Origin of the sequence: Vibrio sp. 2096 (assembly GCF_033339595.1) — a bacterium.
GTDB classification, from domain to species: domain Bacteria; phylum Pseudomonadota; class Gammaproteobacteria; order Enterobacterales; family Vibrionaceae; genus Vibrio; species Vibrio alginolyticus.
This window is the reverse complement of record NZ_JAWOUX010000004.1, coordinates 346,029-403,699: the sequence shown is the minus strand read 5'-3', so window position 1 is coordinate 403,699 and position 57,671 is coordinate 346,029. Positions and strand designations below refer to the sequence as shown.

Below are 57,671 nucleotides of genomic sequence, written 5' to 3'. Positions count from 1 at the left end.
AGCTTGCAGCGCTTTTTCTAAAGCATCAGGAGTATGGGCATAATCAACCACGACTTTGGCACGATCCTCAGTTTGGAATAACTCCATTCGGCCGAGTACAGGTTGCAGTTGACCTGCGGTTTCGAGTAACGCTTGTTTCTCTTTACCTAAGCTTAATAAGGTCGCAAAAGCGAGCATTAAGTTGGTTGCATTAAACTCACCAATCAAAGGCGCGTGCAATTCACCTGAGCCAAATTTACCATCGAACTTAATAGTAATCCCTGACTCTGCGTAACTGACTTCCGTCGCCCAAATTGCGCTTTCAAATTCAGTGTTCGGCTTGAGCGAGACAGCGATCGCATTACTTAACTGCGACGCCCATTGATGACCGACTTCATCATCAACATTGATAATGGCACGTTCACATTGGTGTTGCGTGAACAACCCAAGCTTTGCATTGGCATACTCTTCCATCGTGCCATGATAATCTAAGTGGTCACGACTTAAGTTAGTAAACACGCCCGCCGCAAATGATAGTGCTTTGACACGACCTTGCGTCAGGCCATGGGAAGATACTTCTAGCGCGGTGTATGTGGCTTGTTGATTTGCGAGAGAGGAGAGCGTTTTCTGAATTTCAACGGCATTCCCCGTTGTATTCGCAGCTTGTTGCAAGTTATTGAGGAAGCCATTTCCTGTTGTTCCCATTACCGCCGCTTTATGGTCAAGCAGTTCTAGCCATTGCGCTATTAACTGGGTAATGGTGGTTTTGCCGTTGGTGCCGGTGACACCAATCAAATCCATATTAGGGTAAGAATAGAGCTTTCCAGCAATTGCGGATAAACGTTGGTCCAACCTATCGATGTAAATGACGGGAACATCATCAATGATTTCCACCGTACCATGTGTTTTGACATCGCAGGCTTGCGCCAGGGCTGCATTTGCACCTTGCTCAATTGCAGAGGCAATGAATTTACGCCCATCCACAACATGGCCAATCACTGCTACAAACGTGGTTCCAGGTTGAACTCTTCGGCTGTCGAGCTCCAATTCAGAAACAAGAACGGACGATAAGCTAGGGCAATCCACCCAAGGGGAAAGCAGCACGTCCATACTGATGGCTTTAGTCATATTTGTTCTCCGAGCTTTGGCTCAGGTTTTCTTAATTTTGTTTGCTCAGTAAACCACAGAGCTTACTGTTGGAATTTGTTTTCGTCAGGTGCAACATTGAGTATTTGTAGCGCGCCTTTCATGATTTCAGAGAAAACAGGAGACGCTACCGAACCACCATAGTAGTCATCACCTTGAGGCTCATTTACGATCACTACTAAAGCAATTCGCGGATCGCTAACCGGAGCAAGCCCAGCCGTGTAGGTGATGTACTCGTCGCTGTACCCACCAGCAGAAGCTTTACGTGATGTACCCGTTTTCGCTCCCACTCGATAACCAGGAACTGCCGCTCTGCGAGCCGAGCCCCCTTTTTGAGTTACGGTTTCCAACATGTCTAATACTTGACGCGCATACTTCGCACTCACCACTTGACGTGACATGTCATGATCATTGCTTTCGATAATATGAATAGGCTCGTATTTGCCAAGGTTTCCAAGCGTCGCATAAGCATGGGCTAGCTGGATTGGTGTAATTGATAGACCATAACCAAACGCAATCGTGGCGCGCTCAATTGGCGACCAACGAGTTCGTGTAGGAAAAATACCCGTCACTTCCCCAACTAGGTTTAGGCCAGAAAGCTCACCAAAACCCACTGAACTGTACAGCCCAAGAAGCGCCTCTACCGGCATTTGCATTGCTAGCTTCGTCACACCGATATTACTCGACTTTTTAAGGATCGTGGTCAAGCTCGCTTTGCCTACGCGAGAGACATCTCTGACTCGACTACCACCTAAGCGTAGGACACCATTACCGGTATCTACGATGGTATCTTTATCGGCTATCCCATTTTCTAAGGCGGCTAAAATAACGAAAGGCTTAATGGTCGAACCGGGCTCCATTGAGTCCGTGATCACTCGGTTACGCATTTGATAGCTTTGCCAATCGCTACGATTGTTAGGGTTGTAAGAAGGAGCATTAACCATGGCCAATACGGCGCCCGTTTTTACATCCAACATGACAACAGAACCTGAAGTGGCGCGGTGGTCCGCAACGGCTTGCTTAATCGCACGATACGCAATCGCCTGTAGGCGCTGATCGATGGTTAACTGAAGTGATTTACCTTCTTGCTTGTCTTGCCAAGCAATGTTTTCCACAACACGACCATAACGGTCTTTACGAATAGTTTTCTTACCCGCCGCGCCAGTGAGCCACTCATCGTAGCTACGCTCCACACCTTCTAGGCCATGCCCGTCAATGCCTGTCACACCGACTAAGTGAGCACTAACCTCACCTGCAGGATAATAACGACGAGATTCCGACTTAAGGCCAACACCTGGCAGCTTTAGCTCACGAATATAGTTCGCCATGGCCGGACTGACCTGGCGCTGCAAGTAGATAAAGCGGCGTTTTTCATTGCGCTTGATTTTGTCTATTAACCCTTGTCGGTCAATACCAAGAACATCCGCTAATGCATGCCAACTTTTGGTCTGGCTTAACGCGTTTTCTTTAAAAATCGTGGCAGGATCTGCCCAAACCGCCTCAACCGGTACACTGACAGCAAGCGGCTCACCATTTCGATCCGAAATAATACCGCGAGCAGAAGGAATGGATTTAACACGAACCGAACGTAGGTCACCTTGTTTAATCAGGTTATCTGGCTCAATGATTTGGATGTAGGCTACGCGTGCCACCAAAAGGGCAAATGCACAAAAAACAAAAAACAGTAATAGATGGAAGCGCCAACGAATCAAGAAAGATTCTTCGACCGCCACTTTCACTGCTTTGTTATCGTTTTTCTTATCCCCCGTAGCCGCTTTCTCTTTTGCTACAGGTTTACGCTTATTGGCTTGTTTCGTGTTGGATTTTTTTCTAATCATTTGAGCGTGACAACCACTTCTTTATCGCCATCAGGTCGTTTCATTTCAAGTTCTTTTTTGGCAAGGTCTTGAACACGACTGTGTTCCGCGAGGGCAGTTTCTTCCAACATTAAGTTACGCCATTCGCTATCTAATCGTTCTCGTTCAACCAACGTATGGTCTTTCTCGGTAATCGCTTGACGCGCATGGTGGGTAGCAAATACCACTCCCATTGCCGATGCCACGATCAATAGCAACAACAGTAATGGCCAGCGACCAACGGTGAGGAGATCCGTCGCAATCAACTTAGCAAGATTAGGAGTGGGTTTCGTCATAATAATTAAAGCTTTTCCGCAATTCTTAACACAGAGCTGCGCGAGCGAGGGTTCATTTCAATTTCTTGTTTGCTTGGCTTAATCGCTTTGCTCACCGCTTTCATATTCGCACTACCAAGAGCACGAATTTGCTCTTCCGTCATTGGAATACCGTGTGGCACTTCAGGCCCTTTGCTCTCTTTACGGATAAAACGTTTGACCATACGGTCTTCCAGAGAGTGGAAGCTAATCACAGATAAACGGCCTTCAGGAGCCAGAATGCTCGCCGCGCCTTTAAGTGCCGTATCAATTTCTTCTAACTCACTGTTGATGTAAATACGAAAAGCCTGGAAAGCACGAGTCGCAGGGTGTTTTTTCTCTTTAAAACTTTTCGGTGCGGCATCTGAAATCAATTTTGCCAGCTGACCAGTGCGAACCATTGGCTCATTTTCTTCGTCTTCACGGTAGGCAACAATCGCTTTTGCAATACGGCGCGCATGTTTATCTTCCCCAAACTCGCGAATGACCCAAGTGATATCATCGAGGTCTGCTTCCATCAACCATTGAGATACTGGAACACCTGATGTCGGGTCCATACGCATATCTAGCGGACCGTCTTTCATAAAGCTAAAGCCACGCTCTGCGTCGTCTAACTGAGGAGAAGAAACGCCTAAATCCAGCAGAACACCATCCACTTTTCCAACTAGCCCATACTCTTCAGCATACTCAGCAATACCAGAAAATGGACCATGAATAATGGTGAAGCGAGGGTCATTGATTTTGCCTGCCTCAGCGATCGCTTGAGGGTCACGGTCGATACTGTACAGTCGGCCATTTTCACCGAGTTTAGATAGAATTGTCCGGCTGTGACCGCCACGGCCAAATGTTCCATCAATATAGACGCCGTCTGGTTTGATAGCTAAGCCATCAATGGATTCATTTAATAACACGGAAATATGTTGGAAGGTTTCGGTCATAGCTTTCTCGTTGAATGATCTTGAAGCGATTCTTTAGTGTACTGATTTCCTACATCATCGCCACCACAAGTCTAAAGTTAGACGTGATTTACGCCAAGTTTATTGGTAATGACATAGTTTGCGTCAATTAAATGCAAAAAACCCATCACTACCGAAGTAGAGATGGGTCTCGAATAGGTGGAGCCGACACATAAGCCGGGTTCTGTTCCGCTTGCGCGGCGGTAGCCATTCGTCTAGGCCAGCAATCACTCACTGGCTCGAGCAACCTACCCGCCTCCTTACGCGAGCAACGCAATGTGGAGGCCTATTTGGTCTTGCTTCAGGTGGAGTTTACCCTGCTACGAACTATTGCTAGTCGTCCGGTGCGCTCTTACCGCACCCTTTCACCCTTACCTGTACCCTTACGGGCCATCGGCGGTCTTCTCTCTGCTGCACTTGTCGTAGGCTTGCGCCCCCCAGGCGTTACCTGGCACCTTGCTCTATGAAGCCCGGACTTTCCTCCCCTTTGTCAGTCTCCCGAAGGACGTCAACGTCAGTCTCCCAAAGGGACTTCGACGTCAGTCTCCCGAAGGACATCAACAAAGCAGCGACTACCCAGTCAGCTCCGAGGGCGGATTGTATAGAGTTCTCACTTCAGAGTCTAGTTAGATCACAGATATGATGAAATGAATGCACTAAGTGATGACTTTTTAGTCAACGTGCCAAAAATAGATAATAAAAAGGCCGATGCCTAAACATCAGCCCTCATTGACCATTTATCTCGCTAGTGGCACTTAGTCTAAGTTTTCTAAGCCCCATTTATATAACGCATTCTTCTTCAAGTTATGTATTTCTGCCACCAAAGCAGCTGCTTTTTTCAAAGGCAGCTCTTTGGTCAAAATGCCTAACGTGCGTAAAGCATCTTCAGGTAGTGAGTCGTCTGTTGTTTCACGATGGCCATGTACCAACAATACCATTTCACCACGCTGTTGGTTATCGTCACTTTTCACCCATTCAATCAGCTCACCTAACGGCATGCCTTGAATGGTTTCAAAGGTTTTTGTTAGCTCTCTTGCCAACACAACTTCTCTATCTGGGCCAAGAACGTCTAACATGTCTTGTAGAGAGTCTAAAATACGGTGCGGTGACTCGTAAAAAATACACGTACGCTCTACCGAAGCAATCTCTAGGAATTTATCCTTACGACCTTTGCTTTTCGGTGGTAAAAAACCTTCGAAGCTAAAGCGATCAGATGGCAAGCCAGAGGCACTTAACGCCGTAATGACCGCACAGGCACCTGGAAGAGGCACAACTCTAACGCCCGCTTGACGACATTTTGTCACCAAATGGTATCCTGGGTCGCTGATAAGTGGCGTACCAGCGTCAGAAACTAATGCGATAGACTGACCGGAAAGCAGCTTTTCTACCAAAACTTGTGCTTTTTGCTGCTCATTGTGGTCATGTAGAGCAAAAGTTTTGGTTTGAATATTGAAGTGAGACAGTAATTTGCCCGTATGTCGAGTATCCTCAGCGGCAATGATGTCCACAGTCGACAGAATTTCGATAGCACGTTGGGTGATATCCGCTAAATTTCCGATTGGAGTCGGTACGATATAGAGAGTTGGCCCCTCATTCGGCAACTTATTTTTATCTGTCATTTGTTTACCATCACTTCAACGATTAATATAGAGACAATTTTGTACAAAATTATAGAGAACTCACGGCAATGATTAACCATAAGAGACTCAGTGTACCACGCATACTTACTCCTGTTGCACTAGCAATTACGCTCGCCGCCTGTTCTTCAGGTCCAAGACAGCCTGATGGCGTTGATGTAACACTTGAGCCTACTCAGTCTGTTCAGAACTATATGATCCAAGCTGATAGCACGGAAGGCAGTTTACAAAATGACTGGTTGATCATGGCAACCAAAGCCGCGATTCAAGCAAACCAGTTTGATCAAGCAGAAATGGTGATCAAGCGCCTGGCTCGTCAACAGTTAACCGAAGTTCAGCAAGCAGAGTGGCAACTAGCGCGTGCGACCATACAGCAAAAACAGGGTAATTACTCTCAGTTGCTGCAATTGTTGAATTTTAAACCTTGGTGGAAGTTGCCAAATGAGCAATGGAAAGACTATTACTTGATGCGTGCCGACGCTTATCAAGGTCTTAACCAAGCGTTTGAGGCAAACCGCCAACTGGTTGCATTTGGCCAATATGCATCGTCCGCGGAGCAGAGAGAGATTTCTAGCCGTATTTGGATGAACTTTGGCAGCTACTCCGAGTACGAACTGACCTCATTAGAAACAGAGCCAAATGAAGATGTTTTGGATGGTTGGCTACAACTCGCTATTTATGCGAAAACGCTGTCGGGCAACTTATCCCAACTAAAAAATACCCTCGAACGCTGGTTAAACGAGAACCCATCGCATCCAGCCGCTATCTACACACCAGAAGAGATTCAAAACATTCTCTCTCTAGACATCGTTAAACCAAACAACACCGCTTTGTTACTGCCGCTTACTGGTAAATTCTCGCCACAAGCGCAATTAATTCGTGATGGTTTTGTGTTTGCGATGATGAATGATCGTAACCGTGATCCAAGCGCTACCCTCACGGTAATAGACACTAATGCGTATAACGCCGACCAAATTAAACAACGTTTGATCAATGAAAACATCGATTTTGTTGTTGGTCCTCTAGAAAAAGAGAACGTTGAGCTATTGCACACAACCATGGATGGCTCAGAAAATGGTCCTACGATTCCAGCCCTTGCGCTAAATATTCCCGAAGATGTGCAACCAGATAGCAATATTTGCTACTTGGCATTATCACCGGAACAAGAAGCCGCACAAGCAGCGAAACACTTGTTCAGCGAAGGCTATAACTTCCCTCTGATTCTGGCACCAAAGGGCAGCTTTGGTGAACGTGTAACTGAAGCGTTCAACAAAGAGTGGCGCAAGTACAGCTCTAATAAAGTCGCAGCAAGTTATTTTGGTGACAAGCGCCAACTTCAAAAAGACATCAATGAAGTATTTGGTCTGCAAGAAAGCAAACAACGTATTGCTCAGATGCAATCACTAATGCGTATCAAGCTTGAAACACAGCCACGTAGCCGTCGTGATGTCGATGCGGTTTATATTGTTGCTAGAAGCACGGAACTGACTTTGATTAAGCCGTTTATTGAGGTAGCGATTAACCCAGACGCCAAAGCGCCACAAATTTTCTCTAGCTCGCGTAGCAACAGTGGCGGCGCGACTTACGAAGATCTAACAGGCATCATCTACAGCGATATCCCATTACTGATTGACCCAGACCCTAGCGTGACCGCTGAAATGAACGAGCTGTGGTCAGAGCAATCTAACATGGAAAAACGTTTGAAAGCACTGGGTATGGATGCGTATAAATTGATTGGGGAGCTGCCACAAATGAAGGTCGTTCCGGGCTACTCAGTCGGTGGCCAAACCGGTATTTTAAGTATCGACAATAATTGTGTTGTACAGCGTGAGCTAAGCTGGGCTGAGCGTGGGGCTCTTTAGCAAGCGCCAAATCGGAAATCAATATGAAGCTCTGGCGAAGCAGTATTTACAACGCCAGGGCTTAAACTTTATTGAACAAAATTTTCTGACTAAGGTCGGTGAGATTGATTTAATCTTCCAACAAGGTGAAACTATTGTGTTTGTTGAAGTCAAATACCGTAAGAACAATCACTTTGGCTCGGCAGCAGAAATGGTGACGCACGCTAAAATGCGCAAGCTAGTCAAAACCGCACAAGTTTGGCTTAGCCAACAAAAGCGCTTAAAACACAATATCGATTATCGATTTGATGTCATCGCCATTCATGATAATGGGCGAGATATCAACTGGATAGAAAACGCAATCTCTGAAGGATAAGCGATGCTAGACAGCATTAAAGACAGCTTTACAGAAAGTATTCAAATTCAAATCGCAGCAGCAGAGGCGCTGCCTGATGCCATTACTCATGCAGCTCAAGCGATGGTGTCGAGCCTGCTTAATGGCAATAAAATTTTATGTTGTGGTAATGGCGGCAGTGCTTCAAACGCTCAACAATTTGTTTCTTGTCTTTTAAACCGTTTTGAAACTGAGCGCCCTAGCCTACCAGCAATGGCCTTAACCGCCGATAATACTACCCTAACCGCAGTGGCCAACGATTACCACTACCAGGAAATCTTCTCAAAACAGGTACGAGCGTTTGGTCAACCAGGCGACATTTTGCTTGCCATGTCGACTAGCGGTAACAGTAAAAATATTATCAAAGCGATGGAAGCAGCCGTAACTCGAGACATGACGATTATCGCGCTCACAGGAAAAGATGGCGGAGAGATGGCAGGACTGCTAGGTGAGAACGACGTCGAAATTCGTATTCCATCACACCGCACTGCACGTATTCACGAAGTACATATGGTAACACTCCATTGCCTTTGTGATCTTATTGACCAGGTGCTTTTCCCTGCTCACGAAGAGTAACCAAGACTGAGAGTCAGAATTATGATACGTAGCCTTGTTATCTTATTAACAGCATTGAGTTTAAGTGGTTGCGCAGGTTTGTTTATCGCAGGTGCAGCAACCACAGCGAATATTGTCACGGACACACGCACGACAAAACAAATCTGGCAGGACAATAACATCGAATTCGAAGTTGCGGCGATCGGCAATAAAGCACCGTTTAAAGGTGAAGTTCGTGTCGTTGCCAGTTCATATAATGGGACTGTAGTCCTTATGGGACAAGCTCCGACACAAGACCTTATCCTTGCTTTAGAGCGAAGGGCTCGAGAAGTTAGTGGTGTAAAAGTCATACACAATCAAATCAAACAAAAAGAGCCACTCACTGTTACCCAGATTAGCAATGACAGCTGGATCACAACCAAAGTAAAGTCAGCTTTGCTTACTGATTCTGAGCTTAATGGTGTTAAGGTTAAAGTGATCACCGAAGATGGCGACGTTTTTCTGTTTAGTTATGTCACGCCAGAGCAAGGCGATCGAGCGACAGAAATCGCGCGTAATATCTCAGGCGTAAAACAAGTCATTAAAGGGTTCCAATACGGCGAAATGGAGCCTGTTGAAGTGGACTTACCGAGTGACGGTGTACAAACAATAGAAAGTGAGGCAAGCACAGAAAATGAAGAGAACGTCGAAGTCTTTACGATTAGTGAGTAATTTCCAAAGTCTGGCTTGAAATCATCTTCAACAAGTTAAAAAGAAAAAAGCAGCGTAACGCTGCTTTTTTATTATTTAATCACTCTTAAGCTTGGTTTGCCTTTTGGTCGAGGAGCATCGTCCTCTTCGGCATCTGAATCAGAAACTAACTCAGAAGGCTCATCGCTAACCGTTGTGAACGATGGGGATGATTCTTCCTCGGTCATCGCTTCTTCTTCGATGTGAGTGTACGCTTCTTCTGGTTCAAACATAGTACCAGCACCATTCTCACGTGCATAAATAGCTTGAACAGCATACACAGGCACGATCACTGAGTGCGGACGACCGCTAAAGCGAGCATGGAAGGTAATCGCATCATTACCTAACTCAAGATTACCCACTGCACGTGGCGCAATATTCAAAATAATTTGACCATCTTGAATAAATTCAACCGGGACACGCACCCCTGGCATTGTTGCATCCACAACCAAGTGAGGAGTCAAGTCATTGTCTACTAACCAGTCGTAAAATGCGCGAAGCATATACGGGCGGCGAGCAGTCATTTTTGCAATATCCATAACGTGTTTTAAATCGCTTAGCGAACTAGGCGCATTTCACGTTCAGCTTCAGTCAAAGAAGCAAGGAACGAATCACGTTCAAATACGCGGTTCATGTATACCTTGATTTCTTTTGAACCAGGGCCAACAAGATCGATACCAAGTTGAGGCAAACGCCACAATAGTGGAGCTAGGTAACAATCGATCAAGCTGAATTCTTCGCTCATGAAGTACTCATATTCAGCAAAAATTGGCGCTAACGTCAGAAGATCATTACGCAGCTTTGTGCGTGCTTTTTCTGATTCTTCCGCATTACCTTTCATCACTTTTTCAGCGAGTGAATACCAGTTGCGTTCGATACGGTACATCATCAAGCGGCTGTTGCCACGAGCAACAGGGTAAACCGGCATTAGAGGTGGATGAGGGAAACGCTCGTCCAAGTACTCCATGATGATTTTTGAATCGTAAAGAGCTAGCTCACGGTCAACAAGAGTTGGCACTGATTTATATGGGTTTAGCTCAACAAGCTCAGCAGGAAGGTTTGCTTCGTCAACAAGCTCAACTTCAACACTTACGCCTTTTTCAGCTAGTACAATGCGAACCTGATGGCTATACAAATCTGATGCACTTGAGAAAAGAGTCATCACAGAACGTTTATTGGCAGCTACAGCCATGGAGCCCTCCAGTACACTTACAAATAAAAACAATGGAGGCTAAGCCTCCATTGTACATCAATTAAAATTGGGAATTAGCACGGTATTTTAGCACAATTAATGCACATCGCGCCAATACTCTTTCTTGAGCATCACAACAACGATGGTTAGAAGCACTAAGAAGCCCATTACCCACCAGCCTAAAGCATGACGCTCAAGCTGCACTGGGTCACCTGAATAAACTAAGAAGTTAACGAGATCGCCAACCGCTTTGTCATATTCGCCTTCACTCAGCTCACCCGTGCCATCGGTTTCAGTACCAACAACAACTTGTACTTCTTCGCCATCTACGATTTTCGTATCGTAAATCGGCGTCGGGATGCCCTGTAGCTCTTCAAGTACATGCGGCATACCAACACTCGGGAATACGATGTTGTTCACGCCGAATGGACGAGATGGATCAACATAGAAAGAGCGTAAGTAAGTGTATAACCAATCAGCACCACGAACTCGTGCAACCAACGTAAGATCTGGTGGTGGAGCACCAAACCAGTTTGCCGCTTGCTTCGGTGGCATAGCATTGACCATTAGATCACCGATTTTCGCTTCAGGATTGAAAATCAGGTTTTCTTTCATTAAGTCTGTTGGAATTTCCAAGTCTGTTGCTACACGCTCGTAACGCTGGTATTGCGTAGAGTGACAAGCAAAACAGTAGTTCATGAACAACTTCGCGCCGTTTTGTAGCGAAGCTTTATCCGTAAGGTCAACATTCGCTTTATCCAGCGGAACATTGGCCCCAGCTGCCATCGCTAGTGATGGCAACATAGCAAATAGAATTACAATCCACTTCTTCATTTGAATGTCACCCTCTCTGGTAATGGTTTGGTTGCTTCATTTTTGCTGTAGAAGAACAGCAACACAAAGAACATGAAGTAACACAAGCTAAAGATCTGAGATAGTAGTGTGTACGTTGGTGTAGCAGGTAACGCACCTAAAATACCCAGAGCGATAAAGGCGATAGTGAACTGTACAATATTCAATAAATGAAGTTTGCTACGGTAACGGTATGAACGAACTTTACAACGATCCAACCAAGGTAGAACAAACAGCACTGCAATTGACGCGCCCATTAGGATAACACCTAATAGTTTGTCTGGAACCGCGCGTAAGATTGCGTAGAACGGCGTGAAGTACCATACCGGAGCAATATGCTCTGGTGTCTTCAGTGGGTTTGCAGCTTCAAAGTTAGGCGGCTCAAGGAAGTACCCACCCATCTCTGGGTTAAAGAACAGCACGTAACAGAAGAAGAACAAGAAACCAGCGACACCGACCAAGTCCTTAACCGTGCCGTACGGATGGAAAGGAATCGAATCAATGATGTCATATTTCTTCGTGTAGTAATCGTGGAACTTGAATTGCGTTTTGTAATCGTCGCCCATTGAGCCTTTTGGCAGCTTAGTTTCGATACCATCCGGGTTGTTTGAGCCTACTTCGTGCAGCGCCAATACGTGCAGAACAACAAGAAGAAGCAAAACGATAGGCAGTGCAATAACGTGTAGTGCGAAGAAACGGTTTAGCGTTGCACCAGAGATGATGTAGTCACCACGAATCCAAAGTGTTAGGTCATCACCGATAACAGGAATAGCACCAAACAGGGAAATGATTACCTGCGCACCCCAGTATGACATCTGACCCCATGGAAGTAGGTAACCCATGAACGCTTCAGCCATGAGAACTAGGAAGATCAACATACCGAAGATCCACAACAGTTCACGAGGTTTTTGGTATGAACCGTAGATCAAACCACGGAACATGTGAAGATACACAACAACGAAAAACGCTGACGCGCCAGTGGAATGCATGTAACGCAGAAGCCAACCGTACTCTACATCACGCATAATGTATTCGATAGACGCAAATGCACCGTCACCTGAAGGAACATAGTTCATCGTTAGCCAAATACCCGTTAGGATTTGGTTAACAAGAACCAGCATCGCCAGAGAACCGAAAAGGTACCAAAAGTTGAAGTTCTTAGGCATTGGGTATTCAGACAAATGCTTTTTATAAGCATTCATTGCAGGAATACGCTTTTCAACCCAATCTAACATTGCTTGCATTATGCATCTCCCTCATCAACACCCACAATGAGCTTGGTATCGCTCAAATACATGTGCTTAGGAACGACAAGGTTCAACGGAGCAGGTACTCCTTGGAACACTCGACCAGCCATGTCGAACTTAGAACCATGACAAGGACAGAAGAAGCCAGATCTTACGCCCTGCACCTGCTCTGAGAAAGAGTCAGGTAGATAGGTTGGTGAACAACCTAAGTGGGTACAGAAACCAACTGCGACGAAAAACTCTTCCTTAATCGAACGAAACTCATTCTGAGCGTACTCAGGCTGCTGCTCCATTTCAGATTGTGGATCGCGAAGCTTATCACCGATCGATTTTAAGTTATCCAGAACGCTTTGAGTGCGGCGAACAATCCATACAGGTTTTCCCTGCCACTCAACACGAACCAGCTGACCTGGTTCAATTTTACTTATATCCACTTCAACCGGTGCGCCCGCCGCTTTGGCTTTAGCACTCGGATTCCATGATTTGATAAAAGGCACGGCGACGGCGACTGCCCCTAACCCACCAACAACTGCCGTTGTAGCGGTTAGAAAACGCCTGCGACCGTTATTTAAAGGCGCGTTGCTCATCCAAACATTCTCCCATTTGCTCCCTTTGGATCGTTATTATTCCGCTTATAAGAGCATGGCTAACAAATAATGAATTTAGTTCTATTTATTGGAGGGAAATGATAAAGAAAACCCTACTTTTTGACAAGATAAAGCTACCTTTTTGTAACATTTGTGAGGCAAATCGCTCGCGTCGTCACAAAAGCGGCAGAATTATAAAAAATTGATGTGATTTGTAACAAGAAAGCACCACATAGAAGCCCCGCTGAAAGCGGATAAAACCTTTTATCTTGGTAGTTTTCAGTTAATTACACAGAGAAATATTTCGTATTACGCGTTCAGCTTACTGTGTTTATATTTTCAATTTTGTAGCACGCAGAATGCTCAAAAAGGAACGTAAGTCATTTTAAAACATGTTACAGGAAGAATAAGATACAAAGACATTCTTGTTGATGAATACATCTATGCTGCATCGCAAGAGAAAGCGTGGTGAGTCGCGGTTAAATAAGGCACACATATAAAACGGCACTGGCAACCTTTCGACGAAGAGGACGAATAAGAAGGTCTGCTCGGAGTGTGATGATAAGTGAAGGCTGTTCGTTGCTTGAAGACAAGTATGATGTTTTTAAATACAAAAAAGCCCGGCATAGAGCCGAGCTTTTGGTACACAGTTTCCAGAGTAACTCTGAAAAGCATAATTCCCGATAAGAGGAAATTAACGCTTAGAGAACTGTGGACGACGACGTGCTTTACGTAGACCAACTTTCTTACGTTCAACGCAACGAGCGTCACGAGTAACGTAGCCAGCTGCGCGTAGAGCAGGACGTAGAGACTCATCGTATTCCATAAGCGCGCGAGTGATACCGTGACGGATAGCACCAGCTTGACCAGAAATACCGCCGCCTTTAACTGTTACGTAAAGGTCTAGCTTTTCAGTTAGTTCAACTAGCTCTAGAGGTTGTTGTACAACCATACGTGCTGTTGGACGACCGAAGTATTCGTCAAGGTTACGCTTGTTTACTACAATGTTACCGCTGCCTGGTTTAATGAAAACACGTGCAGCTGAGCTTTTGCGACGGCCAGTGCCGTAGTATTGATTCTCTGCCATTTTCGAAATCCCCAATTAGATGTCTAGTACTTGTGGTTGTTGAGCAACATGGTTGTGCTCAGCGCCCGCGTAAACTTTTAGCTTACGGTACATAGCACGGCCTAGAGGACCACGTGGAAGCATGCCTTTAACTGCAAGCTCAAGAGCCATCTCAGGTTTACGATCGATCAACTTTTCAAAAGTGATAGATTTTAGACCACCTGGGAATTCAGAGTGACGGTAGTACACTTTGTTCTTAGCTTTGTTACCAGTTACAGCAACTTTCTCAGCGTTGATAACGATGATGTAATCACCAGTGTCAACGTGAGGAGTGTATTCAGCTTTATGTTTGCCACGTAGGCGAGATGCAATTTCACTTGCTAGACGGCCAAGAGTTTTACCTTCAGCGTCTACAACGTACCAGTCGCGTTTTACAGTTTCTGGTTTAGCAACGAAAGTTTTCATGCTAACAATAACCCGTTAATTAAATTTTAAACTTTAAAGGAACACCCAATAGTGCTCCCACACTGTCTAAGAGCCCAGTCATCACCCCTTCGAGTCGTTGGTACTCTCGACCTTCAATTTCGAAATAACTTCGATAATCAGGTCTGCAGTAACGGTGGGTCGGAGGATTATAGAGAAGAGCGAAGAAAAAATCACCTTTTTTTGCGCCAAATCACTAATTTTTTCTTCACTTTTTTAAGAACCCATTGGATCTAGGCCAAATGTTCACGCGCGAGATACTCATGACTTTGCATCTCAGTAAGCCGAGACAAACAGCGCTTAAATTCGAACTCTAACTGCCCATCAGTATATAAGTCGGCCATTGGCACTTCAGCAGAAATAATCAACTTAACATTGCGCTCGTAAAACTCATCGACCAGCGCGATAAAGCGTCTCGCCGCATCATCGATTTTTCGGTTCATTTGTTGAACATCTGCCAGTAATACCGTGTGGTAAATACGAGACAATTCAATGTAGTCATTTTGACTGCGAGCAGTTTGACACAACTGAGCAAACGACGCATGCAGCACCCCGTCGCTTGCTTCAATCACCGCTAGTTGACGGTGGTTAACTTCGATTTGATGAGCAACAAACTGACGCTCTCCAGTCAGCTGCTGATAATATTTGTTAAGGTTTATGCTAGCCTGCTCATCAAGCGGGTAATGGTATATTTCAGCCTGTTCTAACGTTCTTAAGCGATAATCAACGCCACTATCGACATTCAACACTTCACAACGCGCCAAAATCATATCGATCGCGGGCAAAAAGCGCGCTCTTTGCAAACCGTTACGATATAAGTTCTGCGGCTCAATGTTTGAAGTCGCGACTAGGATCATCTGCCGCTTGAACATTTCTTGAAGTAGCGTTGCAAGGATCATCGCATCAGTAATGTCGGAAACAAAAAATTCATCAAAGCAAACCACATCGGCTTCTTCTTTAAATTTATCCGCCACTTTTGATAGCGGATTTTCGACATCACCTAACAGCTTCAACTCATCATGTACTCGATACATAAATCGATGGAAGTGGACGCGCATTTTTCTTTGGGTCGGTAAAGCATCAAAAAATGCATCCATAAGGTAGGTTTTACCGCGACCTACGCCCCCCCAAAAGTAAAGGCCTTTTGGTGGTTCAGGCTTGTCGATTTTTTTCCCCATTAGCTTTTGCCATTTGGAAAGCTGAGGCACAGGCGCTGACTGAAATTCAACGATAGCATGGTAAAGCTTGTCTAATGCAACGACCGCTTGATACTGAGCTTCATCACGCTGAAACCCGTGTTCTGCTATGTCTTTTTGATATTGTTGTAGTGGTGTCATCGTATTAAGTCGTATAGAGGTATAGAGAAAAGGGTTACCTCGGGGTCAACTTTGAGAATAGAGAGAAGTAGTTATCAGTCCCCGAAGACATACTGCTATTTTTCTTTATCGGCTGTTCAAGCCATAGTAACATGGACGAGCACCGCGTGTAACTAAGTAGTAAAAGACTTGTTAAAACAACTATAAGGAGCAGTTATGCCTTGGATTTATGCCATTGTGGGTTTGCTGGTCGGTACAATCGTAGGCGTAGTCATTAGTAGACTAACCACCCCTGAATACAAAAAACAAAAGTCTGTGCAGAAAGAACTTGAAGCGGCCAAGTTTGAATTAGAGCAACAACGTCAAGAGCTCGTCGATCACTTTGCACAAACCGCAGAAATGTTGGACACCCTAGGTAAAGATTACACCAAGCTATACCAACATATGGCCAAGACCTCTTCTGAGCTTTTGCCAAACTTACCAGAACAAGACAACCCGTTTGATAAGAAAACGGCAATGTCGTCTGAAACCATTGCAGAAGATCAACCAGAGTTTAACGAACAACCAAAAGACTACGCTAATGGCGCCACCGGTCTTTTGAAGGATCAAGAGAAAGAAATCATTAATGCTCCCGAAGCGGTAACCGCAAAAGCATCATAATCCTCTCTTACTTCTATCTAGGGCCGATACATTTGTATCGGCCCTTTTTTGAACTTTTTCACCTCACCTTCGCTCTAACTTGGGTGTGCACTGCCTCCCCTTTTGATTGTCCGAACTAGACCCTATATTAGTTATTAACAAAGTGAACTAACCGTTCGGATCTTTCTTTTTGGCAGACATGTTTCAAGAGGAGTTATTGGATGAAAAAACCACTGCTTGCGCTCACCGTTCTATCTCTGAGTTTGGGTTCGATTATTGCCCCAGTTCAAGCCACTGCCGCATTACCTTTGAATGTGGATGGCCAACAGTTACCTAGCTTGGCACCAATGCTTGAGAAGGTGACCCCAGCTGTTGTGAGTATTGCTGTAGAAGGTAAACAAGTACAAACCAGCCGCATTCCCGAGCAATTTCAATTTTTCTTTGGCCCAGACTTTCCTATGGAACAAAGGCGAGAGCGCCCGTTCAGAGGTTTAGGGTCTGGTGTCATTATTGATGCGAAGAAAGGCCATATTGTCACTAACTACCACGTGATCAAGGGGGCAGATGAGATTCGAGTTCGCCTCTTTGACGGGCGCGAGTATGACGCTACGCTCGTTGGCGGTGATGAAATGGCCGATGTTGCGTTACTTAAATTAGAGAAAGCGAAAAACTTAACGCAGATTAAAGTCGCGGATTCCGACAAACTGCGTGTCGGTGACTTTACGGTTGCGATTGGTAACCCATTTGGACTCGGTCAAACCGTAACTTCGGGTATTGTTTCAGCCCTTGGTCGTAGTGGCTTAAACGTTGAAAACTTCGAAAACTTCATCCAAACCGATGCCGCAATTAACAGCGGTAACTCTGGTGGTGCATTGGTCAACCTTAATGGTGAGCTGATCGGTATTAATACTGCGATTTTAGGCCCTAACGGCGGTAATGTGGGTATTGGCTTTGCGATTCCATCAAACATGATGAAAAACCTCACTGATCAAATTCTAGAGTTTGGTGAAGTCAAACGCGGCATGTTGGGTGTGCAAGGTGGCGAAGTAACCTCTGAGCTAGCTGATGCATTGGGTTACGAGTCAAGTAAAGGGGCCTTTATTGGTCAAGTCGTACCGGACAGCGCAGCCGATAAAGCAGGGTTAAAAGCCGGTGACGTAATTGTATCGGTGAACGGCAAAGCGATTAATACTTTCTCAGAGCTCCGCGCAAAAGTGGCAACACTGGGCGCAGGTAAAGAAATCACATTAGGTGTGGTTCGAGATGGTAAGAATAAAACCTTTGATGTAACGCTTGGCGAATCTACGAATATGAAAGCTAAAGCGGAGACATTACATGAGGGACTCAAAGGTGCGGAGTTAAGCAATACAACACCAAGTGATGTAATCCAAGGTGTTAAAGTATCGAGCGTTGCAGATAACTCTCCAGCGGCTCAATATCAATTACAACAAGGTGACATTATTATCGGTGTGAACCGTCAACGAGTGAAAAACCTTGCCGAGCTTCGTACAATCGTAGAGAAACACAAAGGTGTACTGGCTCTTAATATTCAACGTGGTGAACGTACTATTTATCTTGTCATTCGTTAACCACTTTCAACGTGATAGGAAATAAGGTTTTCGATGCATAGTACTGAGTGATAAGGCTCGATCACTTTTCCTTATCGCTCAATAACTAATGAAAAGGGCAGCGCGATGACGTACTGCCCTTTTGTTATTTTTCAATGTAATGCTATTCTTCATCTTCGATGCCATTTTGGCGCTCACGCATGGAGAGGATATGCTCAGCTTTTTATTACGTTCTGTCTTTTTAGGCTTGGCTACTGCCGCAGTGGTATTACTGGCGGTTCCATCTTTGCGCAACAACGTAATTCCTGCCGCGCTTGATCCTCAACCTGTTAATATCGCATCAGTCGAGTTGACGTTTAATCAAGCGGTCCGAAGAGCAGCGCCTGCAGTGGTAAACATCTACAGCCGTAAGTATGTTGAGAATGATCGCAGTAAACTCTCGACTCAAGGTCTGGGGTCAGGTGTCATTGTTAGTGAGAAAGGCTACATCATTACTAACTATCATGTGGTTGCTCAAGCTGATCAAATTGTTGTGGCATTACAAGACGGCAGAGCCGCAGCGGCTCAGCTCGTAGGGACAGATAAACGTACTGATATAGCCGTGCTGCGTGTCGAAGGTTCGAATTTGCCCGTAATCCCTCTGAACTCTAATTACAAACCACAAGTGGGCGATGTAGTACTAGCCATCGGTAACCCATACAACCTTGGACAAACCACAACGTTCGGCATTATTTCTGCCACAGGTCGTTCATCTATTAGCGATGGTCGTCAAGCATTCATTCAAACCGATGCCGCCATCAATGAAGGTAACTCTGGTGGAGCCCTAGTGAACACACAAGGCGAGCTCGTCGGCATTAACACCGCCTCTTTTCAGCAAGCGACAGACTTAGAAACTTACGGTATTTCTTTTGCGATCCCTGCGCCGCTAGCCAGTAAGATCATGCAGAAAATCATCGCTGATGGCCGCGTGATTCGTGGTTATATTGGAATCGACGGCCAAGACATTAATGCGGTCACTGCTCGCCTGCTTGGAAATGAACACATAGGTGGTATTGTCGTACTTGGTATTGATCCAAATGGTCCAGCCAATGCGGCAGGCTTCCAAAAGCAGGACATCATTATCAGTATTGATGGCAATAAAGTGCAAGGGCGTCAGAGCGTTATGGATATCGTCACCGATTTACGTCCTGGCACCACCGTGGACGTCGGTATCATTCGCAAAGGAAAAGAGATGACCTTGAAAGTCACCATTGCCGAAGACAAGCAAGAAGCATAAAAAATCCCAGCCATTGGCTGGGATTTTTATTTGTGCGTTACTCGCTATCGCTCGGTGTTTCCGTCGTATCGGAATCATCCAGCTCAACTTCAATGCGAGTGACTCGCTGCAAACCTCTCGGTAATAACCCACCTCGGCGACCACGTTCGCCACGGAAGTTATCAAGGTCAGACGGTTTAAGACCCAACTTTCGCTTACCCGCGTACAGCGTTAACGATGCACCTTTTGGTAAAGACATTAAGTGAGATAGTACTTCTTCTCGCTCTTTTGCTTTAGCAGCAGGAATGTTGATGATCTTATTCCCTTTACCTTTCGCCAGTTGTGGCAAGTCTTTGATTGGGAACAGCAGCATGCGACCTTGGTTAGTGATTGCTAAGATTTCATCAGAGTCTAAATCTTCAATCTCTTTTGGCGTCATGATCTCAGAGTTGGCAGGTAAAGTGACGAGCGCTTTACCACTGCGGTTTTTAGACAGCAAGTCCGCGCCTTTACATACAAAGCCGTAACCTGCATCTGAACCCACCAGCCACAGCTGATCTTCTTCACTCATGATGACTTGGCGAATACTGCTACCAGCCGTAATATTCAAGCGACCGGTAATCGGCTCACCTTGACTACGAGCAGAAGGCAGTGAGTGCGATTCCAGAGAGTAACTTCGACCGTCACTACCTAGGAATACCGCAGGCTGATTACTCTTACCTCGAGCATGCGCTAAATACTTATCACCCGACTTATAGTTTAAGCCTTCGGCATCCACGTCATGGCCTTTCGCGTGACGAATCCAACCTTTCTCAGAAAGCACAACCGTGATTGGCTCACTTGGTACGAGGTCACGTTCAGTCAGCGCTTTTGCTTCTGCACGCTCAACCATTGGAGAGCGACGGTCATCACCGTATTTCTCTGCGTCTGCTTTGATTTCTTTTTTCAGTAGTGTGTTCAGACGACGCTCAGAACCGAGTAGCTGTTCTAGCTTCTCACGCTCTTTCTCTAGCTCGTCTTGCTCACCACGGATCTTCATCTCTTCTAGTTTTGCTAGATGACGAAGTTTGGTATCTAAAATTGCATCCGCTTGGATATCGGTAATACCAAAGCGTTCCATCAGCACCGCTTTTGGATCGTCTTCAGTACGGATGATCTCAATCACTTCATCTAGGTTGAGGTAAGCAACCAACAAACCTTCCAAGATGTGTAGACGAGCCATTACTTTGTCTAGGCGATGTTGTAGACGACGACGCACAGTCGTACGACGGAACTCGATCCACTCAGACAGAATTTGCACCAGACCTTTAACTTGAGGACGGTTATCCAAACCAATCATGTTCAAGTTAACGCGGTAACTGCGCTCAAGATCCGTTGATGCGAACAAGTGGTTCATCAACAAGTCACAATCGACGCGGTTTGACTTAGGCACCACAACGATACGCGTTGGGTTCTCGTGATCCGATTCGTCACGAAGATCGTCAACCATTGGCAGCTTCTTCGCACGCATCTGGTTAGCGATTTGCTCAAGCAGTTTGGCACCCGATACTTGGTGAGGCAAAGAAGTGATAACAATATCAGAACCTTCTTTATGCCAAACCGCGCGCATTTTGATGCTGCCACGACCGTTGCGGTAAATCTTCTCGATATCCGCTTGCGGCGAGATAATTTCTGCTTCTGTTGGGTAATCTGGACCTTTGACATACTGCATCACGTCCGGCAGTTCTGCTTTCGGGTTGTCGATCAAATGAATAGTCGCATCTGCGATTTCACGAACGTTGTGCGGTGGGATGTCTGTTGCCATACCAACGGCAATGCCGGTTACACCGTTAAGCAGGATGTGAGGCAGACGTGCTGGCAACATTTGTGGCTCTTTCATTGTGCCATCAAAGTTAGGTTGCCATTCAACCGTGCCCTGGCCAAGTTCGCCAAGCAATACTTCAGCAAACTTAGACAGTTTTGCTTCGGTATAACGCATTGCCGCAAATGATTTCGGATCATCTGGCGCACCCCAGTTACCTTGACCATCCACTAATGGATAGCGGTAAGAGAATGGCTGAGCCATCAATACCATCGCTTCGTAACACGCTGAATCACCGTGCGGATGGTATTTACCTAGCACGTCACCAACGGTACGTGCAGATTTTTTGTATTTTGCTGATGCAGAGAGACCAAGCTCTGACATCGCATAAATGATGCGTCGTTGAACCGGCTTTAAGCCATCACCAATGTATGGCAAGGCGCGGTCCATGATTACGTACATCGAGTAGTTCAGATAAGCGTCTTCAGTGAACTTGCGCATTGGCAATTGTTCGACGCCATCGTAGGTAATTTCTGTAGACATCCGTTACACCTCTGCCAAGTCGCCGTTGTTTTGTAGCCAAGAACGACGGTCATCTGCACGCTTTTTACCTAGCAGCATGTCCATCATTTCCATGGTCGCCGTAGAGTCGTCAATGGTTAACTGCACTAAGCGACGCGTGTTCGGATCCATGGTGGTTTCACGCAACTGAAGTGGGTTCATCTCACCCAGACCTTTGAATCGTTGCACGTTGATTTTGGCTTTCTTCTTCGACAAGCGCTCTAAAATGCCATCTTTTTCATCGTCATCGAGGGCGTAGAACACTTCTTTCCCGCAGTCGATTCGATACAGAGGCGGCATCGCCACATAGATATGGCCCGCTTCCACTAGTGCGCGGAAGTGACGAGTAAATAGAGCACAAAGCAGCGTTGCGATGTGAAGACCATCCGAGTCCGCATCGGCAAGGATACAGATCTTACCGTAACGAAGACTCTCGAGGTTGTCGCTATCTGGGTCAATACCCAAAGCAACAGAAATATCGTGTACTTCTTGAGACGCAAGAACTTGATCGGCAGAGACTTCCCACGTGTTCAAGATCTTACCACGCAGTGGCATCACGGCTTGGAATTCACGGTCACGTGCCTGTTTTGCCGAGCCACCCGCAGAGTCACCCTCCACAAAGAAGATTTCAGTGCGACTTAAGTCCTGTGCTGAACAGTCGGTCAACTTACCTGGCAGTGCTGGGCCGGACGCCACTTTCTTACGTACGACTTTTTTCGCTGCTCGCATACGACGGTGTGCGTTAGCGATACAGACTTCTGCCAATTGCTCTGCGAGCTGAGGCTTTTCGTTCAACCAAAGACTGAACGCATCTTTTACAACGCCAGAGACAAATGCCGCGGTTTGACGAGAAGACAGACGTTCTTTGGTCTGGCCTGCAAATTGCGGGTCTTGAATCTTAACCGACAGCACGTAAGAACAGCGGTCGAAAACGTCATCACCCGTTAGCTTCACGCCACGCGGTAATAGATTACGGAACTCACAGAATTCGCGCATCGCTTCCAACAAGCCTTGGCGTAAACCATTAACGTGCGTACCACCTTGAGCGGTTGGGATCAGGTTAACGTAGCTTTCGGTGATCATCTCACCACCTTCTGGCTGCCAAATTACCGCCCAGTTTGCCGCTTCGGTATCCGCCAAGAACTCACCAGTAAATGGTTCTTCAGGAATAACTGGATAGCCTTTTACACCTTCCGCAAGATAGTCTTTCAAACCATCTTCGTAGTACCACTTATAGTCTTTGCCATTAACTTTGTCGGTTAATGTGATTTCTAAGCCCGGACACAAAACCGCTTTTGCGCGCAGGTTGTTGACTAAGCGCGTCACAGAGAAGTTAGCCGAATCAAAGTACTTCGCATCAGGCCAGAAATGCACGCTGGTACCGCGATTGCGACGACCACATGTGCCAGTTACGGTCAGATCAGACACTTTCTCGCCGTGTTCAAATGCAATTTCATACACTTGACCATCACGACGAACTGTTACTTCAACGCGTTTTGACAACGCGTTTACTACAGATATACCTACCCCGTGCAAACCACCAGAGAATTGGTAGTTTTTGTTAGAGAACTTACCACCCGCATGTAGCTTACATAGAATTAGCTCTACGCCTGATACTTTCTCTTCTGGGTGGATATCAACAGGCATGCCTCGACCATCATCGATCACTTCGAGTGATTGGTCAGCATGTAGGATGACTTGTACTTTTGAGGCATGTCCGGCTAGCGCTTCATCGACACTGTTGTCGATAACTTCTTGGCCCAAATGGTTTGGGCGCGCTGTATCCGTATACATCCCTGGTCGGCGACGTACTGGCTCTAAGCCATTCAGTACTTCAATGGCACCAGCATTATATTGTTCAGTCATAATACGGAATTATTCTCAAAGTTTACTTGTTGCCTGAGTATCACCAATGGGCGTACCCATACTCAGGAAACGAAAAAGCCACCCTGTTCACATCACTAAGAGTTTGTAAACATGATGCATAACAAAGTAGCCAGGGTCCTCGACCCTTAAGATCTTTTGGCAAAACATAGTCGGAAAGCATACCGCCCATGTCAAGAAACGGTTGGATATATCAATAAAAACTATGAGCCTTTTCCAATCGCTTTCGAATTACAGTTCTAGAAATTCGATAATCTGTGCAGGATAACGCTCAAAGCCTACAAAACTGTGATCACCGCCTTGTTCTACTGTTTGCTTAGCGTCTGCAAACTTATCTACCGCTTGTCGATAGTCTAAAACCTCATCTTCTGTTTGTTGCAATAACCAAAAAGAATGTGGCGACGCGATGCTTTGTACATCAAGAGCTTTTAACTCGTCAATATGACAAGCTTCAAGTGTATAGGTTTCATGCGTATATGGGTTAGTTTGCTTACCCAAATAATCTACTAGCAACTCATAAGGCTTGACTGCGGGGTTGACCACTACCGCTTTAAACCCAAACTTGTCATTTAGCCACGTTGACATAAAACCGCCTAATGAACTGCCCACTAGACCAATTTTATAGTCGTCTTTATATTGCTCGATAATATCCAACAACATTTTCGCCGCTTGCTGAGGATAACAAGGTAACTGGGGAACAATCACCTTGATATCAGACCTATGTTGCTCGCAGTAGGCTCTCATCACATTCGCTTTCATGGAGAGTGGAGAGCTATTAAAGCCATGGATATAGAGAAGAAGTGAAGGTTTACTCATAGATATCTCGCACAAAAAAGCGAGCCCGAACAGAGAGCTCGGGCGCGTTAGTAGCCGTTAGAAGAGAAGTCTGGTTGGAACTGGCCATCAGGAAGCCGACCTACTTGGGTCGTAATATCGCCACAAGCGTGTAGTTGCAGCTCCCGCCAACCAGGCGAAGTGGTATCAAGGGCAAAATCATCCGAGTTAGGCTTAAACTGAACACAAGTTGAGGGTGCTGCCATCACTCGAATGCCCTTGTGAAGCACATTCATATCTTGATGAACATGACCACAGAGAATGCCTTTCACGTTATCAAAACGCTCGACAACCTGCCAAAACGCTTCGGCATCTTTTAAAGTATGTTGATCAAGCCACGCGCTTCCCACCAGTAACGGGTGATGATGCAACAAAACAAGTGTGTGTCTTTCTGGGTGTTCGGCTAGCTTTTCTTCGAGTAGCGTTAATTGCTGATCACTCAAGCGCCCATGAGGAACGCCAACAACTTGCGAGTCTAAAAGAATTAACTGCCAATGCTCGCCAAGCAACACATGCTCTGCGGCTTTGATTTGTGGCGAAGGCAAAACACTGCCCATATTAGGCTTGTAATCATGATTACCAGGTAGCCAAAAGCAGTCTTTCTCTAGCGGTTCAATGCCGTTGGCAAAGCGCTGATAAGATTCTGCACTATGGTCTTGGGAAATATCGCCCGTCGCCAAGATGTAATCAAACGCCACGTTGCGGCGTAAAACATCAGCAACAACAGCATTAAAGCTATCGACTGTTTTTACGCTTAGCAAACTTCCCTCATCGGCAGCAAACAGATGAGTATCCGTAATTTGTAAAAGTTTGATGCTGTCACTAGATGATTGCAAAATGAAAACCTGATTCGTCCACTATATCGTTATTTGTTATTTTCCTTTAGTGACGTGACGATCAATTGAAGGCAAGTGGTGTTCTACTGATACCACTTCGTAAACAAAACGTCAGCCATTCACCGAGGAATGTGTTTAATTGATGCTTTTCATCTTTCTGCATCAGTTGGTCATTGGGATAATCATACTTAGCTTTTATGCGAGAGAACTCTCCGCTTGAGCATACTTCGGCTACTCTCGCATCATGATAAAGCCTGACAGACATCGTCGGTAAAGGAAACACTGGCGTTTCATCACTCTGACATATCTCAACAACTGTGGTGTATTTTGTGATTTCATTCACGGTCAATTGGTAAACCATGTTCGCCGCTTGGTAGCAACGTACATCCCCAACTTCGGCAGAAGCAGGCAATAAGGCGTTCAACTTAGCGTAGTTGGTCTCATACGTTCTCATAAGACCAGCTAAATCAACATGATATTGTTGTTTTTCAGCCAATTGTGCCATTACTCACTCTCCACCGTTTGGGATTGTCCCCATTCTGACTTTAACTCTTGATGGTGTAATTGCAGCCATTGCAACGCAATAATCGACGCACCATTTTCAAATTTCCCGTCCTTCACCCATTGATACGCCGTTTCACGACTCATGACATGAACTCGGATATCTTCATTCTCATAGTCTAAACCATGAATGCCGTGCGCTTTAGACGCATCCACTTCACCAACAAAGACGTCTAGCTTTTCCGAGCAACCACCAGCCGAAGGATAATAAGAAGTGACAGGTACAACGCGCCCTACCTGAATCCCCGCTTCTTCGACAGCCTCTCGACGAATTACGGCTTCAGCAGATTCATCGCGGTCAATCATACCGGCGACAATTTCTAGCTGCCAAGGGTGTTCATGTTCCAACGCGCCAATACGAATCTGTTCAATGATTACGACCTGGTCCGTCTTTGGATCATAAGGAAGCATCGCTGCTGCGTGACCACGCTCGAACATTTCTCGTTCGACAACTCCACTCCAACCACCAGCAAATAGCCTATGCTGAAAGCGGTATTTCACCATTTTGAAAAAACCTTCAAATAAGGTTTCTTTCGAGATGACTTTTACATCTCGCGAAGTAAAATCTTGTTGTTGTTTGTCACGCTGTTGCATTCAACACCTCTCTGAGTGAATCCTGTAGTTTACTCATTGTTATTCGCTTGCTCAAAGGACTTGGCTCAACTTTTTGTATAATAGTTACAAATTAATTTAAGTCTTTGCTAAAAATTTATTGCACAAGTGGATAATTACGTGTAAAAAAGTGCAAACTTTAGAGTAAATATCGTGCAAATTGAGTTAAACTACTGAGAATTAACCAATCTATGGACCGCGGGAATAGAAAATGAAAAAATTGCTTCCACTATTTATCAGTGCAGCGCTAGGTAGCATGAGTACGTCTGCGTTCGCAGACTCTTTGGCTGAAATCTACGACTTGGCAAAACAAAATGATCCACAATTGCTCAGTGTAGCAGCACAACGTGACCAAGCTTTCGAAGCAATCACCTCAAGCCGTAGTGCTCTATTACCACAGATCAACCTTACTGCGGGTTACAATTTAACTCGTGGTGATACTGAATACGATTCAAATCTAATTAGCGACGTATCAAACGATGGCAACGCGCTAACCGCTGGCGTTAGCTTTTCACAAGCACTTTACAACCGCGCATCTTGGATCTCTCTAGATACTGCTGAGAAAAGTGCTCGCCAAGCAGACGCAACTTACGCAGCGACGCAACAGGCACTGATTCTTCGCGTGTCACAAGCGTATTTTGAAGTTCTACGCGCACAAGATAATCTTGTTTTCGTACGTGCAGAAAAAGCCGCGGTTGGCCGTCAACTTGAGCAAACTAAACAGCGTTTTGAAGTAGGTTTGTCTGCAATCACTGACGTGCATGACGCACAAGCTCAGTACGACCAAGTGCTAGCGGACGAAGTGTTGGCAGAAAACGCGCTAACTAATAGCTACGAGTCACTGCGTGAAATTACAGGCCAAGAGCACAAAGATCTCAACATTTTGGACACTGGCCGCTTCACTGCTAGCCCATCGACCGTACCAGCTGAATCCCTCATTGATGAAGCAAAAACCAAAAACCTGACCTTGCTATCATCACGTATTCTTCAAGACATTGCGCGTGACAATATTTCACTAGCAAGCTCTGGCCACCTACCAACGCTCTCTCTAGACGGTGGTTACAACTACGGTGATACTTCTCATAGCTCTCGTGACAACACGACAGACAACTTCAATATTGGTGTGAACCTTGCTGTACCGCTATACACAGGTGGTAACGTAACCTCTCAAACCAAACAAGCTGAATACGCGTACGTGGCAGCAAGCGAAGATCTTGAAGCACAGTACCGTAGCGTAGTCAAAGATGTTCGCGCACAAAACAACAACATTAACGCCTCTATCGGCGCATTACGTGCGTATGAGCAAGCGGTTATTTCTGCACGCTCTGCACTAGAAGCAACAGAAGCTGGCTTTGATGTAGGTACTCGTACTATCGTTGATGTACTGGACGCGACTCGTCGTCTATACGATGCGAACAAAAACCTATCGAACGCTCGTTACGACTACATTTTAAGTGTTCTTCAGCTACGCCAAGCAGTTGGTACGCTAAGCGAACAAGACATCTTGGACGTTGATGCAGGTTTGAAAGCGGCAAAATAACCGCTAACTGAATACTTCAGGTCTTAATAAATAAAAAACGCCAGTTGAGTTATCAGCTGGCGTTTTTTATTACTTGTAGTTCAGAGCCTAAAAGTGTCTCTGAGCATCAAGTATCAAAAAGGCCGCACTTAGCGACCTTTATGAGCAAATAGCATTTCAATGCTAACAAACAGCAGGCTTAGCCCTTACCGCCTTTGATTGCATTAATGATTTCACTGGTCGAGCAGCCATCTTCAAAGTTCAATACACGAACTTCACCACCCGCCGCAATGACTTCTTTACCACCAGCAATCTCTTCTGGTTTGTAGTCACCGCCTTTTACTAGCAAGCTTGGTAGAACTTCTGAGATCAAACGCTGCGGCGTATCTTCACTAAATGGTACAACCCAATCCACAGCGCCCAAACCTGCCAACACCGCCATGCGGCGATCGGTTGGGTTTACCGGACGACCAGGGCCTTTAAGGCGTTTTACTGACTCATCGGTATTTACCGCAACGATTAGGCGATCGCCCAGTTCAGCAGCATGGTTTAAGTAAGACACATGCCCAGCGTGCAGAATATCAAAGCAGCCATTTGTCATAACGACTTTCTCGCCACGAGCTCGTGCTTTTTTCACCGCTTCGATCAGTGCTTTTTCTGAAATCACACCGTAATCCGTGTCTTGGCTGCCATGTACCGCTTCTGCTAATTCAATCTCAGAAAGCGTTGACGTGCCTAGTTTACCAACTACAACACCTGCCGCTGCGTTTGCTAGTGCACACGCTTCTTCAAATGATTTGCCTGCGGCAACAGACGCTGCCAATACAGAGATAACCGTGTCGCCCGCACCTGTCACGTCGTACACTTCTTTCGCTTGAGTTGGAAGGTGGAACGGTTCCTGACCACGACGAATCAAGGTCATTCCGTTTTCGCTGCGTGTCACTAAAAGCGCTTCAAATTCAAACTCTTCAACCAAAGCCAATGCTTTCTCTACTAGCTCTTGGTCAGATTTCACTTTACCTACAACGTCTTCGAACTCTTTCATGTTTGGCGTAAGAAGTGTTGCGCCACGGTAGCGTTCAAAATCCGCACCTTTCGGGTCAATGAAAACCGGAATATTTGCTGCGCGCGCTTTTTGAATGTATGCCTGAACATGCTCTAACGAGCCTTTTGCGTAGTCAGACATAATCACGGCTTTAACGTTTGGCAGTGCGGCATCCATTCGAGATAACACTGGTGCAGAATCTGTGTTTTCAAACTTGTCTTCGAAGTCGAGACGAATAAGCTGTTGTCCACGGCTCATTACGCGAAGCTTCGTAATCGTTGGGTAATCAGGCAGTGCAACGAAATCGCACTTCACATTGAGTGAGCTCAGCGTCTCCGTCAGCACTTTTGCAGGCTCATCTTCCCCAGTTAGACCAACAATGTGAGCATGGCCACCTAGTGATGCGATGTTCATCGCAACGTTCGCAGCACCACCAGGACGCTCTTCATTGTTTTCTACTTTTACAACAGGAACCGGCGCTTCAGGAGAAATGCGCCCGGTTGGGCCATACCAGTAACGATCTAGCATGACATCACCGATGATGAGCACACCAGCGCTGTTGTAATCAGGTAGAATTGGTTTCATTGTTGGTCTCCAAAAATTAAATCGAAGTGAGTTTATCACAGCCCTTATCGAGGCTAAATATATGGTCTTAACTGAACCACTGATTCCAAGCCTGTTTTACCCACTCCCTTTCGGCAACAAACTTATCTTCCACCACATCAGCGTCTAAATTGAGTAGATTTCGGCGGTGTATTTCGTTGCGCATTGTCGTGTAAGCACGTATCAACTGCATTGCTTGGTCTTCGTCCATGACATTTTGCGCAATGAGCGTTTCAAAGATGCGCACATTATCACACCAACGCGTCAATTTCGGCTTATCGTGACTATAGTTGAGCACTAGGTACTGAGCGAGAAATTCGATATCGGTAATCCCACCTACATCTTGCTTGAGCATAAAGCGGCCTGGCTTTTTCCCCCCAAGATGACCGCGCATTTTTTCTCTCATTTCGACAACGTCTTTTTTCAGTTCAGCTTGATCGCGTGCTTTGCACAACACATCATGCCGCGTATTGTGAAATGCGATCGCCAGTGGTTCATCACCATAAATCATGCGCGCGCGGACAAGTGCTTGATGCTCCCATGTCCACGCGTCTTGATGTTGATAGTCGTCGAACGCGTCCGTTGGGCTAACCAACAAACCCGATGCACCGGACGGACGCAATCGGGTATCGACCTCGTATAAAATACCGGAAGCGGTGCGAGTGGAGAAAATATGAATGATACGCTGTGCTAAACGAAGGTAGAACTGACGACCATCAATCTCTTTTTTGCCGTCAGTGTAGACATTGACTGGGCAGTCATGCATGAAGACAATATCCAAATCGGAGTTATAGCCGAGCTCCCACCCTCCGACTTTACCATAACCAATTACAGCAAAGCCTTTGCCTTCACGATCTTTCACATGCGTTGGCTCGCCATACTTTTCAGATACTTGCAACCAAGCCTGACTGATCACCGCATCCACGATAGCTTCCGCTAAATAAGTTAAATGGTCACTCACTTTCATCACTGGCAATGCGCCAGCAATATCTGCCGCTGCAATACGCAAAATACAAATTTGCTTAAACTGACGCAACGCTTCCATTTGCTGTTCCATATCATCTTCAGGAATACGTGCCAAATAATCACGCAGCTCTGTACGGTAACTGTCTAATGGAATGGGATTGTACAGCTGCGCAGGGTCGATCAACTCATCAAGCAAGATAGGATAACGAGACAGCTGCTCTGAAATCATTGGGCTTGCGGTACACAAACGTACGAGCTGCACCAGAGCCGCTGGATGCTCATCCAATAATTCCAAGTAAGTTGTGCGAGTGCAGATGTTGTGTAGCAAGTGAAGTACACGAGATAAACCAAACTGTGCATCAGGATGGGCAAAGACCGCATCAAACACTTTCGGCATCAAACGGTTGAGCACTTCGCGTCCACGTGGGCCTAACGTTTTTTTGGCCAGATCGGTTTTAAAGTTGATGATGGTTTTCGCGCATGAAGCAAAGTCTTCAATCTGAATATCCTGCTGCAAGATATGCTCAAGAACGTCTTGTTTGTCGGCCATATCCCATAGCTCATGAAAATGACGAGCAACAGTAGTCCCCTCGTCTTCTTCATCATCACCAATTAGTGATTCAAAAACTTGGTGAACATTTGCCATATGCTGCTGGGTTTGCTCAATTAATTGCTCCCAACAGCTCATTTTCATCGCAGTGGCGAGCTTTAAGCGTTCGGTTTCGCAATCAGGCAGCGTCTGGGTTTGCTTATCCGCCATTGCTTGCAACAAGTTTTCTAATTGACGCAAGTACTTGTATGCAGCTTCTAGATCGCTGACTTCTTTTGGAGTAAGCAATGCCAGTTCTTCAATGCCTTGCAGCGTTTCCAACAGCCCTCGATTACGCAAAGAAGGCTCTCGACCACCTCGAATCAATTGAAAAACTTGAGCGATAAATTCAATTTCTCGGATGCCACCCGCACCTAGCTTAATGTTGTTATTCAACCCTCGGCGGCGAACCTCGCTACTGATCATCGACTTCATTCGTCGCAAAGATTGAATCGCACTGAAATCAATATAACGACGAAAAACAAAAGGGCGCAGCATTTGGCGTAGCTCTTGATACTGCGGGTACATCTCACATCCCATCACCCGAGCTTTGATCATCGCGTAACGTTCCCAATCTCGCCCCTGTTCTTGGTAATAATCTTCAAGTGCGGCATAGCTCATTACCAAGGGGCCACTTTCTCCAAATGGGCGAAGTCGCATGTCGACGCGGTAGCAAAAACCATCGAAGGTTTGTTGGTCGAGCGCTTTGATGATGCGTTGACCAAGACGAGTAAAGAACTGGGCATTGGCAATGCTGCGGCGTGCGCCTTGGGTTTCGCCATTCTCTGGATACGTGAAAATTAGATCAATATCGGAAGAAAAGTTTAACTCGCCACCACCCAGTTTCCCCATGCCGATAATTAACATCGGCTGCACTTCACCGTCCTCACTTGTTGGCGTGCCCCACTCCTGACAACACACTTGATATTGCCATTGATAGGTTTCAAAAATCATCGCTTCTGCCAACTCAGATAAGTGGCTTAAAGACGTCTCTAGCGACCATGCATGCGTGAAATCCTTCCACGCAATGTACACCATTTCTCGATTGCGAAACTGACGCAACACGCGATGACCAGACATCTCATCAGGACATTGTTCCAACAGTTCAGCAAGACGCGAGCGGTAAGACTCCTGACGACTTGGCTGCGCTAACATACTTGGCAACTCACGGGCTAGGACTTCATCGCGATGAATGGCTTCGGTTATAAATTGGCTTAAGCCCGCCACATAACGAAATTGCTGCGCAACCTCATCGGGCCAAAGGGGAAAATAACCTGCGTCTTGGGCGTTTTGTACGGCAGATTCAGCGATAGAAATCAGTGGCGAAGGCAGCTGCATTTTTCTTCCTTGTTTGAAAAGCACGGTAACTCATTCTTTATACCAGACTGAAAGCAAATAAAAACGCCCACAAAAGGTTTGTGGGCGTTTTATCAAAAGTTCGGGATCGAATATTAAACTTGGAAAGATTTGATCTTCTTGTCTAGCTCACCTGCATTATTTTGCATCATTTCAGAGGTTTCTAGCAGCTCGGTAACGACAACAACTGAGGCTTCCACCAACTCACGTACATTGGTGAGGTTTTGGCTCATCTCTTCTGCAACACTGCTTTGCTGACCAGACGCCGTCGCGATCTGGAAGTTCATGTCATTGATTTGCGTCACTTGCCCAACAATACCATCGAGCTCAGATCCAGCATTAGAAACCAGCTCGTTTCCATCTGCCGCTTCTACAACGCTTTTTTCCATGAGTTCTACCGCAGATTCAGCACTGGTTTGCAGCTGTGCGATCATCTCTTGAATTTCTACCGTCGCTTGTTGTGTACGTTGGGCAAGGTTACGAACTTCATCTGCAACCACAGCAAAACCCCGCCCAGCCTCGCCAGCTCGCGCCGCTTCAATCGCCGCATTCAGTGCAAGCAGGTTGGTTTGTTCAGAAATGCCTTGAATCGTCCCTACAACGCTACCAATGGCTTCAACACGTTCTTCAACTTGGTTAACCGCTTGTGCCGATGAAGCGATATCCGACGAAAGTTCACTCATTTTCGCCATTGTACTTTGCAAGAACTGCTGACCAGAAATTGCTTGTGCGGAAGCTTGCTCTGTTAGAGAAGATGCCGTCTGGGCATGTTCCGCAACCGTTTGGACCGTCGACGACATTTCACTCATCGCCGTAGCAAGTTGATCAATTTCGTTAAACTCTTCTTGCGCCGATTCCTTCGTTTCCGACATGCTCAGCGTCATGACTTCGGTGAGCGTTGATAATTCATCAGACGCATTAATTTGCATTTGAATAACATCGTGCAATTGTCGACGTGTCTTTTCTAATTCACGTGCCACGTCTCCGTATTCATCTTTACAATCCATACCAAATGGAACAGAGAGGTTCTTGCTCGCCATCAGTTTGATCGCGTCGCTCAGATACTGTGTTTGACGCAACATCACTCTAGCCGCCGCTAATAAGAGCACGACAAAAACCACAATCAATAAGGCGGTTTGCCAAGCAACTTGCGTTAAATATGCTTCATAATGCTGTTGGGCAACTTGCGCGTTTTGTGTCGCCGCTAAAAGTGAGTCGTAAAAAGTGTTTGCGTCCCACAGTTGTTTTGCCACGATCAGGACAGTACTGAAGACCATCAACATGACCATTTTAGGCACCAGTCGAATGTCGGATATGACCCTTTCCCATGGCTTAAATGCCAGCTTTTCCATTGTCAGTTCTCCACCGAGTCTTATATAGTCTTTATCTATAATCTTTATATTACTTATAGTTATGTTCGCGCTTTGCGTGGTTACGCGATTTATTTTGAGCTTCGTATGAAAAACAATGATATCAAAGACAGCACACGACCGATGGGCCTGTTGTCACTAATATTGTCTTTTATGGCACTATTTGTGATCTCTGGCTTGTTGTTTTTCCCGATCGATCACGAAACCCGTCAAGTTCTTATCGGTCTGGATTTCATAATCTGTAGTATTTTTCTACTACAGCTCACCATTGATTTGATCCGGTCCACAGATCGCTGGTTATTCCTTAAACGTCATTGGATAGATTTCGTGGCGAGCATCCCATTGATAGAGCCCCTGCGCTTTGCTCGTATTTTTCATATTATGCGAGTGGTATTAGTACTGCGTTCGTCAAAGTTCATTTTGCATCAGCTCAAAGAAAACCGCCGCGAAACTACGGTCGCCTCTATACTGCTATTGATGGTTATCCTCATAACGCTCGGTTCTAGTGCAATGCTGTTTATCGAAGCGAAAAACCCAGAAGCGAATATTCGCACTGGCGCCGATGCTTTGTGGTGGGTATTTGTAACGATCTCAACGGTTGGTTACGGCGATCATTATCCAGTGACCTCCATAGGAAAGTTTTTGGCTGTCATCATCATTGTTTGCGGGGTGGGTATCTTTGGTATGATCTCGGGTCTTATCACCTCTATCCTTACTGCCCCAACGAAACAACAGACGCACAGTTCAATCAATAAAGAACGTATGCTCGAGCAGCTCCTAAGCCAACAAGCGCAAATACTAGAACGACTCGATTTCATGGAAAAAGAGCTACAACAACGTAAAACAGAGACAAAAAAATAGGACCATGCGGTCCTATTTTTTTGTTCTTATCACCAGAACGATCATTCACGCCAATAAGGCTGAACTTCCACACTGATCGCTCGGGTTTGATCCATTGCATGCAAAATTGAGCGCTCTTGACGGTGCAACCAGCGTTCTAACTGCTCTTTTTCTGCGTCTTCCAGCATATCAACCAACGGGAGCAAGTGGTTCAGCATTAGCAGATCATCGATACCATGCACCAGATCCGCCCATGGTAAACGGAAGCTGTTACGCTCATCCGAGTTATACAAACTCGCGAAACCAATACCAGTATAGAGGTTACGCAATAAGCGATAACGCTGATCAACGTACTCTTGCGCCGTCAAATCGCGCTCTGCTGGGAAAGCTTCCATTAGCTCAGCCCAAGTGCGATCGAGCTGAGTAACTGAAAACGGCATGATATTACTTGCCATTTTTTCACGTGCTTTTTCATCAAGAAATGGCTGCCAACCGCGCGCTAAGATCCAGCGGCTTAGATCCAGCAGTAACCCTGTGTAACGCGCGGAATTGAGCAACCCTAGCACTTCTTCACGGCTTGGCAACTCTTGTAACTGCTGAGTCAACTCAGATACTAAGAACTTACGTGCATCCAACTTGCGCAGCACATTGCCTTTGTCATCTAAAAGCTCTTCAAGGTGTGCATGCTCATCCAACCAACTCAGTTCTTCTTCCAACCATTTAAGCTCTTGGCGCAGAATCGCGCTCGCGCGACGAGGGACAATCCCGCCAAAAATGGTCAATGTTTGACGAATGAAACGAATGGCATTACTGATTTCACGCAGTGCTTCCACGCTGTCACGCTCAGCATAAATTTGCTCGTGATAATGCCAATGAGACAAAGCGTGCTCTAAAGAGTTGATCAAGCAAAATTCAACGGTATCCGTCGGACTACTGTCCACAAGTGCCAATGATTTTACTTCATCACCCGCATAACCGCTTGCAAGTCGATAACCTTTCGCCGCTTTGCTCAAGTTACCCAAGCGCATACCACCTTGCTCGCAAAAGCTGCGTGCCAGTGTGAATAAAGCTTCGGTTTGGCCAGACTTAAGTTCCAGTTCAACTTCGCAAATTGGCTCTTGCTTCTCTTCTTCGTCTTCACCTTTGGCTACAACTAAGCCTTGGTCAAAAGCAACTTCAATCTGACTGCCATCGGGCATGCCAATCAGCCATTGTTCACGTGTGAAGTTGGTCGAGAATAATGGCATAAGCTCGGATTGCAGCGTTTCTGCATCTTTACCTGGAGGCCAAATATCTAGAGGATGAAGCGACAGATTAGGCTCGTCGCTAGTGTGCTCAGCATTGTATTCTGGTCTTTGATGTAAGCCTGCGACGACGCGTCCTGCTGTCTTTACGGTTTGGACGAATACATCATCAAAACGGCGAATTCTTAAACCAATGTCGTGCTTTCTGAGCCATTTATCGGCAGTATCAAAATAGGTGTTACCCAAGTCACGACAACTATGCTGAAGTACTTTTGTCTCAGAAATTTTTTCTTTTAAAGTTTCTGAAAATTCAGGAGAAACAAAAAACTTCAGTTCTATTTCGGTTTCCATAGCTATACCTTTCAAAGCAGATAGAAACAGGATATTGCGTAATTTCTCACACGGCAAGAGAGAAATATCGCCGGAATGATGATCTAAAACAGTTTTAATGAGCGATTTAATGCGTTACCATGCGCGCCTTTATAGCCATCGTTCAACATTTCGCCAAGCACTCAGAAATGGTGTATGTTTTTTTAAGGTTATAGTTATTAGGTTGAATGACCATGCCAGTAAATACAATTATGGGGTTATTTGCAAAGTCCCCAATTAAGCCTTTGCAACGCCACGTTGTGTGTGTCAACGAATGTTGTTCACACTTGGTGAAATTCTTTGAAGTATCTTCAAAGGGTGATTGGGAAAAAGCAGCAGAAATCCGTGCACAAATTTCTCACCTAGAGAAAGAAGCGGATGTGCTGAAACGTGAAATCCGTCTAAAACTGCCTCGCGGTTTGTTCATGCCAGTCGACCGTACTGACATGCTTGAGCTTTTGACTCAACAGGACAAACTTGCAAACCTGGCAAAAGACATTGCTGGCCGTGTATATGGTCGTCAACTTGTCATCCCTGAGGCTCTCCAACCAAACTTCCTCGCTTACGTTCAACGTTGTCTTGATGCTGCCGATCAGGCGCAAAAGGTAATCAATGAACTTGATGAATTGCTAGAAACCGGCTTCAAAGGCCGTGAAGTGACGCTCGTCGCTGAAATGATTCATCAATTAGACGTTATCGAAGATGATACCGATGCCATGCAGATTGAACTTCGCCAACAGTTGATGGTGATTGAAGCTGACATGAACCCTATCGATGTCATGTTCCTGTACAAGATTCTTGAATGGGTAGGTGGTATTGCCGACCAAGCGCAGCGCGTAGGTGCTCGTTTGGAAGTCATGCTATCTCGATCTTAAAACATAAAGTTAACGACATAACGAAGAGCATAATTAACACGTGTCATAGGGACGATGGCTATTTTCATCGTCTTATGGTTTGGCGCGCGTAAAATTTTGTTCCGCTTGTTATAAAACAACTAGGTATTACGATGGATATCCTTGCGAACTACGGCACTGTCCTGATTATTGTTGCAGCGATTTTTGGTTTCATGATGGCGATTGGTATTGGCGCGAACGACGTTGCTAATGCGATGGGTACATCTGTAGGTTCAAAAGCGCTAACTGTAAAACAAGCTATCATCATTGCGATGATCTTCGAATTTGCAGGTGCTTACCTTGCAGGCGGTGAAGTAACCGACACTATCCGTAAAGGTGTAATCGAAACTTCTTTATTTGCTAGTCAACCAGATGTTCTTGTCTACGGCATGATGTCTGCGCTTTTAGCAGCAGGTACATGGCTGCTTCTTGCTTCTTACATGGGCTGGCCAGTATCAACGACTCACTCAATCATCGGTGCAATCATTGGTTTTGCATGCGTATCTGTAGGTACTGAAGCGGTTGACTGGGGCAGCGTTCAAGGCATTGTTGGTAGCTGGATTATTACGCCAGTGATTTCAGGTTTCTTTGCTTACGTTATCTTTGTCAGCGCACAACGCCTGATTTTTGATACAGAGAACCCTCTGTTTAATGCGAAACGTTTTGTACCTGTTTACATGTTCATCACAACAATGGTGATTGCACTTGTAACCATCAAAAAAGGTCTAAAACACGTTGGTCTTCACCTGACCAATGGTGAAGCCTGGATGTGGGCAGCAGCAGTTTCAGCACTTGTGATGATTGGCGGCTACGTATACATCCAGAAAAAATTCGCTAATCGCGAAGAAGACCGCAGCTTTTCTGGCGTGGAAGGTATCTTCAGCGTTCTGATGGTTATCACCGCTTGTGCGATGGCATTTGCACACGGTTCAAACGACGTTGCAAACGCCATTGGTCCACTGTCTGCTGTCGTATCGACTGTTGAACACATGGGCGAAATCAGCACGAAAAGCACCATCGCTTGGTGGATTCTACCTCTTGGTGGTATTGGTATCGTGGTCGGTCTTGCAACACTAGGTCACAAAGTAATGGCAACCGTTGGTACAGGCATCACTGAGCTAACGCCTAGCCGCGGTTTTGCAGCACAGCTAGCAACAGCATGTACGGTAGTTCTAGCGTCTGGTACAGGCCTGCCAATTTCAACCACTCAAACATTGGTTGGTGCGGTTCTCGGTGTTGGCTTTGCTCGTGGTATCGCAGCACTGAACCTAGGCGTAGTTCGTAACATCGTGGCATCATGGATCGTTACACTACCAGCGGGTGCGTTATTGGCCGTAGTATTCTTCTACGGACTTCAAGCGATGTTCGCTTAAGACACTCGTCAATAGAATGTAAGCGCTTTGTCATTATTGACTCAAACGCACAGAAAGGGAGGCTTTGCCTCCCTTCTTTGTTGCACCGAAGTTTGAAACTGCATACTATTCGTCTATTTCCGGCTCCAATCATTCGGTGCCAACGCTGTCTCCAAGAAAAATCGTTAAGGGATTTACTGTGAAAAAACTAATCATCACGGTTTTGTTTACTTTGCTAGCAGCGCCAGCGGCCCTAGCAGCAGACCGTTATATTTCTGATGACCTCTTCACTTTTATGCACTCAGGTCCAAATAACACCTACCGTATTATTGGTAGTGTTAACGCCGGTTCTAAAGTACAACTGATTAAAACCAACCGAGATACTGGCTACACGCAAGTTCGTGATGACCGTGGTCGCACTGGTTGGGTACAAAGCAAGTTTGTGACAAACCAAGAGAGCATGGCAATTCGCCTTCCTCGCATTGAGAAAGAGCTAGCCGAAGTAAAAGAGCAGCTTGCTAATGCTCGTCAAACTTCTGATGCAGAGAAAGCAGGTCTTGTTACCTCTCTCGAAACACGTAACCAACAAATTTCAGATCTAGAAAATAAATACTCTGAGATCAGTGATCAGCTTACTTCTGTTGAAACAGAAAACCGCGAGCTACGCGCAAAGCTGGATACACAAAAAGATGACATGCTGCTTAAGTACTTCACTTATGGCGGCGGTGTTGCAGGTTTAGGTTTACTATTTGGTTTGATTCTTCCGCATGTCATGCCTCGTAGAAAGCGCTCTCCTGCGGGTTGGGCATAAACCCTTACGCTTTTATCTTTAAAAAGAACGCAAAAGCCAGTCGATATTGACTGGCTTTTTAGTTTGCTTCGTTTGATAGAAGTGAGTACTACTCCCCCATTGAACTAGAGGCTCGACGACGATCCGTTGCGCCATAAAGCTTGCCATCTTTTAGCTCAATTGCATTCAAACCGCTTACCACTGGAATAACGTGCACTGGGTAGCCAAGCTCCATAAACTCAGGCACCAACATTTCTGCGAACGTTTTCTTTTCCACCAGCAAACCAGTTGGGTCATAAGACTTGGTGCGGTCTATCTTAGTGCCATACTGGATGTTTGGTAAGTCAATAGCCTCTTGCGCTGATAAATTCCAATCCAGCACCCCAACCACGGTTTTGAGTACATACCCCGGGATTTGTGAACTACCTGGTGACCCAACCACCAAACGCAAGTTATCATCACTGTCCATCACCATTAATGGCGTAATAGCCGAACGTGGACGCTTGCCCGCTTCAATTGAGTTTTGCGTAGGCTTGCCGTTAACCGTTGGCTGAGGTGAGAAGTTAGCCATCTGCGCATTCAAGATAACGCCATCGACCATCACACCCGAGCCCATACCCGTTCCTACCGTGCTGGTCATCGCAATTGCATTTCCATCTCTATCGACGATAGAAATATGCCCTGTATCTTTGCTCTCGAAGCCTTGATATTGCGCATACTGAGTTTGCGTTATCTGTCCTGCTTTTGGATCCTCTTTTAAAGTGCCATTATCAGGGATTAAATCACGTCTCTGATCTAGATAGGCTTTAGACAATAACTGTTCAACTGGCGCTTCCACATAATCCGGATCTCCGGCATACGCAATACGATCGGCTTTTGCTATTCGCATCGCTTCAGTCATGAGACGCCAAGGTTCCACATCCGTTTTCGCCATATGGGCAATGTCATAGGGTGCAAGCAGTTCAAGACTCTGAGCGACCATCACACCGCCCGAAGCTGGGTAACCAAAAGAGACGATTTTATTACCACGGTAGTCGTTCTCAATGATGTCACGCTGCTTCACTTGGTAATGTTTAAAATCTTCTAAAGACAACTTCTCGTGTTGGTCGTCAATACGACTATTAACCGTCTCTACGATGTGCTGACCAAGCTCACCACCATAAAGGTAACTATCGCCTTGTTGCGCGATCTTCCTCAGCGTCTCAGCCATCTTAGGGTTCTTCATCAAGGTTCCCGTCGGCTTAATATCGTCCCCTTGCCAATACAAGGCTTTCACTTCCGGATCTTGCTCGAGTCGGCTTTGCTCTCTTACTACGATGTCGTAGGTGTAGCTGTTCATCGCGTACCCATTGCTCGCCAATGTAATCGCCGGCTTAATCAGCTCTGCCCATGGCAACTTGCCGTATTGTTCATGAGTGGTGTAAAGCAACCGCAACGTGCCCGGAACCGCAACAGAACGAGGGCCTAATATTTCGTTGCGACTGAGTACTTCCCCATTCTCAACAAACATTTCAGGGTTCGCGCTAGAGGGCGCTTCATCTCGACCATCAAGGGCCAGAAATTTTTTCTCGTCATGTTGATAAAACAGCGCGAAAGTCCCGCCGCCAATTCCGGTCATATCTGGCTCAACGACAGACATCACCATCTGCATCGCGACCATAGCATCAACAGCATTACCGCCTTCTTTCAATATTGAGTAACCGGTACTGCTCACGTAAGGATTCGTCGCACTGACCATGAAATCTTGCCCGCGACTATCTGGTGTAACTGGGAATGGGTCTGGCTTTGCTGCATAGCTTGTCGATGCAACAATGCTTAAAGAAAAAATCAGAATACGCATGTGTCTCTGTTTAGACTCCTATTATGTGATGGGGTCTAACGTGGACCAAGTCATTACTCCGAAGTTCGTGAAGATGGTGTCTTTTTACACAACGCTGACTGGAATCGCGCTATCAATAGATGAATGATATTGGTGCTATTTAAACGACTGAGGAAAGCTATATTTTGCTTGTTTGAGTATCTAGAAATCATCACCAGAATAGATGCAAAAGATGCTCTGAAAAATAAAAAGCCAGCGATATGATTTCGCTGGCTTGATGTGTTTCTACAAGAGTTACCCTTTCCACTCATACAACGCTGGTATACGAATTTGCTCACCTTGGAACTCAACAATCACAGCTTGCGGTTGTATTTCTCTTAGAGTGACCTGATCATCAACGACATCCCCCTGATGATACTCAACATTGTTAATTTTCACCCAACGGCGATTTTCATCACTAGCGTACATATGGGTTTGCAAATTAAGCGCAGGTAGACGCCCTTGCCACTGGTGAGCGTTGCGCTCTAAATCGTTCACGCGTGCCGTTTGTGATGACGAATTGTCATCATCTCGGGATAAGGCATTTTCGACCTTCCTAGCTAAATCTGGAGATAATGAGGATAAATCCAGATCATCCAAAGACAACCCGAGGTCCTCTTCAGCAGCAGAAGTCGTTTGGGTTGATGCTGAGTCGCGTGTTTCATCTCTGCTTGGTGTATGGCTCGTGTATTCATCGGGGGTGGTAAATGTACCAAAATCACGCGATAGCTCTGCACTTGGCCACTCTCTTGGCAATTGGGCCAACTGGGTGTTCTCTGGATAGTCTAATACTTTGAAAGGTGATACCACTTCGACCTTTTCTATCGGGGACGTTGTATCTACTTCAACACTCGGTGCAAAGAGATCTAAGTACCAAGCGACTCCGATAGCAGAAGCAGTGATTGGCAGCAAGAACAGACCTATATGTTTCACAGCTGACATTATGCGTCCTCCTTCTCTATTCTCGCCAGTTGAGGCGCATCTGGCTGAACATTTTGCTGAAGTCGGTCTAGCGTTCGCTTACCTGCAATACCATCGACACCAATTCCTTGCCAACGTTGAAATAACTCGACTCGCTCTTTCATCGCACCATCAAAAATAGACGTTTCAAGCAGTGGCTCACTCACCGCTTCTGCTAATAATCGGTCTAATACTTCAATCGCAGGGCCTTCCATGTCTAAACGTAATGTTTCATTCAGCGGAGCATGCCGCAGTTCGATAATATTGCCCTGCCACAACGGCTTTAGCCACGAAACTGGCAGACGCAGACGCTGCTTGCCATTGAGCACTTCAGCTTGGTCATTACCGACGGCATATAGAATGACATACCCAACATCACCTTGATAATTCAACTCCAAGATCACAGGGCGATTTTGTTGCATCAACAGCGGCCAAGTCGCCATTTTACGCTCACAACGCATAGTCGACTGCGGTTCTGACAAACAAAGATTATCGCGAACCGATGCTTGATACCCCCACAAACGATACAAATCATTTACAGCGAGGTTCGACTGTTTTTGTGTTAACAATAAATCACGCTGCTCATCCGTTAACTGTTGGCTTACGACGGTTGGTGTTGGCTCTACTCTTGGCTCCGTCACTTGTGTCAACACTGACGTCGCTTGAGCTGGCATATAATTCACGACCGCCCACCCCGTACTTAATGCAGCAATAAGGCCTACCGTGACAGAGCCCCAAGCAGGCCAACGGAAAGTCCGGCGCTCTTTTTTATCTTGCTGATAAATATCTGCCTGAAACTGCATCACCTCTTCACAGGCCTGCTGAACGGTTTGCTTATCCACCACCACATTACCCTGGTGATAACTAATGTTGAGGGATTTGTCACAGATAAGGTTGATGAGCCGCGGTATACCGTGACTGTATTTGGCTATAAGTTTACAAGAAGCACGATTAAACAGTTGCTGGTCGCCACCTGCTGTATGTAGTCGAAATGCGATGTAATCTTCTGTCTCTTTTTCATCCAACGGCAACAGGTGATAACGCCCGGTAATACGCTGGGCAAGTTGGCGTAGTTGTGTTGTTTGTAATAACCGCTGCAATTCAGGCTGCCCGACCAACAACACTTTGAGCAATTTTCTGGTATCGGTTTCCAAGTTGGTCAACAAGCGCAACTGCTCTAGAACGTCGGCAGCAAGGTGTTGAGCCTCATCAATGACCAGCAATGTCTGCCAGCCTGAACGATAATTACGCAGCAAATATTGATGGATAACCTGGTTTAGCTGTTTGAGGTTTGCATCTGGCGGATAGGTGATTTTGAACTCATCGCAAATGGCTTCGAGCAAGTCTCTACTCGAAAACGTGGGATTGAGAATAAGACCCGCTTTGGTGTTATCACCCAAATTCGCCAGCATCGCTTTTGCGACGGTCGTTTTGCCTGTACCTACTTCGCCAGTAAGCATAGCAAAGCCACCGCCATCGCCTAGCCCAGCTTGGAGATGTGTGATTGCCTCTTTGTGACGTTGGCTTAAATACAAATAACGTGAGTTTGGAACAATCGAAAATGGTTGTTCGACAAACCCAAAAAAGTCCTTATACATTAGGCTCTCCAGCTAAAAAACCACCTGGGAATAGTCAGACATGGTATAAACGCTCTTCTTCTATTCTTAGGAGTAAAGAAAAGTACCATTGCTTGCTACAATGTCCAACGGCATATCCATAAATTAAGAGGTAATTCGTGCAAGTTTATTTAGTAGGTGGCGCAGTTCGAGATAAATTGCTCGGAATTGATAGTTATGACAACGACTGGGTGGTCGTAGGCGCGACACCCGAGATGATGCTGTCCCAAGGATACACCGCCGTTGGTAAAGACTTTCCTGTATTTCTGCATCCCAAAAGTAAAGAAGAATATGCCCTTGCACGAACAGAGAGAAAGTCAGGTTCTGGTTACACTGGTTTTGAATGTTTCTTCGATCAAAACGTCACCTTAGAAGAAGATTTGATACGTCGTGATTTAACCATTAACGCGATGGCAATGGAGAGTGATGGCACGATCCATGACCCATATGGTGGCCAGCAAGATCTCAACGATAAACTGCTACGCCATGTATCAGACGCCTTTATTGAAGACCCTCTACGCGTTTTACGTGTCGCTCGCTTCGCAGCGAAGCTTGCTGATCTAAACTTTACGGTTGCCGACGAAACCATGCGGTTAATGCGTCACATGGCAGAGTCCGGAGAGCTGAGCACACTGACTCCCGAGCGTGTTTGGCAAGAATGGCATAAATCTCTCTCTACTCCTCGCCCTGATATTTTCTTATCGGTTCTACGAGACTGTGGTGCATTAACCGTGGTGTTACCTGAAATTGATGCACTATTTGGCGTACCTCAACCTGAGAAGTGGCATCCAGAAATCGATACTGGCATCCATACTTTGATGGTGGCAGAGCAAGCCGCAAAATTGAGTAACTCACTCCCCGTCAGGTTTGCCGCCCAAGTGCATGACTTGGGTAAGGGCGTGACGCCAGAGAGCGAATGGCCAAGCCACAAAATGCATTGCCATACAGGATTAAAACTGATCAAAAAGCTGTGCGAACGTGTCCGGGTACCAAATGAGTTTCGTGATTTAGCCTTGATGGTGTGCGAACAGCACTCCAATATTCATCGCGCGGCTGAACTTAAACCACAAACCATAATTAAAATACTCAATAAACTTGATGTGTGGCGTAAGTCCGAACGTCTGCAAGATATCTTGCTTTGCTGCCAAGCGGATCACGCTGGTCGTAAAGGACTGGAAACGCAACCATATCCACAGGCGGATATTTTTAGGCAAGCCTACCAAGCAGCAGCGGCAGTTGACGTTCAAGCCATTATCAAAGAGGGCTTTAAAGGCCCTGCGATTCGTGACGAGCAAGAAAAACGACGTATTGAAGCAGTGAAAGCAGCACTTAAGAAGTAACGAACAAACAAAAACGCCCGCGGATTTCGCGGGCGTTTTTCGTTAACATCAATTATGCACTTAATAGAAAAGCGAACAAACCGACGCCCAAAATGAGACGGTAAATCACAAACGGTGTCATGCCCATTCGTGAAATCATCTTCAAGAAGAAGTGGATACAGATGTACGCACTGATAAACGATGTGATAATGCCAGTCATTAAGAAACCAACATGGACAGGTTCACCACTGGTCACTAACTTCATGCCTAAGTAGCTACCAGCTAATGTAATGATTGGGATCGACATTAAAAACGAAAATCGGGCAGCCGCTTCTCGAGTAAAGCCAAGGTAAAGCGCTGCTGTGATGGTCGCCCCTGAACGTGAAGTTCCAGGAATCATCGCTAAGGCTTGAGCAATACCGATAAATACAGCTTTCTTCCAACCCGTTTGGTATTCATCGGCAACGAGTTTAGCGTTTTTGTCTACCCACCATAGCAACAGGCCAAATACGATCGTAGTAGTCGCGATGACGTAAGCGCTACGTAGATACACTTCAATGATGTCTTTCATCAATAAGCCGAACACACAAGCTGGAATCGTCGCAATCACGATCATCCAAGCCAATTTAGCTTCTTTACTGCGATCTCCTTTAAAGATCGAAGCAAATAACGCTTGAAACAAAGTGATTACTTCATGACGAAAATAGATCACGACAGCCATTAATGTACCGACGTGAACAGCAACATCAAAGGCTAGACCTTGGTCTTCCCATCCTAAAATAGCGGAAGGCAGGATCAAATGGGCAGAGCTTGAAATAGGCAAAAACTCTGTCAGCCCCTGAATCAGAGCCAAAATAAAGGCTTCAAAATAACTCATGTAAACAACTCAAATTAAAAATGAAAGGAAACGGGTTTGAGCGAATCGACTGGCTGCATAGCATGCCAAATGTCTGCGACTGTGCGTCCATCGCCTGGGATCACTAATTGCGGTTCGAGATCATACAGCGGCTTTGTGACAAAAGGATATTTGTAGATATCACTGCGAGGTAGCTCAGGTTTTTTCTTGGAGACGCGCTCACCGAACAACACTATATCGAGATCCAGTGTTCGATCCTGATACTTTTGCGCGTTTTCTTCGCGTCCCCACTTAAATTCAATCTCGCGTAGTTGATGGCTCAACTCTTCTAATGACAACTCGGTACGCATTGCAACGACAAAGTTGTAGAAATTCTTGCTGCTAAAACCAATAGGTTCGCATTCATATATCGGTGATACGAGGAGATTTTCTCCAAGCCGTTGCAGCTCCTGATACGCAGCAAGCACATGTTGCTCTCTTTCTACGTTCGTCCCAACACCGATATAGGTGGTGATCATGCTCGGCCTCGCTCAATCACCACACCAACAGCACGTGCTTGCGGCACGGCGCCAGGCTTCGCTAGGCGGATTTTCACCCAAGGCACTGAGAAACGCAGCATGATAAGCTCTGCTACTTCTTCAGCCACGCACTCGACCAGTAAGAAACGACCATTTTCAATGTGGTTAAGTACCGCCTCACTCACCTGCGAATAATCCAGTGCATCTTGCACATCATCACTTTTGCCCGCAGGTTTATTATCGTGTGCCATTTCAATATCTAGAACCAACTTTTGTTTGATTTGTTGCTCCCAGTCGTACACGCCAATTGTGGTGATTACTTCTAACTGTTCAATAAAAACTTTATCCAGAGCCATCTTATGTCCTTCTATTACAGAGGTCGGATACCCGTGAGGGGTAATTTGATCGTAGTATTCTATACCTAAGTAACATTTACTTTGGTCATCACAATGTTACTTAGGTATAAACTGCGAAAGCATCTTTATATACAAGAAATCACATAATGCAAGCTCTATCACAGTGAGGATTTCTGCATTATGTAAATTCGGGGTATGATAGCAACTACGCGGGAACCGAGCATTAAATTCCAATCCATCAAGGACTTCTATGGACGCACTGGCACTGATAATGACAATGGCCGCCTATTTATTAGGTTCGGTTTCCAGTGCGGTTTTGATCTGTCGACTCTTAAAACTGCCAGACCCACGCAGTGTGGGATCTAACAATCCTGGAGCAACGAACGTATTGCGTATTGGCGGACGAGGAGCCGCTGTTTCAGTCTTGTTGTGCGATATGCTCAAAGGCACTATCCCCGTGTGGGGCGGATACTTTCTTGGTATCGACCCTATCATTCTTGGCGTCATCGCCATTGCTGCCTGTCTTGGCCACATGTACCCCATCTTTTTCCACTTTAAAGGCGGAAAAGGTGTCGCAACCGCGCTTGGCGCTATCGCTCCGATTGGTTTGGACTTAACAGGATTGGTGATGTTAACTTGGCTGTCAGTAGCCGCGCTATTCCGCTATTCATCCTTAGCGGCTCTCGTCACGGTTTTGGTCACTCCGTTTTATACTTGGATGTTTAAACCGCAATACACGTTACCTGTTGCTATGCTGTGTTGCTTAATCGTATTTAAGCATCATCAAAATATTCGTCGGCTTTTGTCTGGCGACGAGCCAAAAATCGGCGAGAAGAAACTGACACAAAAAAACTCGGCTTAATGCCGAGTTTTTCGTTTAAAGAGGGATGCATTGGTTACGCATGAACTCGATTCAGGAAGTTCAACAACATTTGGTTGACGAACTCCGGCTGTTCTAAACAACTGATGTGTCCCGCTTGCGGAATTTCTACCAACTCACTGCCCGTGATACAGTCTTTCATTAAATACGATTCGAAAACCGGGCGAGGCTTATCTTCACAGCCCACCGCAATTAACGTCGGCAGAGCGAATTTTTCCGAATCTTCAATCACATCACGGCGACCAAACACCATGCGCCCCATGCGAGCTACTTCCACCGCACGCTCACCGTTCAGCTCTTCTAAACTGCGTTTGAATGAAGCGACAAGTTTAGGGTTATCCTGATTGACGTTGTTGGCAAAGAACAGCGGCACAACGGCTTCAATAATTGGCGCAGGCACTGCTTGGACTTGGCTGATGGTATCAAGCATTGCAAAATACTTTTTATACGTAACTTCTGGCTCCCAGCCAATGAAGGTATCCATCAATACCAGTGACTTAACACGTTGCGGCGCTTGAGCCGTTAGCTCCGCTCCCCACATGCCGCCAACAGATAAGCCCACTATCGAGAACTCTTCGATATCTAAATGATCCATCAATGCCAACATATGTTGTGCATAGTCGGCCAATGACTGTGTCGATGCAGGTGCAGCGTCCGATTCACCATGTGCCCAAAGATCTGGCACAATACAACGGAATGACTGGCTTAAAACCTCTACTTGCGGCGCCCACATTTGGCTATCCCAAAGGTAACTATGACCAAATAGAAGCACAGGGCCCTCACCTTTATCTAGATAAGCAAGTTGCTGACCTTCAATTTCAAACTTATTCATTGTTATATCCATTTCTTATTCTTCCACGTCATCCTAGCACTGAAACAATAGCGAACTGCTCGCATCAGTCAGAATGTAAAACGAGGCGGTTCATTGAATAATTAAAAATAAAGGCCTCTGAGGAGCAGAGACCTTTATTACACAGAACCGGTTTCAAACCTACCGCATAAATTTGACTAAGCGACAGGTGTTAGTTGATCAATTGGCCAACGTGGACGAGCCTCTACTGACATATCAGCCACTTCGCCATTCTTCAAGCGCTGCATGCCTGCGTAAGCGATCATCGCACCGTTATCTGTACAGAACTCAGTACGTGGGTAGTAAACTTCGCCGCCAACTTTCTTCGCTAACTTCTCTAACTCAGCTCGCAAACGACGGTTAGCACTCACACCACCAGCAATAACAATGCGTTTCATGCCTGTTTGCTCAAGCGCGCGCTTACATTTAATAGCCAACGTAGCACACACAGCCTCTTCAAATGCCAATGCGATGTCCGCGCGGGTTTGCTCGTCATCACCGTTTGCAGCAATCGTGTTAGCCGTAAAGGTTTTTAGACCAGAGAAACTCATGTCCAAACCGGGCACATTCGTCATTGGGCGCGGGAACTTAAAGCGGCCCGGTGTACCTTTTTCCGCCAGTTTAGATAATAGTGGACCGCCTGGGTAATCCAAACCCATTAGCTTCGCTGTTTTATCAAACGCTTCGCCCGCCGCATCATCAATCGACTCACCTAGAATTTTGTACTCACCGATGCCTCTCACTTCCACCATCATAGAGTGACCGCCCGATACTAATACCGCCACAAACGGGAACGGTGGAGGGTTATCTTCCAACATTGGGGCCAATAGGTGACCTTCCATATGATGAACAGGTACCGCTGGCACTCCCCAAGCATAAGCAATACTGCGACCGATAGTCGCACCCACTAATAGCGCCCCAACAAGACCAGGCCCCGCGGTATACGCGACACCATCGATGTCTTTTGAAGTTAAGTTCGCTTCTTTTAGTGCCTCTTTAATAAGAGGAATGGTTTTCTTTACGTGGTCACGTGAAGCCAACTCAGGCACCACACCGCCGTAATCTGCGTGCAGTTTTACTTGGCTGTATAGCTTGTGTGACAAGAGACCGTTTTCATCGTCATAAATTGCGATGCCAGTCTCGTCACAAGAGGTTTCAATACCAATAATGCGCATGGTTTTCTCAGTATGCTTTCTGTATAGAGGAAATTTGGGCGTCATATTACCTCGCCTTGGTGCTGCAAACAAATTTTGTACAGACAATAATCGACAAAAGGCTTTACAAAGTAGTTGTGATCGGATTAAAATTCCGCACCATTTTTGATCAAGCTGGTAAGAGACCTAACAATTGTGATTTGGTCTGTTGAATACCAGCGTTAACGAATAACCCCTGAGGTGAAAGGCATATGCCAGTAGTTAAAGTACGTGAAAACGAACCGTTCGACGTTGCTCTACGTCGTTTTAAGCGCTCTTGCGAAAAAGCAGGTATCCTTTCTGAAGTGCGTCGTCGTGAGCACTACGAAAAACCAACTACAGTTCGCAAACGCGCTAAAGCAGCAGCTCAAAAGCGTCACGCTAAGAAGCTAGCTCGCGAAAACGCTCGTCGCGTTCGCCTGTACTAATAACTGAGCTCCAAAAGGAATTTAGTTATGGCTCTGATTGATCAACTCAAAGAAGAGCAAAAATTAGCGATGAAAGCCAAGGACAAATTGCGCCTTGGTACTATTCGTTTAGCCCTATCAGCAATCAAGCAACGTGAAGTTGACGAACAGATTACTCTGAACGATGACGACATTCTTGCAGTATTGACCAAGATGGTTAAACAACGTCGCGATTCTGTAGCGCAGTTTGAAGCAGCGGGTCGTCAAGATCTTGCTGATGCGGAACAAGCAGAAATTACCGTTCTTGAGGACTTTATGCCTCAACCACTGACAGACGAAGAAGTAGCGGCTCTCATCGAGAACGCGATTGCTGAATCTGGCGCAGCTGGCATGCAAGACATGGGCAAAGTAATGGGCGTTCTGAAACCGCAAATTCAAGGGCGTGCAGATATGGGTAAAGTAAGCGGTTTAGTTCGCGCTAAATTGGCTTAAGGTACCCCACCCAATTGCAGCAAGCCGTGCTATCCTTTGGAGCGCACGGCTTGTTTGTATCTGGATGGATGGAATGAAATCAATGGGCAATACGCTCATTCTTTTAAGGCATTCACTCCACTCATCATCTTCTTTTTTTGTTAGGTTTTATGGCTGGACACATCCCTCGCAGTTTTATCGATGACCTTCTAGCTCGACTTGATATTGTCGATATCATCGACGCACGTGTGAAACTTAAGAAAAAAGGCAAAAACTACGGCGCATGCTGCCCGTTCCACAACGAAAAGACACCCTCATTCAGTGTCAGTCAAGAAAAGCAGTTCTACCATTGTTTTGGTTGTGGCGCGCATGGAAATGCCATCGATTTTTTGATGGAATTCGACCGACTAGAATTCGTCGAAGCCATTGAAGAACTCGCTTCATACTTGGGTTTAGATGTTCCTCGCGAACAACGTAGCGGCGGTAATGGTTCGTTTCAATCAGGCCCACAAGCAAGCAGCAGTGAAAAACGTAACCTATACGACTTAATGGGCAGCATTGCTCAATTTTATCGTAACCAACTCAAACAGCCAGCAAGTAAGGTGGCGATTGAGTATCTAAAAGATCGCGGCCTGTCTGGTGAAATCGTCCAGAAGTTTGGCATCGGCTATGTGGCTGATGAATGGGATTTAGTTCGTAAGAACTTTGGCCACAATAAAGAAAACCAAGACATGCTCGTCACAGGCGGCATGTTGATTGAAAACGATAAAGGCAACCGCTACGACCGATTCCGTGGTCGAGTGATGTTTCCTATTCGAGATAGACGCGGCCGAGTAATAGGCTTTGGTGGTCGAGTATTAGGTGATGGGACACCAAAATATCTCAACTCACCCGAAACCCCGATATTTCATAAAGGTAAAGAGTTGTATGGCCTTTATGAAGTACTACAAGCGTATCGTGAGCCACCACAAATTTTAGTGGTTGAAGGCTATATGGATGTTGTCGCGCTTGCTCAATATGGCGTAGATTATTCCGTTGCCTCATTGGGAACCTCGACAACGGGCGATCACTTGCAAGTGTTATTCAGGCAAACAAGCACCGTAGTGTGTTGTTATGACGGTGACCGCGCAGGCCGTGAAGCCGCGTGGCGTGCCATGGAAAATGCATTGCCTTACCTAACGGATGGTCGCCAGTTAAAATTCATGTTTTTGCCGGATGGAGAAGATCCCGACTCTTATATCCGACAAAACGGAAAACAAGCATTTGAGCAGCAAGTGTCTAATGCGATGCCCTTGTCTGAATTCATGTTCAGCTCATTGACTCAGCAGGTCGATATGAGCACGAAAGAAGGCATGGCAAAACTGAGTACTCTTGCGGTTCCTCTCATTGATAAAGTCCCTGGCGGCACTTTAAGACTATACTTGAGAGAATTGCTTGGCCGCCGTTTGGGTTTGGTTGATGAACGCCAACTACAGCAGCTAATTTCAAAACAAGGTAAAGAGGATAAAAGGCCTCAACCTCATAAAGAAATCAAGCGAACGCCGATGCGAGAAGTGATCGCGTTACTGATTCAAAACCCACAATACGTAAGTATGGTGCCAGATCTAACTAGCGTTAGAGATTTGCCCATTCCTGGTCTAAGTTTATTTGTTGATGTACTTGATAAATGCCAAGCGCATCCCCATATCAACACAGGCCAATTATTAGAGCATTGGCGAAACAGCCAAAATGAGACCCTTCTGTCTCGTCTCGCGAGTTGGGACATTCCACTCGATGAGGACAACCAAGAAGAAATCTTTTTAGACTCACTGGATAAAATTATTGCCCAGTGCGTAGAAAAACAAATTGAAAACCTGCAGGCCAAAGCAAGAAGTGTCGGTTTATCAGCCGAAGAGAAAAGGGAGCTGCTAGCACTTATGCTAGATTTAAAAGCGTAACCCTGTTTAATTAGTCAGCAACGATTTAATTTGTTATAGTAAGTGGTTTGCATTTCGCATACTGATTCCTTCACCAGATTACGAAGTTGGATACCGTCTATGGATCACAATCCGCAGTCACAGCTAAAGTCACTTGTTATTAAAGGCAAGGAACAAGGCTATCTGACCTACGCCGAAGTAAATGACCACCTACCTGCTGAAATCGTAGATTCAGAACAGGTAGAAGACATCATTCAGATGATCAACGACATGGGCATTAAGGTAGTAGAAACTGCTCCTGATGCTGATGATTTAGCACTGAACGATGACACAAATATTACCGATGAAGATGCAGCCGAAGCTGCAGCCGCTGCACTTTCTAGCGTAGAGAGTGAGATTGGTCGTACAACAGACCCAGTACGTATGTACATGCGTGAGATGGGTACTGTCGAACTTCTAACTCGCGAAGGCGAAATCGACATCGCAAAACGTATTGAAGAAGGTATTAACCAAGTTCAATCGTCTGTTGCTGAATACCCAGGCACAATTCCGTACATTCTTGAGCAATTTGACAAAGTTCAAGCTGAAGAACTACGTCTTACAGACCTAATTTCAGGTTTTGTAGATCCAGATGCTGACGACACCGCTGCACCAACGGCAACACACATCGGTTCTGAACTGACTGAATCTCAGTTAGAAGAAGAAGACGATGAAGACGTTGATGACGACGAAGATAGCGATGACGATTCAGATGATTCTGAAGAAGATGTAGGTATCGATCCTGAATTAGCGCTAGAGAAATTCAACCAACTACGCAGCACCTATCAAAATCTTCAATTAGCAATCAACGAGTACGGCTATAACAGCCCGAAAGCAACCGTTGCTAATGAAATGATGCTAGACGTATTCCGCGAGTTTCGTCTAACGCCTAAACAGTTTGATCACCTAGTGAATGAACTGCGTACTGCTATGGATCGCGTTCGTACACAAGAGCGTCTGATCATGAAGTCTGTGGTTGAATACGGCAAAATGCCGAAGAAATCATTCATCGCGCTGTTCACTGGTAATGAATCAAGTGAAGCTTGGCTGGATGAAGTTCTTGCTTCAGACAAGCCATACGCTGAAAAGATCAAACGTAACGAAGAAGAAATCCGTCGTTCAATCGCTAAGCTAAAAATGATTGAAGAAGAGACTTCTCTAAACGTACAGAACATTAAAGACATCAGCCGTCGTATGTCTATCGGTGAAGCAAAAGCTCGCCGTGCGAAGAAAGAGATGGTTGAAGCGAACTTGCGTCTTGTAATTTCTATCGCGAAGAAATACACCAACCGTGGCCTACAGTTCTTGGATCTGATCCAGGAAGGTAACATCGGTCTGATGAAAGCGGTAGATAAGTTCGAATATCGTCGTGGTTACAAGTTCTCGACTTACGCAACGTGGTGGATCCGTCAGGCAATCACTCGTTCAATCGCGGACCAAGCACGTACGATTCGTATCCCGGTACACATGATCGAAACGATCAACAAGCTAAACCGTATTTCTCGTCAAATGTTGCAAGAGATGGGTCGCGAGCCACTACCGGAAGAACTGGCAGAGCGCATGCAAATGCCAGAAGACAAGATTCGTAAAGTTCTAAAAATCGCTAAAGAGCCTATCTCAATGGAGACACCAATCGGTGACGACGAAGATTCGCATCTAGGTGATTTTATCGAAGATACAACGCTAGAACTTCCGCTAGATTCTGCAACTGCAACTAGCCTTAAGGTGGCAACAAAAGACGTGCTTGCAGGTCTAACGCCACGTGAAGCGAAAGTACTTCGTATGCGTTTTGGTATTGACATGAACACTGACCATACTCTAGAAGAAGTTGGTAAGCAGTTCGACGTTACTCGTGAGCGTATCCGTCAGATCGAAGCAAAAGCACTACGTAAACTTCGTCACCCAAGCCGCTCAGAGACTCTGCGCAGCTTCCTAGACGAATAATCGCAGCGCATACAAGCTTTTAGAAATCAAAAAAGGTGACTTTAGGTCACCTTTTTTATTATCTACTGTTCTAAGTGGATAAAAACTAAGCGCAATTGCCCTAGTTGGTATCTAGACACCTTGCAACGCTTCCCCTATAATCGTTGTCCTATTAAGGCCCCTTAGCTCAGTGGTTAGAGCAGTCGACTCATAATCGATTGGTCCGCAGTTCAAGTCTGCGAGGGGCCACCATATTTCGAAAGGCGTAGCAGGTTAATACCTACTACGCCTTTTTTGTATCTTATATCTTTGGGTACAGTTTCGGTTGCGGTAACTCGTCACTAACCTCGTAATAGCTTTTCTTCTTCCCCTCTTCTTTAACTATTATCTGGCTTTCTATACGAGCAATAGAAACAAAATGTCTGCTCGTGATTTAAACCATTGACCCTCAGACAACTTCTGATAGGATGGACATATAAACGTATGGACGTCTAAAACAAAAATGGAGCTACAATGAAAAATATTGGTCACTTAAAGAAACTAGCTTTGATTCTCACGGCAGTAGTCGGCTTAAGCGCTTGTGGAGAAAAAGATGACTCTGTCATTAAAGTGGGCGCGACAGTTGGGCCACATGCACAAGTAGTCGAGGCGGTAGCGAAGGAAGCAGCGAAGCAAGGTTTGAATGTCGAAGTCATTGAGTTTTCTGACTACGTGACACCTAATGCCGCTCTTAGCGATGGTAGCATCGATATTAATAGCTATCAGCACCAGCCATTTTTAGACAACTTCAACAGTAGCCATAACGCCCAATTAGTATCAATTGGTCAGTCCATTCTTATGCGTATGGGGCTTTATTCCAATAAGTATCGCTCACTGCAAGAGCTTCCAAACAATGCACGTATAGCGCTTCCAAATGACCCTACCAACGGTGGTCGTGGTCTGTTGCTACTCGCCGATGCAGGTTTAATTGAGCTGAAACAGGGTGTTGGCCATAAAGCCGCCCTAACTGATATCAAAAAAAACGCAAAATCATTTGAATTTGTCGAGGTAGATGCCGCTCAGCTACCAAGAACATTAGATGATGTGGACGCGGCTGCGATTACAATGAACTACGTAATGTCTTCTGGTTTAGATCCGAAGAAACACAGTATCTATCTTGAAGCAAAAGACGCCCCATTAGCAGTCATGGTCATCGCCACTCGTGACGCAGACAAAAATAATGAAGCGTATAAAAAGTTCGTTTCTATTTATCAATCTCAAGCGATTCGTGATTATCTCGATCGCACTTTCAAAGGCACAATCGAAGCAGCTTTTTAATCAATAAAGCAGCGAATACTTTGCCCCACGAATCAGATAGAAAAGAGGCTAATGTTTTCTCATAGCCTCTTCTTTTCATTACTCACTAAATCGACTCATTATCGACTTTCAGCCTCTAACTTCATTGCCAAATAAGCTTGATCAGCAGAAACCAATTCAGGGCGGTTAATCAACTTCCAGAGGAAGTATGGTGGGATTAAAAATACGATGAAGTAGAGAGATTCATGGAAAAAAACATCGGCTATCGTTTGCTGATGCTCCCAAAGTGCCGTCAGTGCGAAGAGCTCTAACATCACGCCTAATACGCCAAAGACGACAGAGACAACAATCGCTAAACCCAGTAGTTCTCTAACAAAGTGCTTGTATGCCATGATACTAATTCCTTCTAGCAATAAGTCATACTAACTTACGCTCATAAGAAACAAGTGAGCTTGATTATTATCAAACTCACCTCATCACTGTTAAGAACTTAGTTTTATAAAAAAGTACTTGTATATAGCGTCAGCGAAGACTGATTTCCCTATCACAGAGCATAGATACCTCTACAAATAGAAGGTGATGGAACGACCAACTATTGACTATATGAGCGCAACTTTAATCAGATAAGTAATATTGAACCGTCGATACCACTCGTACTTTCTTAATGTAAGGCGTGTTGCTGTCTCGGTCATAAATCGAGAACTGCCCTTGAGTTGCACGTTTGATCTTACCCAGTGAACTCTGTGAGTCTTTCGCAAATTTCTCAGCCACTTCACGCGCATTCTTAGTCGCTTCTTCGATCATGTCTGGCTTCACATCATTCAGCTTAGTAAAGCTGTACTCAACACGATTTGCATAAGGATCTTGGTTAAGCAAAACGCCTTGCTTTCCTAGCTCACCTATTTCATTGATTGCCGCTCGAACAACATCAACACTCTGGCTATAAACCGTAACGGTTCGCGAGGCCAAATAACGATACTCAATGTCTTGCTCGCTCCCATATTGCTGTGCTTTTCTGTCAATGACCGCTGGGGAAGAAAGGGAAACGCTGGTTTCAGGAAGCCCTTTGGCACTTAGAAAGTCCAAAATCAAACGGGTTTGCTGGTCAATTTCATCAAACATGGCTCCCATATCATTACTCGCTAGAGTAAATTGAATCGGCCAAATCACCGTATCAGCAGGATACTCACGCTCCGACAAACCTTTTACTGTCACGACTCTTTCATAGGCTCGGTATTTCACCGCCGTCTGCTGCATAAAATAGCCAAGTATGCCAAGACCAAGTATCAAACTTAGCCCAATCCAAAGTGCTGCTTTATTGGAAACTCGTTCCATTATTTCCCCCTGATAAATATCAACTTAGCTTAATCTTTGTTCTAGATAAGATAGCCTATCTCTTGTTTTAAGAGGGAGACATAACGCGAGTTTTGATTCATAGCACAGTGATATACCGTTTTCTTTAGTCAATAAAGCTTCATTGGTTTGTCACCAAAGGCTCATGCTTTTGCCTCTGAATTGTCATCTGTAATTTCTACTATCCAATCAGCAACTTGTACGCTGAGGTAAATATGGATAG

At 45.6% G+C, this 57,671-nt stretch carries 53 protein-coding genes, 1 tRNA gene and 1 other RNA gene (2 of these 55 cut by a window edge); 21 read left to right on the top strand and 34 right to left on the bottom strand.

Features of this window, described 5'->3' with window-relative positions:
* The 6 genes from murE to rsmI form a co-directional block, all read right to left on the bottom strand.
* Nucleotides 1-1,107: the 5' portion of a UDP-N-acetylmuramoyl-L-alanyl-D-glutamate--2,6-diaminopimelate ligase gene (murE, locus tag R7Q41_RS10665; protein WP_158173666.1), read on the bottom strand. 375 nt of this gene lie to the left of the window's left edge; only the first 1,107 of its 1,482 coding nucleotides appear in the window; the start codon lies at nucleotides 1,105-1,107; the stop codon falls past the left edge of the window.
* Nucleotides 1,108-1,169: 62 nt separating this feature from the next.
* The gene (locus R7Q41_RS10660; protein ID WP_005372922.1) at nucleotides 1,170-2,963 is read right to left on the bottom strand and encodes a penicillin-binding transpeptidase domain-containing protein; all 1,794 of its coding nucleotides are present in this window, start codon (nucleotides 2,961-2,963) and stop codon (nucleotides 1,170-1,172) included.
* Nucleotides 2,960-3,277: a cell division protein FtsL gene (ftsL, locus tag R7Q41_RS10655; RefSeq protein ID WP_005387405.1), complete on the bottom strand. Its 318-nt coding sequence runs from the start codon at nucleotides 3,275-3,277 to the stop codon at nucleotides 2,960-2,962. Before ftsL ends, R7Q41_RS10660 begins: the two co-directional genes overlap by 4 nt.
* Before the next feature lie 5 nt (nucleotides 3,278-3,282).
* Nucleotides 3,283-4,233, bottom strand: coding sequence for a 16S rRNA (cytosine(1402)-N(4))-methyltransferase RsmH (rsmH, locus tag R7Q41_RS10650; protein WP_005372918.1), 951 nt, complete (start codon nucleotides 4,231-4,233; stop codon nucleotides 3,283-3,285).
* 175 nt (nucleotides 4,234-4,408) lie between these two features.
* Nucleotides 4,409-4,839, bottom strand: an RNA gene (gene rnpB, locus R7Q41_RS10645) — RNase P RNA component class A.
* A gap of 167 nt (nucleotides 4,840-5,006) precedes the next feature.
* Nucleotides 5,007-5,870, bottom strand: a complete 864-nt coding sequence (rsmI, locus tag R7Q41_RS10640; protein ID WP_005372907.1) for a 16S rRNA (cytidine(1402)-2'-O)-methyltransferase — start codon at nucleotides 5,868-5,870, stop codon at nucleotides 5,007-5,009.
* Between the two features lie 68 nt (nucleotides 5,871-5,938).
* Here rsmI and R7Q41_RS10635 point away from each other — a divergent pair, with 68 nt between their 5' ends.
* The 4 genes from R7Q41_RS10635 to R7Q41_RS10620 are packed head-to-tail and all read left to right on the top strand — an operon-like array spanning nucleotide 5,939 to nucleotide 9,389.
* Nucleotides 5,939-7,750 carry a penicillin-binding protein activator gene (locus R7Q41_RS10635; protein ID WP_318144490.1) on the top strand — a complete coding sequence of 604 codons (1,812 nt, stop codon included), beginning with the start codon at nucleotides 5,939-5,941 and terminating at the stop codon, nucleotides 7,748-7,750.
* Entirely contained in the window at nucleotides 7,737-8,105 is a 369-nt protein-coding gene (locus tag R7Q41_RS10630; protein ID WP_005372903.1) for a YraN family protein, read from the top strand. The genes R7Q41_RS10635 and R7Q41_RS10630 overlap by 14 nt, the downstream gene beginning before the upstream one ends.
* Before the next feature lie 3 nt (nucleotides 8,106-8,108).
* Entirely contained in the window at nucleotides 8,109-8,699 is a 591-nt protein-coding gene (locus tag R7Q41_RS10625) for a phosphoheptose isomerase (protein WP_005372901.1), read from the top strand.
* 21 nt (nucleotides 8,700-8,720) lie between these two features.
* Entirely contained in the window at nucleotides 8,721-9,389 is a 669-nt protein-coding gene (locus tag R7Q41_RS10620) for a BON domain-containing protein (protein ID WP_318144489.1), read from the top strand.
* A 71-nt stretch (nucleotides 9,390-9,460) separates the two neighbouring features.
* Here the strand turns inward: R7Q41_RS10620 and sspB are convergent, their stop codons facing one another.
* The 8 genes from sspB to zapE all read right to left on the bottom strand — a co-directional run bounded on the left by sspB (nucleotide 9,461) and on the right by zapE (nucleotide 16,171).
* Nucleotides 9,461-9,946 carry a ClpXP protease specificity-enhancing factor gene (gene sspB, locus R7Q41_RS10615; protein ID WP_005387408.1) on the bottom strand — a complete coding sequence of 162 codons (486 nt, stop codon included), beginning with the start codon at nucleotides 9,944-9,946 and terminating at the stop codon, nucleotides 9,461-9,463.
* 17 nt (nucleotides 9,947-9,963) lie between these two features.
* Nucleotides 9,964-10,599 (bottom strand): stringent starvation protein SspA, encoded by a 636-nt coding sequence (gene sspA / locus R7Q41_RS10610; protein ID WP_005372897.1) that lies wholly within the window; start codon nucleotides 10,597-10,599, stop codon nucleotides 9,964-9,966.
* A 96-nt stretch (nucleotides 10,600-10,695) separates the two neighbouring features.
* The gene (locus tag R7Q41_RS10605) at nucleotides 10,696-11,433 is read right to left on the bottom strand and encodes a cytochrome c1 (protein WP_005372881.1); all 738 of its coding nucleotides are present in this window, start codon (nucleotides 11,431-11,433) and stop codon (nucleotides 10,696-10,698) included.
* Nucleotides 11,430-12,695 carry a cytochrome b gene (locus R7Q41_RS10600; protein WP_005372880.1) on the bottom strand — a complete coding sequence of 422 codons (1,266 nt, stop codon included), beginning with the start codon at nucleotides 12,693-12,695 and terminating at the stop codon, nucleotides 11,430-11,432. Before R7Q41_RS10600 ends, R7Q41_RS10605 begins: the two co-directional genes overlap by 4 nt.
* Entirely contained in the window at nucleotides 12,695-13,285 is a 591-nt protein-coding gene (petA, locus tag R7Q41_RS10595; protein WP_005372877.1) for a ubiquinol-cytochrome c reductase iron-sulfur subunit, read from the bottom strand. Before petA ends, R7Q41_RS10600 begins: the two co-directional genes overlap by 1 nt.
* A gap of 694 nt (nucleotides 13,286-13,979) precedes the next feature.
* Nucleotides 13,980-14,372: a 30S ribosomal protein S9 gene (gene rpsI, locus R7Q41_RS10590; RefSeq protein ID WP_005372876.1), complete on the bottom strand. Its 393-nt coding sequence runs from the start codon at nucleotides 14,370-14,372 to the stop codon at nucleotides 13,980-13,982.
* Nucleotides 14,373-14,387: 15 nt separating this feature from the next.
* A complete protein-coding gene (rplM, locus tag R7Q41_RS10585) occupies nucleotides 14,388-14,816 on the bottom strand; it encodes a 50S ribosomal protein L13 (RefSeq protein ID WP_005372872.1) in 429 nt (142 codons plus the stop codon).
* A gap of 251 nt (nucleotides 14,817-15,067) precedes the next feature.
* Nucleotides 15,068-16,171 (bottom strand): cell division protein ZapE, encoded by a 1,104-nt coding sequence (gene zapE / locus R7Q41_RS10580; RefSeq protein WP_005387411.1) that lies wholly within the window; start codon nucleotides 16,169-16,171, stop codon nucleotides 15,068-15,070.
* A gap of 195 nt (nucleotides 16,172-16,366) precedes the next feature.
* Here zapE and zapG point away from each other — a divergent pair, with 195 nt between their 5' ends.
* From zapG to degS, 3 genes are all read left to right on the top strand, one after another.
* Entirely contained in the window at nucleotides 16,367-16,810 is a 444-nt protein-coding gene (zapG, locus tag R7Q41_RS10575) for a Z-ring associated protein ZapG (RefSeq protein ID WP_005379861.1), read from the top strand.
* A gap of 200 nt (nucleotides 16,811-17,010) precedes the next feature.
* Nucleotides 17,011-18,378 (top strand): Do family serine endopeptidase, encoded by a 1,368-nt coding sequence (locus R7Q41_RS10570; RefSeq protein WP_025768400.1) that lies wholly within the window; start codon nucleotides 17,011-17,013, stop codon nucleotides 18,376-18,378.
* 190 nt (nucleotides 18,379-18,568) lie between these two features.
* Nucleotides 18,569-19,633, top strand: a complete 1,065-nt coding sequence (gene degS / locus R7Q41_RS10565; protein ID WP_017633606.1) for an outer membrane-stress sensor serine endopeptidase DegS — start codon at nucleotides 18,569-18,571, stop codon at nucleotides 19,631-19,633.
* Nucleotides 19,634-19,670: 37 nt separating this feature from the next.
* Here the strand turns inward: degS and parC are convergent, their stop codons facing one another.
* From parC to nudF, 6 genes are all read right to left on the bottom strand, one after another.
* Nucleotides 19,671-21,956, bottom strand: a complete 2,286-nt coding sequence (parC, locus tag R7Q41_RS10560) for a DNA topoisomerase IV subunit A (RefSeq protein ID WP_017633605.1) — start codon at nucleotides 21,954-21,956, stop codon at nucleotides 19,671-19,673.
* Nucleotides 21,957-21,959: 3 nt separating this feature from the next.
* Nucleotides 21,960-23,840, bottom strand: a complete 1,881-nt coding sequence (gene parE, locus R7Q41_RS10555; protein WP_005387417.1) for a DNA topoisomerase IV subunit B — start codon at nucleotides 23,838-23,840, stop codon at nucleotides 21,960-21,962.
* A gap of 249 nt (nucleotides 23,841-24,089) precedes the next feature.
* On the bottom strand, nucleotides 24,090-24,674 hold the full coding sequence (gene yqiA / locus R7Q41_RS10550; protein ID WP_005379875.1) for an esterase YqiA: 585 nt from the start codon (nucleotides 24,672-24,674) through the stop codon (nucleotides 24,090-24,092).
* Between the two features lie 47 nt (nucleotides 24,675-24,721).
* Nucleotides 24,722-25,528 (bottom strand): 3',5'-cyclic-AMP phosphodiesterase, encoded by an 807-nt coding sequence (cpdA, locus tag R7Q41_RS10545; protein ID WP_213965524.1) that lies wholly within the window; start codon nucleotides 25,526-25,528, stop codon nucleotides 24,722-24,724.
* 61 nt (nucleotides 25,529-25,589) lie between these two features.
* Nucleotides 25,590-26,033 carry a DUF1249 family protein gene (locus tag R7Q41_RS10540; protein ID WP_017633603.1) on the bottom strand — a complete coding sequence of 148 codons (444 nt, stop codon included), beginning with the start codon at nucleotides 26,031-26,033 and terminating at the stop codon, nucleotides 25,590-25,592.
* Nucleotides 26,033-26,683: an ADP-ribose diphosphatase gene (gene nudF, locus R7Q41_RS10535; protein ID WP_017820247.1), complete on the bottom strand. Its 651-nt coding sequence runs from the start codon at nucleotides 26,681-26,683 to the stop codon at nucleotides 26,033-26,035. Before nudF ends, R7Q41_RS10540 begins: the two co-directional genes overlap by 1 nt.
* Nucleotides 26,684-26,912: 229 nt before the next feature.
* Between nudF and tolC the strand changes: the two genes are divergently transcribed.
* Nucleotides 26,913-28,241 carry an outer membrane channel protein TolC gene (tolC, locus tag R7Q41_RS10530; protein WP_005379884.1) on the top strand — a complete coding sequence of 443 codons (1,329 nt, stop codon included), beginning with the start codon at nucleotides 26,913-26,915 and terminating at the stop codon, nucleotides 28,239-28,241.
* 178 nt (nucleotides 28,242-28,419) lie between these two features.
* Here tolC and hldE read toward each other — a convergent pair whose 3' ends face one another.
* The 3 genes from hldE to R7Q41_RS10515 all read right to left on the bottom strand — a co-directional run bounded on the left by hldE (nucleotide 28,420) and on the right by R7Q41_RS10515 (nucleotide 34,131).
* Entirely contained in the window at nucleotides 28,420-29,850 is a 1,431-nt protein-coding gene (hldE, locus tag R7Q41_RS10525) for a bifunctional D-glycero-beta-D-manno-heptose-7-phosphate kinase/D-glycero-beta-D-manno-heptose 1-phosphate adenylyltransferase HldE (protein WP_017633601.1), read from the bottom strand.
* Between the two features lie 67 nt (nucleotides 29,851-29,917).
* Complete coding sequence (glnE, locus tag R7Q41_RS10520; protein ID WP_213885742.1) at nucleotides 29,918-32,761, bottom strand: bifunctional [glutamate--ammonia ligase]-adenylyl-L-tyrosine phosphorylase/[glutamate--ammonia-ligase] adenylyltransferase; 2,844 nt, start codon at nucleotides 32,759-32,761, stop codon at nucleotides 29,918-29,920.
* A gap of 113 nt (nucleotides 32,762-32,874) precedes the next feature.
* On the bottom strand, nucleotides 32,875-34,131 hold the full coding sequence (locus R7Q41_RS10515) for a methyl-accepting chemotaxis protein (protein WP_005379890.1): 1,257 nt from the start codon (nucleotides 34,129-34,131) through the stop codon (nucleotides 32,875-32,877).
* 105 nt (nucleotides 34,132-34,236) lie between these two features.
* Between R7Q41_RS10515 and R7Q41_RS10510 the strand changes: the two genes are divergently transcribed.
* Nucleotides 34,237-35,010: a potassium channel family protein gene (locus R7Q41_RS10510; protein WP_005387432.1), complete on the top strand. Its 774-nt coding sequence runs from the start codon at nucleotides 34,237-34,239 to the stop codon at nucleotides 35,008-35,010.
* 41 nt (nucleotides 35,011-35,051) lie between these two features.
* On the opposite strand, the gene R7Q41_RS10505 is transcribed toward R7Q41_RS10510, so the two are convergent.
* A complete protein-coding gene (locus tag R7Q41_RS10505) occupies nucleotides 35,052-36,584 on the bottom strand; it encodes an inorganic triphosphatase (protein WP_005379894.1) in 1,533 nt (510 codons plus the stop codon).
* 212 nt (nucleotides 36,585-36,796) lie between these two features.
* Here R7Q41_RS10505 and R7Q41_RS10500 point away from each other — a divergent pair, with 212 nt between their 5' ends.
* The 3 genes from R7Q41_RS10500 (at nucleotide 36,797) to R7Q41_RS10490 (ending at nucleotide 39,658) form a co-directional block, all read left to right on the top strand.
* On the top strand, nucleotides 36,797-37,477 hold the full coding sequence (locus tag R7Q41_RS10500) for a TIGR00153 family protein (protein WP_005379896.1): 681 nt from the start codon (nucleotides 36,797-36,799) through the stop codon (nucleotides 37,475-37,477).
* A gap of 131 nt (nucleotides 37,478-37,608) precedes the next feature.
* A complete protein-coding gene (locus R7Q41_RS10495; protein ID WP_005379898.1) occupies nucleotides 37,609-38,868 on the top strand; it encodes an inorganic phosphate transporter in 1,260 nt (419 codons plus the stop codon).
* A gap of 178 nt (nucleotides 38,869-39,046) precedes the next feature.
* Nucleotides 39,047-39,658 carry a TIGR04211 family SH3 domain-containing protein gene (locus tag R7Q41_RS10490; RefSeq protein WP_005379900.1) on the top strand — a complete coding sequence of 204 codons (612 nt, stop codon included), beginning with the start codon at nucleotides 39,047-39,049 and terminating at the stop codon, nucleotides 39,656-39,658.
* An 88-nt stretch (nucleotides 39,659-39,746) separates the two neighbouring features.
* Here the strand turns inward: R7Q41_RS10490 and ggt are convergent, their stop codons facing one another.
* The 3 genes from ggt to R7Q41_RS10475 form a co-directional block, all read right to left on the bottom strand.
* Nucleotides 39,747-41,477 (bottom strand): gamma-glutamyltransferase, encoded by a 1,731-nt coding sequence (gene ggt, locus R7Q41_RS10485; RefSeq protein ID WP_104978779.1) that lies wholly within the window; start codon nucleotides 41,475-41,477, stop codon nucleotides 39,747-39,749.
* Nucleotides 41,478-41,750: 273 nt separating this feature from the next.
* A complete protein-coding gene (locus R7Q41_RS10480) occupies nucleotides 41,751-42,437 on the bottom strand; it encodes a general secretion pathway protein GspB (protein WP_005379904.1) in 687 nt (228 codons plus the stop codon).
* Nucleotides 42,437-44,053, bottom strand: coding sequence for an ExeA family protein (locus tag R7Q41_RS10475; RefSeq protein WP_025768392.1), 1,617 nt, complete (start codon nucleotides 44,051-44,053; stop codon nucleotides 42,437-42,439). The genes R7Q41_RS10480 and R7Q41_RS10475 overlap by 1 nt, the downstream gene beginning before the upstream one ends.
* 137 nt (nucleotides 44,054-44,190) lie before the next feature.
* Between R7Q41_RS10475 and R7Q41_RS10470 the strand changes: the two genes are divergently transcribed.
* Nucleotides 44,191-45,411, top strand: coding sequence for a multifunctional CCA addition/repair protein (locus R7Q41_RS10470; RefSeq protein WP_005379907.1), 1,221 nt, complete (start codon nucleotides 44,191-44,193; stop codon nucleotides 45,409-45,411).
* Between the two features lie 52 nt (nucleotides 45,412-45,463).
* Here the strand turns inward: R7Q41_RS10470 and R7Q41_RS10465 are convergent, their stop codons facing one another.
* From R7Q41_RS10465 to folB, 3 genes are read right to left on the bottom strand one after another with little or no spacing between them, the layout of a single operon-like run.
* On the bottom strand, nucleotides 45,464-46,267 hold the full coding sequence (locus R7Q41_RS10465) for an undecaprenyl-diphosphate phosphatase (RefSeq protein ID WP_017820255.1): 804 nt from the start codon (nucleotides 46,265-46,267) through the stop codon (nucleotides 45,464-45,466).
* A gap of 14 nt (nucleotides 46,268-46,281) precedes the next feature.
* A complete protein-coding gene (gene folK / locus R7Q41_RS10460) occupies nucleotides 46,282-46,764 on the bottom strand; it encodes a 2-amino-4-hydroxy-6-hydroxymethyldihydropteridine diphosphokinase (protein WP_005387457.1) in 483 nt (160 codons plus the stop codon).
* A complete protein-coding gene (folB, locus tag R7Q41_RS10455) occupies nucleotides 46,761-47,120 on the bottom strand; it encodes a dihydroneopterin aldolase (protein ID WP_318144488.1) in 360 nt (119 codons plus the stop codon). The genes folK and folB overlap by 4 nt, the downstream gene beginning before the upstream one ends.
* Before the next feature lie 250 nt (nucleotides 47,121-47,370).
* Here folB and plsY point away from each other — a divergent pair, with 250 nt between their 5' ends.
* Nucleotides 47,371-47,982 carry a glycerol-3-phosphate 1-O-acyltransferase PlsY gene (gene plsY / locus R7Q41_RS10450; RefSeq protein ID WP_005379857.1) on the top strand — a complete coding sequence of 204 codons (612 nt, stop codon included), beginning with the start codon at nucleotides 47,371-47,373 and terminating at the stop codon, nucleotides 47,980-47,982.
* 34 nt (nucleotides 47,983-48,016) lie between these two features.
* Here plsY and R7Q41_RS10445 read toward each other — a convergent pair whose 3' ends face one another.
* Complete coding sequence (locus R7Q41_RS10445; RefSeq protein ID WP_005379855.1) at nucleotides 48,017-48,832, bottom strand: alpha/beta fold hydrolase; 816 nt, start codon at nucleotides 48,830-48,832, stop codon at nucleotides 48,017-48,019.
* A gap of 176 nt (nucleotides 48,833-49,008) precedes the next feature.
* Nucleotides 49,009-50,025 carry a tRNA (adenosine(37)-N6)-threonylcarbamoyltransferase complex transferase subunit TsaD gene (tsaD, locus tag R7Q41_RS10440; protein ID WP_005379854.1) on the bottom strand — a complete coding sequence of 339 codons (1,017 nt, stop codon included), beginning with the start codon at nucleotides 50,023-50,025 and terminating at the stop codon, nucleotides 49,009-49,011.
* A 230-nt stretch (nucleotides 50,026-50,255) separates the two neighbouring features.
* Here tsaD and rpsU point away from each other — a divergent pair, with 230 nt between their 5' ends.
* From rpsU to R7Q41_RS10410, 6 genes are all read left to right on the top strand, one after another.
* Nucleotides 50,256-50,471 carry a 30S ribosomal protein S21 gene (gene rpsU, locus R7Q41_RS10435; protein ID WP_001145625.1) on the top strand — a complete coding sequence of 72 codons (216 nt, stop codon included), beginning with the start codon at nucleotides 50,256-50,258 and terminating at the stop codon, nucleotides 50,469-50,471.
* 27 nt (nucleotides 50,472-50,498) lie between these two features.
* A complete protein-coding gene (locus tag R7Q41_RS10430) occupies nucleotides 50,499-50,942 on the top strand; it encodes a GatB/YqeY domain-containing protein (RefSeq protein WP_005379720.1) in 444 nt (147 codons plus the stop codon).
* 149 nt (nucleotides 50,943-51,091) lie between these two features.
* Complete coding sequence (dnaG, locus tag R7Q41_RS10425; RefSeq protein WP_213965520.1) at nucleotides 51,092-52,858, top strand: DNA primase; 1,767 nt, start codon at nucleotides 51,092-51,094, stop codon at nucleotides 52,856-52,858.
* 99 nt (nucleotides 52,859-52,957) lie between these two features.
* Entirely contained in the window at nucleotides 52,958-54,820 is a 1,863-nt protein-coding gene (gene rpoD / locus R7Q41_RS10420; protein WP_005395986.1) for an RNA polymerase sigma factor RpoD, read from the top strand.
* A gap of 155 nt (nucleotides 54,821-54,975) precedes the next feature.
* Nucleotides 54,976-55,051, top strand: a tRNA-Ile gene (locus R7Q41_RS10415).
* 261 nt (nucleotides 55,052-55,312) lie between these two features.
* Complete coding sequence (locus tag R7Q41_RS10410) at nucleotides 55,313-56,116, top strand: MetQ/NlpA family ABC transporter substrate-binding protein (RefSeq protein WP_268979666.1); 804 nt, start codon at nucleotides 55,313-55,315, stop codon at nucleotides 56,114-56,116.
* A 98-nt stretch (nucleotides 56,117-56,214) separates the two neighbouring features.
* Here the strand turns inward: R7Q41_RS10410 and R7Q41_RS10405 are convergent, their stop codons facing one another.
* Together R7Q41_RS10405 and R7Q41_RS10400 are read right to left on the bottom strand one after the other, a co-directional pair.
* Nucleotides 56,215-56,487: a D-fructose-6-phosphate amidotransferase gene (locus R7Q41_RS10405; RefSeq protein WP_318144487.1), complete on the bottom strand. Its 273-nt coding sequence runs from the start codon at nucleotides 56,485-56,487 to the stop codon at nucleotides 56,215-56,217.
* A 223-nt stretch (nucleotides 56,488-56,710) separates the two neighbouring features.
* Nucleotides 56,711-57,430: an SIMPL domain-containing protein gene (locus tag R7Q41_RS10400; RefSeq protein WP_005379714.1), complete on the bottom strand. Its 720-nt coding sequence runs from the start codon at nucleotides 57,428-57,430 to the stop codon at nucleotides 56,711-56,713.
* A 233-nt stretch (nucleotides 57,431-57,663) separates the two neighbouring features.
* On the opposite strand from R7Q41_RS10400, the gene R7Q41_RS10395 reads away from it, so the two are divergent.
* Nucleotides 57,664-57,671 carry the 5' portion of a lysophospholipid acyltransferase family protein gene (locus tag R7Q41_RS10395; RefSeq protein WP_064377418.1) on the top strand. The gene runs 1,756 nt beyond the window's last position, so 8 of the gene's 1,764 nt are visible here — the first part of the coding sequence; its start codon is at nucleotides 57,664-57,666; its stop codon lies beyond the right edge, outside the window.

Bases quoted from the DNA above. Each gene is read 5' to 3' on its own strand.
- R7Q41_RS10500 (WP_005379896.1), top strand. From the start codon at position 36,797: ATGCCAGTAAATACAATTATGGGGTTATTTGCAAAGTCCCCAATTAAG.
- R7Q41_RS10625 (WP_005372901.1), top strand. From the start codon at position 8,109: ATGCTAGACAGCATTAAAGACAGCTTTACAGAAAGTATTCAAATTCAA.
- R7Q41_RS10660 (WP_005372922.1), bottom strand. From the start codon at position 2,963: ATGATTAGAAAAAAATCCAACACGAAACAAGCCAATAAGCGTAAACCT.
- R7Q41_RS10605 (WP_005372881.1), bottom strand. From the start codon at position 11,433: ATGAAGAAGTGGATTGTAATTCTATTTGCTATGTTGCCATCACTAGCG.
- nudF (WP_017820247.1), bottom strand. From the start codon at position 26,683: ATGCAACAGCGTGACAAACAACAACAAGATTTTACTTCGCGAGATGTA.
- ggt (WP_104978779.1), bottom strand. From the start codon at position 41,477: ATGCGTATTCTGATTTTTTCTTTAAGCATTGTTGCATCGACAAGCTAT.
- R7Q41_RS10505 (WP_005379894.1), bottom strand. From the start codon at position 36,584: ATGGAAACCGAAATAGAACTGAAGTTTTTTGTTTCTCCTGAATTTTCA.
- rpoD (WP_005395986.1), top strand. From the start codon at position 52,958: ATGGATCACAATCCGCAGTCACAGCTAAAGTCACTTGTTATTAAAGGC.
- folB (WP_318144488.1), bottom strand. From the start codon at position 47,120: ATGGCTCTGGATAAAGTTTTTATTGAACAGTTAGAAGTAATCACCACA.
- R7Q41_RS10620 (WP_318144489.1), top strand. From the start codon at position 8,721: ATGATACGTAGCCTTGTTATCTTATTAACAGCATTGAGTTTAAGTGGT.
- R7Q41_RS10400 (WP_005379714.1), bottom strand. From the start codon at position 57,430: ATGGAACGAGTTTCCAATAAAGCAGCACTTTGGATTGGGCTAAGTTTG.
- rsmI (WP_005372907.1), bottom strand. From the start codon at position 5,870: ATGACAGATAAAAATAAGTTGCCGAATGAGGGGCCAACTCTCTATATC.
- R7Q41_RS10635 (WP_318144490.1), top strand. From the start codon at position 5,939: ATGATTAACCATAAGAGACTCAGTGTACCACGCATACTTACTCCTGTT.
- R7Q41_RS10475 (WP_025768392.1), bottom strand. From the start codon at position 44,053: ATGTATAAGGACTTTTTTGGGTTTGTCGAACAACCATTTTCGATTGTT.
- rsmH (WP_005372918.1), bottom strand. From the start codon at position 4,233: ATGACCGAAACCTTCCAACATATTTCCGTGTTATTAAATGAATCCATT.
- folK (WP_005387457.1), bottom strand. From the start codon at position 46,764: ATGATCACCACCTATATCGGTGTTGGGACGAACGTAGAAAGAGAGCAA.
- R7Q41_RS10510 (WP_005387432.1), top strand. From the start codon at position 34,237: ATGAAAAACAATGATATCAAAGACAGCACACGACCGATGGGCCTGTTG.
- degS (WP_017633606.1), top strand. From the start codon at position 18,569: ATGCTCAGCTTTTTATTACGTTCTGTCTTTTTAGGCTTGGCTACTGCC.
- petA (WP_005372877.1), bottom strand. From the start codon at position 13,285: ATGAGCAACGCGCCTTTAAATAACGGTCGCAGGCGTTTTCTAACCGCT.
- R7Q41_RS10515 (WP_005379890.1), bottom strand. From the start codon at position 34,131: ATGGAAAAGCTGGCATTTAAGCCATGGGAAAGGGTCATATCCGACATT.
- R7Q41_RS10410 (WP_268979666.1), top strand. From the start codon at position 55,313: ATGAAAAATATTGGTCACTTAAAGAAACTAGCTTTGATTCTCACGGCA.
- dnaG (WP_213965520.1), top strand. From the start codon at position 51,092: ATGGCTGGACACATCCCTCGCAGTTTTATCGATGACCTTCTAGCTCGA.
- rpsI (WP_005372876.1), bottom strand. From the start codon at position 14,372: ATGGCAGAGAATCAATACTACGGCACTGGCCGTCGCAAAAGCTCAGCT.
- yqiA (WP_005379875.1), bottom strand. From the start codon at position 24,674: ATGAGTAAACCTTCACTTCTTCTCTATATCCATGGCTTTAATAGCTCT.
- R7Q41_RS10405 (WP_318144487.1), bottom strand. From the start codon at position 56,487: ATGGCATACAAGCACTTTGTTAGAGAACTACTGGGTTTAGCGATTGTT.
- parE (WP_005387417.1), bottom strand. From the start codon at position 23,840: ATGACTGAACAATATAATGCTGGTGCCATTGAAGTACTGAATGGCTTA.
- tsaD (WP_005379854.1), bottom strand. From the start codon at position 50,025: ATGCGCATTATTGGTATTGAAACCTCTTGTGACGAGACTGGCATCGCA.
- R7Q41_RS10600 (WP_005372880.1), bottom strand. From the start codon at position 12,695: ATGCAAGCAATGTTAGATTGGGTTGAAAAGCGTATTCCTGCAATGAAT.
- R7Q41_RS10570 (WP_025768400.1), top strand. From the start codon at position 17,011: ATGAAAAAACCACTGCTTGCGCTCACCGTTCTATCTCTGAGTTTGGGT.
- rpsU (WP_001145625.1), top strand. From the start codon at position 50,256: ATGCCAGTAGTTAAAGTACGTGAAAACGAACCGTTCGACGTTGCTCTA.
- R7Q41_RS10445 (WP_005379855.1), bottom strand. From the start codon at position 48,832: ATGAATAAGTTTGAAATTGAAGGTCAGCAACTTGCTTATCTAGATAAA.
- R7Q41_RS10540 (WP_017633603.1), bottom strand. From the start codon at position 26,033: ATGGCACAATTGGCTGAAAAACAACAATATCATGTTGATTTAGCTGGT.
- rplM (WP_005372872.1), bottom strand. From the start codon at position 14,816: ATGAAAACTTTCGTTGCTAAACCAGAAACTGTAAAACGCGACTGGTAC.
- glnE (WP_213885742.1), bottom strand. From the start codon at position 32,761: ATGCAGCTGCCTTCGCCACTGATTTCTATCGCTGAATCTGCCGTACAA.
- zapG (WP_005379861.1), top strand. From the start codon at position 16,367: ATGCCTTGGATTTATGCCATTGTGGGTTTGCTGGTCGGTACAATCGTA.
- zapE (WP_005387411.1), bottom strand. From the start codon at position 16,171: ATGACACCACTACAACAATATCAAAAAGACATAGCAGAACACGGGTTT.
- R7Q41_RS10495 (WP_005379898.1), top strand. From the start codon at position 37,609: ATGGATATCCTTGCGAACTACGGCACTGTCCTGATTATTGTTGCAGCG.
- hldE (WP_017633601.1), bottom strand. From the start codon at position 29,850: ATGAAACCAATTCTACCTGATTACAACAGCGCTGGTGTGCTCATCATC.
- R7Q41_RS10465 (WP_017820255.1), bottom strand. From the start codon at position 46,267: ATGAGTTATTTTGAAGCCTTTATTTTGGCTCTGATTCAGGGGCTGACA.
- plsY (WP_005379857.1), top strand. From the start codon at position 47,371: ATGGACGCACTGGCACTGATAATGACAATGGCCGCCTATTTATTAGGT.
- R7Q41_RS10480 (WP_005379904.1), bottom strand. From the start codon at position 42,437: ATGTCAGCTGTGAAACATATAGGTCTGTTCTTGCTGCCAATCACTGCT.
- sspA (WP_005372897.1), bottom strand. From the start codon at position 10,599: ATGGCTGTAGCTGCCAATAAACGTTCTGTGATGACTCTTTTCTCAAGT.
- tolC (WP_005379884.1), top strand. From the start codon at position 26,913: ATGAAAAAATTGCTTCCACTATTTATCAGTGCAGCGCTAGGTAGCATG.
- ftsL (WP_005387405.1), bottom strand. From the start codon at position 3,277: ATGACGAAACCCACTCCTAATCTTGCTAAGTTGATTGCGACGGATCTC.
- parC (WP_017633605.1), bottom strand. From the start codon at position 21,956: ATGTCTACAGAAATTACCTACGATGGCGTCGAACAATTGCCAATGCGC.
- R7Q41_RS10430 (WP_005379720.1), top strand. From the start codon at position 50,499: ATGGCTCTGATTGATCAACTCAAAGAAGAGCAAAAATTAGCGATGAAA.
- sspB (WP_005387408.1), bottom strand. From the start codon at position 9,946: ATGGATATTGCAAAAATGACTGCTCGCCGCCCGTATATGCTTCGCGCA.